Consider the following 57,671-nt stretch of genomic DNA (forward strand, 5'->3'; position numbering starts at 1 on the left):
CGCCTTCAATCTCCCGCCTCAGATCCCCCATACACCAGATTCGAGCTTAGCTCTCCGTCGTGCGGATGCGACCGGTGCAGTGTGAACCAGCCGTCCTGAGCGGTGATCCGGCGCGACACGTGGCGTGGGCGGACCAGTGCTGTGCGCTTGATGCTAAATGGGGCTTTGCGCTCCTGATCGGTCATCAGGTCATTCGCTCCGTACTCGAGGATCCAGACCGCACCGGACGCGTTCGCCGCGGCTGGCTTGTTGACGGCGAACCACAGCGCCGCGAGGGCGCTGCCTGACCAGTCGAGCAGGCGGGTCGGCATTCCGTGGTGTTGAGCAATCGCGAGCCAGTCGGTCTCGCTCAGGTCGTAACTGGACTCCAAGTAGGGAATCGCGCGCCGCTTGAACTCCTCGAGCATGGCAGACTCGTCTTCCGCCCGGACGTTGAATGTCTGCCGGGCCACCCCGGGCTTGAGCATCCAGTCTGCGTCGCGATGCCCGCGGAACAGGCCTTGGGTGGCGCCGTCCAGAACGGCATTGACCCTCTCAAGGTATGCGGCGAGGTTGGTGACCTCCCCGAGGTGCTGCGTCGATCGGCATGTTGTCGCGTAGGTCATGGGCGGTCCGATATGTCTGTCAGGCACGAAACCGCCCACCCCGAGGGGTGGGCAAGGGTTAGGGAACCTGCTTACCGGGCCGCAACGGGCCACAGCAGCAGGACTAAAATTACCGCGAGCCACACGGCCCGCCGGCGCCAGTCACCGCGCATTGCGTCTCTCCTGTGTCGTTGAACGCAGGAGGGGATGAGCCACACGCAACCACAAGCGGGCGGCCGCGGCCACGTCAGCTGCAGCCGTGCATCTTCATCAGCAACAACATCAGGGCGATGACCGCCCAACCGCGCCAGTCGTCCGGCATGTTGCACCTCGCTACGCTGTGCCCGCCGCGCGACGGCGCGGTCCCGGGGCAGGCGGCGCAACGGCCTGCCACTCGTATAGCCGCAGAGGCCCCCCGCTTTTATTCGTTCCGGCAAAAAACCAGCAAAGCAAGGGTAAACACGTACTTGGCGGCAACCCGCCCTACCTTAAAGCAGATTATTCGCTATTTCGGGCATTAAAGCCAATGCCGCTAACAGGAGTTAGCGGCATTGAGATGATGTGCCCCTATCTTTTCAAGGTCCGGCGAGCCACGTGTGACTTCATCAGACACCGCGCGCCGGGCAGAGGTGACCCACCCGAAGTGCCTGTTGCTGCGAGACGGGCTCGCCCGGCGCTGATTGCGCGAAGGTGCACCGATCAGGTAGGGTGGCGACATCACAACCACAACGAGGAAGCAGCAATGAACAAGCAGGATCTGGTGGATGCGGTTGCCACGAAGACCGGCGACAGCAAGGTCGCCACGGGCGAGGCGATCGACGCGGTGATCGCGGCGATCACGGGCGAACTGACGAAGGGCAAAACGGTACAGCTGATCGGATTCGGCTCGTTTTCGACGGGGGCGCGCGCCGCACGGGTCGGGCGCAATCCGGCAACCGGTGCGGAGATCCAGATCCCGGCCGCGAAGACGGTGAAATTCACGGCAGGCAAGGCGTTCAAGGATGCCGTGAACGGCGCCTGACATTGACGCAATGCCACCGGTCGGAGATGTGCCGGCGGCCAGCCGTTGCGGGAAGATCGCCGACGGGAGACGGCTCCTTTTTCGAGGTCGATCGTCCCGCAACCGGCCCGGGCAGTGCAAACGGGTGTTCCAGCGGTATCGGGCGGCCGCCGCATCACAACGCACCGCTCGTAACGCCATGCTGCGGCTCCCGTTATCGGGCCCCTCGCCCTGCTCTCCCCGCGGCACATCGGCTGCAGGGGACGGCCGCAGTGCACATCCCAGGCAACGCCCCGTGGGGCGCGCCAATGCCCGGATGGTCAACCGCCGGGGCGACGACGAATCGCTGAGGCGCGCTAGCTACCACCCGCGCCCGGCCTATCTGTTGCTACGCGGACGTTCTTGCACGCGGAAAAGTACGCGAAAAAGAGTGGAAGCCGACCCCGCCAACAGTATCGAGACGTAGCGCGACGGTGGTCTCATTCCGTCAACTACCCTGCCTCACTTCGCGCAGATTATTAGGTTTTTGCGCGAAACCGCCTGCCCAGGCGGTTCTGAGACGGTACATCCCCAAAAAAGTTAACTTGCGTTTACCGTTTACGACGGCTAATCTCCGTGTCAATTCGACCGTGGCGGTCCAGTCTTGCCGAATCGGTCCAATCATCGTGAACGGTAGGAACGCAAATGGACATAACCCTCGCTCACCCCGGAAAAACCACCGCGGACGACCTCATGCGCCTTGCGCAGCTGTCGGACGTGATGCTTCAAAAGATCCGGGACGAGATGCTTGAGCCCTTTCCCCGAAAGGAGGCACCGCTCATTACATCGGCACGCGTCCAGGAGATGTGCGGGATCGACAAGCAGCGAATGGCCTACGTTCTGAAAAAGGGTGAACTACCAGAAGGACGACAGACCCGACCGGGCGCGCCGCGCTCTTTCTCCGTCGCCGAGACGATCGAATGGATCAAGGCTGAACTCAAGCCTGCACCGCGTCAAGGCCCGGCCAAGGTGCTGGCCGTCGCCAACTTCAAGGGTGGTGTCACCAAAACTACGACCTCGACATTGCTTGCGCAGGGTTTGTCGATGCGGCGGGGGCGCCGCGTTCTCCATATCGACCTTGATCCTCAAGGAAGCGCAACAACACTGTACGGCATCAACCCCCATGCAGAGGTTGATTCTTCCCAGACAATCATGCCGTTGGTCGAGGCCTATCTTAGCGATCAGCCATTCGATATGCAGGCGCTCCCCACTCCTACCTATTGGCCAAACCTTGATTTAATCCCGTCGTCCACGGAGCTGTTCAATGCTGAGTTCATGCTCCCGGCCCGAGCGTCTGCGACCGAGCATGGGGTGCGATTCGAACAGGTTCTTCACGACGGCCTCGAAAGCCTGAAGGACAAGTACGACTACATCATCATCGATACTGCGCCGACGCTTAGCTATCTGACAATTAATGCGATCTTTGCCGCAGACGGCGTAATCGTCCCTGTCGTGCCCGACATGCTCTCCTTTGCCTCGATGGTGCAGTTCTGGCACCTGTTTGCCGACCTAATTAACGGGATGAAGGCTTTTGGCGACGAGCGGACTAAGGAATTCGATTTTGTCGATGTCCTCGTCACGCGTTCAACGCCAAAGGCGGCTGCGCAAGTTTTGCAGGCCTGGATTTCGCAGATATATGGCTCCCGAGTGATCCCTGTTGAAATCCCCGAGACCGATCTTGCACGCAACACGAACATGCGCTTTTCCACGATCTACGATCTTGCGAGCTACGAGGGGGGCGCGGAGACGCTTCGGCGCATTCGCTCGCCGGTCGACCAACTGGTTGATCGTGTAGACGACAAGGTCAGCTCGATGTGGACACGAGGAGCCTAGAAATGTCTTGGATCAAGGATCAAGCAGCCAAAGCCGCGAACATTCAGCTAACGGAGGCTGACCAGGCACGCGCCACCGCGACAAAGCCCGGCGGCCCTAGGACAGCCCCGGGGCAGCTGATGCACTTGCAGGCAACAGCTGCCGCACAACGAGAAGAAATCGAACGCCTCAAGACCGCCCTTCAGGGGGCGGCGAAGGCCAAACTACCTGTAGCTCGCCTCCATGAGGTCCCCGGGCGGCGCAGAAAGCTGACTGCAGAGCAATACAGCGAACTAAAGGCGAATCTCGAAAAGTACCCACTTTCAACGCCAGTCAGTGTCGAAGAGCGGTCGGACGGAGACTGGGACATTGTCGCCGGCAACAATCGAGTCGCCATTTATCGAGAGCTTGGGCGAGAGGAAATCGAGGCGAACATCCTTAATATCGACCAATCGCTGGTTGAGAGAGTCGCATTCTTTTCCAACCTGCTGTCGCCGTCGCTTTCGGACTTCGAAAAGTATTGGAACTTCAAACGGCTGCAGGAAGGCACTGAGTTGACGCGTCAGGACTTAGCCGAAGCCGCAGGGCTCGCCAAATCGCACGTTAGCCGCATCTTTGCCTTCGAGGGTCTGCCTGACGAGGCCAAAGAAATTCTCGCGCAGCGACCTGAACGGCTTGGCAGCCATGCGGCGGCGAAGCTTGCAACCGCGACCAGCGCCGGCAAGGCAGCCGAAGTCACGCAAGCAATCCGGCGTTTGGTCGAGGACGAGGCATTTACTCAGGAGAATGCCGTCAAGCTCGCCACAGCAAAGCCGAAGGCTCCCGACACAAACGCCCGTGAGACCCTGGTAGTGAAAGTTGGGAAAAAGCGCTTTTGCGAGATCACCACTCGCAATGGCGTGATTGGTGTGAAATTAACCGACGAGGCTGATCAGGCCGGGCAGTGGGCCAAGGAGATTCAGGCGTTCATCGAGTCGAAGTTGAAGCAGCGCGAGTAGAGCGCGTTCCCACTGGGAACTTCTTTTGATTCAATGGCTTGGATTTAGCGATCTGCCGGTCGCGAGCTGCATTAAAGCCGGTTCCCTCTGGGAACCATCGAAAAAACAAGCACTTATGAAGTGCCAACGAAGAACCGGAGCCGAAATGCTTAGCTTCTGACCGTAGTAAAAACAAAAGCCTTCGGCTGGAACCGAAGGCTTTTGAATATTGGGCTTGCTGTCGCTCACCCATCTGCTGCACTTCCCCGACTGGAATCGGGCAAGGGACCAAACACCTCGAAGTGTAGCGGAACGTGATTGGCAGTCAAGCATGTGTCATCCATTTTTTCGAAATGGACGTGTAGACATGCCTATCGCGCAACACTTCGTTGCCGGCGAGGGGGACATTCGCCCTCACCCGGCTAATCCGGCAGATATCAAAATTGATGCCGATGCCCTCGCCGAATTCACCTGCGACACCACCAATCTCCCGTGGATCGTCTTTCGTGCCGCGCATCGCGCCGCACATCTGCACGGCGTCCCCGCCCGTGCCCGCGCCCTGCTCTCGGCCCTCGCCCGCACCGTCGACGCCCGTCGCCCTTACGCGGCGATTTACGCGCGCCGCGAACTGCTTACTGGCCGCGCCATGCAATCCATGCGCACGTTCTATCGTAGCCTCGATGATCTCGAAGAGGCCGGCCTCATCGTCCGCCCTCCACAGAGGCGCTATGGCGAGGCAGGCCTGTTTGGTCGCGCCTACCTCCACCTCACTGAACAGACTTCCCAGCTGCTCGGTCTCGTCGACGCGCCGGCCATCGCCAGCGCCCCCGAACCTGATCACCATGAGGCAGTCGCCCCCGAGGTCCTTTCCTTGCAGCAGCCGTCTGCCAGCGTGGCAGACGGTGCTATATATAAAGATCTTTACCCTGCTTCTTCTCAAAAGAGACAACCGGGCCAACTCCCCAGCGACCTCGAGCGTCTTCGCCGCCTGGGATTTCATGAATTCCTGATCTTCAAACTCATGCGCGAAGCCCGCGAGCATCAGAAGCTACTTTCCGATGTGGTTGACGTTGCCTGGGAACATCTCCGCAAAGCCCAGCGGCCCATCAACTACCTACGCGCGCTGCTGCGCTCGACCGCTGATTTCGCCTGGCAGGCTCGCAACAAACGGCAGGCAGCGGCCCGACGCCACGAGGCCGACCAAGAAGCGCTCCGGGTCGCCACCGTGGTCCAGCGTAATGCCGGCGGGATCTTCTTCGACTGCAATTCCTCGCGACGGATCAGCGTGGCCAGCGACGCCAGCATGGTCACCGTCCACGAATGCGGGGAGGCCGCACCACGCGTTAGCGCCGGAAACTGGCAGGTGGATTTCGTTGCCGCGATCGAAAGCGGACACCTCGTTCCGGCTACGACGGAGCGGGAGGCGGCATTCGAAAGCGAGCGGCAGCGGGGCAGAGAAGACCGGCAGGCGACACCGCGTCTTCAACCCACCCACGCGATGCCGCGGATCCTCACCGAGGCGGCAGGCGAACGGCTTGCCCAGATGAAGAACTTGCTGCGTGCAACCGTTGCCGGCGTTCGTGCTCACTGACCCCGTGAGGATGTGTGGATGCCTGTCGGCATGGAGACGCCTTGCAGGTGTGGAAGGCAAAGTGTAGGATTTAATCCTACACTCAAAAAGGGAGACTTCCCGTGCGCTCAACCCAACAATTCAGCATCACGCTGCCCAACGAAATGGCCGAGGCAGTCCGGTCCAAGGTGGCGGCTGGCGAATACGCGACGGAGAGCGAAGTGATCCGCGATGGACTCCGGGCGCTGCTCGCGCGTGACCGTGCAGTGGAAAGCTGGCTGCGCGAGCAGGTCGCGCCCGCCTACGATGCGCTAAAGGCTGACCCGTCTCGCGCCATCGGAGTCGACCAGCTGCGCGCATCGCTTGCCGCTGAACACCGCAAGGGCATCGAAAAAGCCTAATGTCCTATACCGTCGCCTTTACACCGGAAGCGCAGGAGCAACTGCTCGAGCTCTATCGTTACATTGCGGCTGCAGCCTCGCCGGTCATCGCGGAACGCTATACCAGCGCAATCATTACGTACTGCGAAGAGTTGCGGACGTTTCCGCATCGAGGCAATCGCCGGGATGACATTCGCGAGGGTCTGCGCGTCACGAACTACCGCAAGAGGGTAGTGATAGCCTTCGACGTCGACGCGGAGCAAGTCTCTGTGATTGGCATTTTCTACGGCGGACAGGACTACGAGAGGGTCCTGCAGGATGACACCGACGACTCTTGAAGCTACCTGCGGGTTTATGGGTTCGTACCATGCGTGCATGCTGGCCGTTTACACCGCGCCGCGAAGACGTGGAATTATTTTGAGGACTTTAAACGGTGTCTTTTCCGATACGCCCCATCGCTTTTGTTCTGGCATCTTCCAACCACGGAAGCATGATTGTCAATCGCAACGACTATCACACCAACGACGCATATGGAGCCTATGGGGTTGGGCATCAACTACTAAACAGATCAAGTTTTGATGAGCCTGAAGTGCGCCTCGCGTTAGCACTACTTGATTGTCGCAGGAAGCATTTTGGTGACGGCGTTGTCGCGATTGACGGCGGTGCAAACATTGGTGTGCATTCGATTGAGTGGGCACGGCACATGTACGGTTGGGGCCGCATCCTCGCGTTCGAGGCGCAGGAAATCGTCTTCTACGCGCTAGCCGGCAATATCGCATTGAATAACTGCCTGAACGCGCGAGTAAGGCTTGCCGCCCTTGGGGAGCAGTGTGGTGAACTGGTTGTGCCGCAGCCGGACTATTTCAGGCCCGCCAGCTTTGGCAGTCTGGAATTGCGCCGGCGGACTGACAATGAATTTATCGGGCAACAGATTTCCTATGATAGCGTTGCTGGCACCACGGTTCCGATGGTCAGCCTGGACTCTCTAGGACTTGGACGTCTGGACCTGGTGAAATTGGACGTCGAGGGAATGGAACTGGATGTATTGCGCGGCAGCCGGACCGTTCTCGCGAGCCATCATCCAGTCATGGTCATTGAAATCATCAAGTCTGACGGCGCTGCGATCGAGGCTTTCGTCACGGAGCTTGGCTATCGCACTTTCCCGGCCGGACCAAACATCATCGCTGTCCATACCAGTGATCCGACGCTCGGCCAGATTTCGCTCAAGGATGACCAAGTGTGCATTACCGTGTGATGGATGTGATGAACTATGGGCGAAGTAGTCAGGTCTGACTCGCCCTGAATGCTGCCGAGCATTATGAGGATAGGACACGCCGACATTCGGCTGCGAGATTGTGGATTTCCGCCTTGATGTGCAGAATATCCTCAAAGTCGGGGCTGCGATGTTCCTCGCCTTCCGGCCACAAAGCATGTGCTTGGTTGGCAAGACTGTTAACCTCGGCCAGAAACTGAGCCGTCTCAACGGTGGTACCGCTCGCACGGGCTAAATTGATCGCTTCCTGGCATGCAAGGAGGTCTTGGTGGAGGCGGTTTAGGCGTTGACGGATCGGTGAGCTGTCGTTTGTCATGTTTTGGGGTTCGAGCGAATTAATCGTGGCTGTGATCGTGGGGCAGGGCAGTGTATGCCCGATCTTAGCGCGACTTTGGGAGGGCGTGCGCCGCAAGTGTTGGCGTCGGTGCGCGCCGGCAAGGTGATCGCACAAGGCAGTCTACGTTGTCGATCCGCTTTACTTAGGTTTCTCCAAGTTGAAAGCGTTGCTGTTGGCTGCTATTGAAGGCCTCGGCACATACCCGCGTTCTGACGGTCAGCACATACATGGAGTCTATCTTGAGACATATCGGGTTGGTCTTGTTAGTTCTTGCTTGTCTCGGTCAGGCACAAGCACAGACCGCACAGTTGACGCTTGACGTGACTGGCAATATCACGCATGTAACTGAAGCAGGTACACACACTTATCATTTTACGCGCGCTGACCTGCTCTCGCTCGGTGCGAAGAGCATCAAGACCTCCACGAATTGGACACCCGTGAGCGTGTGGCGCGGGCCAACTCTGGAAAGCATTCTGGAGAAAGTCGGCGCACGAGGTAAGGTCCTACACATCTATGCGCTTGATGATTACAAGCACGATGTTCCCATCTCTGACGCGAAACAGTACGGGGCGATTGTGGCCTACGAGCGTGATGGCAAACCACTGGAGCCGAAGGGCTTCGGGCCACTAATGCTAATTTATCCCCGTGATGAGCAACCGGACGAACTGAACCGCGCGTCGATCGAAGCTCGATTTGTGTGGCAAATTTATAAGATCGTTGTTGAATGACCTTCCTTCGCGCTATTGGCGTCAAACGGGTCCTGGGCGTCGCGATTGCTCTCCTCCTTTGCGTATCCGGGGTATGGGTTTACTTCGCGTATTCGCTGCTCCTGTCGCCCGCGAGTCTCAAGGCGCTGGCTGGTCCTCAAGAGAATTACTACTGGCCAGTTGCGCAACTGGAAATCGCAGCAAACAAGGCCAAGAACGCCATTCTCCTCTACGGCGCTGGCAGATCGGATTTTCGGTCGGTGCAGTTGCGCTTTGATGTATTGCAATCGAAATACGCCGTGTTGGCCACACCGTCCGATGCCACCCAGATCTTTAACGGCAATGCTTCCTTTCGAGATGCGATCGCGCAAATAGGTGCCGTGATCGAGAGGGTGAGGCCTGCCGTCGAACAGCTGCCGCAAGATCCAGGCAGGGCCGTGGACCTGTCGCTTCGCCTAGGGCAGATAGATGAGCCTCTGGCTGTCATCACAGATCACGTGAGCGAGGCCGAGATAGGCCGGCGCGACACAGTCTACGAAGACTTGATCGGGAAACGCCACCTTTTTTTCCTGAGCAGCCTGCTGTTGTTGATACTCCTGGCGGGAACGGCTGTGCTCGCCCTGATGCTTGGCATCGATCGTAAGCGGCTAACGCGTCAGCAGAGCGCGGCGATCAAGGCAGAGCAGGACGCCGTACGCGCCAAAAATGCATTCCTCGGGATGATCGGGCACGAACTACGGACGCCCCTGCAAAGTATCGTTAGTGTGGCCGATACACTTCTGGATCGGCGATTTGCCGAACGAGACGCGACGTTGATCAAGAGGCTGGCGGTGGCCGCAAGTAGGCTAGAAACACAGATGAAAGATCTTACCGACTTCGCGCGACTGGACGCCGGAGGCCTCACGTTGAGGGAGCGGGAATTTCAACCCGCCGACGTTATTGGATCGATGATTGACGACGTGACGACGTCTGCCAGAAGCAAGGGGTTGGAGGTCGTCGCACTGGTCAACAACGGCGATGGCTGGTATCTGTCGGACCCCGATCGCATCAGGCAGATAGTTGGAAACCTGCTATCGAATGCGGTCCGGTATACAGATGCCGGTCGAATTCTTGTGCGTCTCGATGTGACGCCGTCCAGGGATGGGGCCGTTCTTGACATCACCGTTGAAGACACTGGGCCCGGCATACCCGCGGCGTCCGTTAGTCAGCTCTTTCAGCCTTTTACGCAACTTGACCAGTCCAATACAAGGAAGCACGACGGCGCAGGCATTGGCCTCGCGATCGTCAAGGGGCTGGTCGATCTGCTCGGCGGATCGATCAACATCGACACTGAACCGGGGCGAGGAACGAAAGTCTCAGTCTCGCTGCCCGTCAAGGCAGCCGCAGCTGCGACAGAGGCCGATGGAACGGAGCTGCAAGTTACGGCGATCATCGAACGGAAGAGGGTACTTATCGTAGATGACCAGGAATCTGCAAGAGAGTCATTTGCGGATGTGCTGTCATCGTTTGGCGCGTATGTGGATGTTGCTGCCGACGCAGGCGAGGCTTTGGCTGCATTGAGTGAGGCTACGTATGACGCAGTATTGCTGGATGTGCAGATGCCAGGGGAAGACGGGATCGCCGTCGCTCGGAAGGTACGAGCGACGCCGGGACCGAATAGGGATGTTCCTATCATCGGCATCAGTGCGTTTTCCAGGGAGCTGCTGAAAGACAGTGGGGCCGAACTTTTCACACAACACCTGCACAAGCCTGTGCGAAACTCGGTATTAAAGCAGGCGCTACTGGATGCGCTTGCAGCTAACAAGCGGCACTGAATTTAACCGAACGTGATTGATCAATGACTATCCTTGATGAGGTATCGGCGCTTACGAATGCAGGTTCACTGCTTTCGCGCGATCGTGAGATTGTTGCCTCCTATGACCTTGAGGTGTCCGATGTGGCGGCAGAAGGTTATAGCGCGCTTTCTGCTGTGCAGGCAATCAAGAATGCGAATGTTGCTCCGTTTGAAGTCGACTACTCGCGTCTAACGCGTGTTCATGTCATCAACGGAATGGGCGTCACGCTGGGGGACTCGATTATTGGACTCACGGCGCTAGCGTCGATCAAGAGGCGGCACCCGAATCTTTCCTTTGTTATCTATCGTCCGAGTCGCGCCCCTGCGTACGTCAGGCAGCTATACGAACTGGCGGCGCCGATCTTTGGGAGTGTTGTGGATCTTCCCGTCGATGTCGATTCTCTGCCCGACGATGAACTCCGGATCGATCTGGGTAACCATCTGTTCTGGCCGAACTTCTCGACGATGCCCATGATAGATTTTTTCCTGTGGGCGCTCGGAATCGCACCGGCTGACGTTGGCCGGGACCACAAGTCGAATGACTGGCTTCAGCGCGTAGCTCTGCCGGCGTTGAGTGCGGAGTGGTCATCGAAGGAATATACGTTGCTCTGTCCGACAGCCAGCACGCCTGTGCGCAGCATTCCGCATTCGTTTCGAGTCGAGGCTGTAAATAGTCTTTGGGAAAGGTTTCACGTTCCCGTACTTGGCTTCGGCAAGGTCGACCACCAGCACTACACAGACATTAAGAGCCTATCGACGGACACGGCCGCCTTTATTGCATGGGTGAAAAATGCCCGCTTTGTTGTGACGTCTGACACGGCCGCCGTTCACATCGCAGCTGGGTTTGACGTGCCTACAGTGGCATTTTTCACAACGATCCCGCCCGAGCTGCGCGTGCGTGACTATGCGGCCTGCACGGCTATAAACCTTCCTCTTCCAGAGCTTCAGGGAATACAGGCAAGCGGTCGAGCGGGTGATCTGGAGATAGTGGAACGTGCGTATCAGAAACTGATCGCGAGCAACTGGGCGCTGTAGCTTAGCTCCGTGGTTAGCTCGAGGTGCGGCTCAGTTCGTTAGAGATTTGCGAAAACAATATGGGCATGTGGACCGGTTTCTCGATCCACTTGCAGCCAAACTGCTTAACCACCCGGGCAATGTCGTCAACACGGGCCTTACCGCTTTGCAACTGCCCGGTCAGCAGGTAAATCGGTGTCGATGGATCCTCGGCCTTCCGGATATCGACAATCGCAGCTTCGGCGGTGTCATCGTTGATGAGCCAGTCGATTATGAAAGCGTCGAACGCTTTGTTCTTCAGGCTCTCGCGAAAGCTGGCCAGATCATAGAACGGTGTGGCGTTCAGACCGTGGTCGTTAAGATAGTCACAGACGTTGTCGGCCGCCTGTGTATCAGTATCATCGTCGAGAACCGCGATAGCCGGCTTATCGAGGTGCGGCAGGTCGGGGCGTATTTCGACCGACAGCACATTGAATATTCGTCCGGCCGGAGCAATTTCGGCTGGATATACGTTCCATGTGTCGCCCGACTGGATCGCTACCAGGTCAGCTGATCGGTCGCCACTCAGCTCGTCGCCAATTAGCACGGAGCAGGGCAGCGGACGCGGGCTCACCATCAGCATCCCCTCACCCGCGATCGAGTCTTCAAAATCTTCGTTGTTTTCCACCAGAACACTCGGAGTTTCGCCGAAGTGCGTAGCAACTGCCCCGAGTTGCTTCAGATCCCATGGCAATTGGCCTTTCATCTTTCGGCTTGCAGCCGAGAAGCTGAGATTAAGTATCCGGCTTAGCTCGCTCGCCTGAGCGCGTTTGGTAACGCCGTGCCGCTCCATCAAATTGCGAACGCGGCTGGCGATGGCCGTTGAGTCGGTCTGAATGTCGTTATCAGGCATATCTAGATACCCCTCCTTTGGTTGCCGACTTTATCCATAACTGACCTGACACGCAAGGTTTGGGGAATATTTTGCAAAACATGACTTGACACGCTCGTTGCGGCTAGTAAAGTGACGCGGTAGGTAATCTTCATTCCATTGGATGACGCGCGAGGGTAGGAGTTGACGGCGCGGCACCGCCTAACCACGAATCACTGAAGAGGCTTGATATGGCAGACGCCGTTGTGGGTAAGAGTGTTGCGAAGCGCCTGTTGTCCTTCATTTGCGCGAAGACTCGCGACGCGCGGGCGGTTTTCTGCAGTGTCGAAGCGAGCAAATCGCGGCGCATGCCATTGCTGGTTGCTTTGCTGTGCGTAGCTGTTTTCCCTGAATTCGCCTATGCGATGGACTACAGCACTGGTACGGGCCTGGTTCGCGATTTCGTTAGCTGGCTGTTCGTCGACGCGGGTCCCTATGTCTTCATGGCGATTCTCGGCATCTGTGTGCTCGGGGTGCCGAAGGGTTGGATTCCGATGAAGGGTGCCGTGATCGCAGTTATCTGCTCATTTGTATTCTTCGCGGTCCCCTCCATCGTCCGCTATGCGGCGTCGGTCGCTTCCTCGCAGATCTGAGGTGAGGCCATGCGTGAAGTACACGAAATCCCGAAAGGCATGGTGCAACCCTGGATGATATGGGGCTGCCTGGCTGAGCTGTTCCTCGGCTCGTTCGTATTGCCCGCGGTTGTTTTCATGTTCCTCAAATGGTGGCCGGTAATGCTCACCGTGCCCTTTCTGGTCATCGGCTCCTATCTGATTACCGCGAAAGACATGTTCGCATTCTCGGTCGCGTATCAGAGCTTTGGCGCGACGGCGAAGCCACGTAGCCTCAAATACTGGGGCGGAGCCAAGACCTATGCACCACGATAAATCTTCACGCTTTCGCCGGCATGTGTCGCCTGTGTCGCAGCCGACGGACAATTTTCCGGCTCTGTCGATGCCGTCGCGACGTGTGGGACACACGCATCTTTGGGCAGAGGGTGGCACTGGCAAGACGTTCTTCGCGACGGAGCTGCTCATGCGGGCGGACGGCCCTCGCGGCCCGAAGCGATAGGAGGAGCACGCCACTATGTCTCTCTCCACCTTTCTCGACCGTCATTTCGGCGCGTCGCCATTCGTTCAGCGGAGCGAGTCAGACAAGGATGATGCGGCTGATCTGCACGCCTCGCGCGAACTTCCGTTTGGCCTGGACGCGTACTACAACGGCCATACGTTGCGCACGCTCGACAGCGGACTGGTGCAGATTGTGCGTCTCCAGGGCCTCTACGCGGAAATGCTCGATGACACCGGCGTTGATGCGTACAAGCATCAGCGGAACACCGCGCTGGAGTCCATCGCTGACAGCAATGTGGGCATCTACGTGTACGAGATCCGGCGCAAGGCCAACCGGTGGCCCGCCGGCAAGTATTCGAACTGGTTTCCGAATTTCCTCAATGAAAAGCTGAAAGCGCGATTTAAGACGCGGTCGTTGTATCAGCACGAAATCTATATTGCCATCGTGCGCTACCGGCACTACAGCGGGGTAGTGGGGCGGCTCGATCGCGTATTCAATGCGTTCAATCCCTCCGGCACAAACGACAAGCTAGAAACAGAGTCGAGACAGGCGCGTGACCTTGAAGAGAAGGTCAATTCGCTGATGAAATCGCTGTCGCATTACGCGCCTCGCCGGCTGGGCCGCGTCGAAACGGAAATCGGACCATGTTGTGAGATGGCGCGTTTCCTGCGTTATCTGCTCACGCAGGAAGACGGCCCGGTGCTGGCTGACTCATACAACCTGGCCCAGGCGATAGCGAGCGCGTATCTGCATTTCGGTCGCAATCCGATCCTTGGGAAAGATGTTTTTGAGGTCAACGGGCTCAACCACCGGCGGATCGGCCAGGTGTTGGCCATGTCACGCTGGCCCGATGGCGCTGTCGCCGGGATGGCCGACCGGTTCCAGCGGCTGCCCGCCGAACTGATCGTCACGCAGAAGTTTTTCCCGATCGACAAGCTTGACGCGAGCATGGCGACGTCGACCAGTGAGGCCCGGCTATCGCATGACCGGACGACTGCCGGTATGTCGGCGGAAATCACCGCTCTGCGCATGCGGCAGGCTGCCAACAAGGCAGTTCTCGGCACCCACCACATGAGCGTCCTCGTTCATGTGCCGGTAGAAGGGCGCTCGCAGGAGGCGGCACTGAAGGCGCTTGAAGCGCTGGATGATGCCGTGGGTAAAACGGGCGAGTGTTTCAAGAGCTGGGGCGTGAAGCCGGTTGTCGAGACGACCGGCATGGAGCGCGCCGTATGGTCGCAGATACCTGGTGCCAGAAAGCGGCACAACGGCCGGGTCGGCAAGGTCGAGACGCTCCAGTTTGCCGCCTTTGCATCGCTGCACAGCTTTCCGCAAGGGCGTTTTGACGGAAACCTGTGGGGTGAATGCCTCATGGTTCTGCCAACTGAAGGTCAGACCGGCTACTACCTGAACTTTCATGAGGAACGCGCCGGGATGGTGCCTGGGCATGGCAATTTCGCGGCGAAAACGGGGGTGGGCAAGACGTTGTTTGTCGCGATGGTTACCAGTCAGGCCGATAAGGTGGAGCCCCGGGTGCACTGGTTTGACCGTGAGAACGGCGCGACCGTGTTCATGCAGGCAATGAACGGTGCCGACATCGTACTCAGCCTGTCACGCTCCCTTGGCAACCCTTGCAAGATGCCCGACACGGAACAGAACCGCGCGATGCTGCGCGAGCTGCTGCAGATGATGGCGACGTGTTACGGCTACAGGCTCACGGTCGACGATATCGAACGCATTGCCACGGCGGTTAATGACAACTTCGATGACAGCAAGACTAAATTCGAGGACCGGCGCCTGCGGAATCTGGCCTGGCGTTTCGGCGCGAAGAATTCGGACCTGTATCGGGCGATTGCCGTGTGGCATGGCGATGGCGCGAATGCTGCGGTTTTCGACAACGAACACGACACGCTCGATGTGACAACGCATCGTCACTACCGCTACGAAATGCGGGAGCTGATGAAAGACAAGGAGGGAAGGCCAGAGCTTCCCATCCTGCTCAACTACCTGACACACCGTATCGAGCAATCGCTTGACGGGTCGCCCGCGATCATCGTGTGGGACGAAGCCCAGACGTACATTCGCAATCCGTTCTGGCAACAGAAGGTCGAGTTGTATCGCGAGACATTCCGTCGCCGCAACTGCGTGACGCTCTTCATTACGCCCGAGCCGAGCGCTCTCTATCGGCCGGTGGCGGCCGTCAAGAATCAGGCGGTGACGAGCTTCTATTTCGCGAATGACAAGGCCGATCGACGGGACTACGTCGATAACCTGGACTTTTCGCAGAGCGAGTTCGAATTCATCGAGCGCGCAGCGCCCACCGACTACAAGGTACTTATCAAGAAGGGCAGCGGAGTCAGTGTACGCGCCTCGTTTGATATGTCGGACATGCCTGAGCTCGTGGCCGTCCTGTCGTCGAATGACAAGTCGGTTGATCTGATGAACCGTGTCCGCGCCGAGTTGGGCACAACGGACCCGAGCCGATGGGTTCCAGTGTTCATGAAACGTGCGCTATCTGAACGGACGCACAACCTTTGAGTTGAGTGGTGAGGTGAACCTGTGATCGGACAGATTGCAATCGGTGTACTCGGCGCGGCGAGCATTTTCCTGTCGCAGGACCGACGCGAACACTGGCGTAAGTGGGCCTGTATCTGTGGGCTTGCAGGGCAACCTTTCTGGTTCTGGATGGCGTGGGAAGCGCAGCAGTACGGCGTGCTCGCGCTTTGTTTTGTGTATGCGTGGTCGTGGTCGCGAGGCATCAGGCTGTACTGGATGGGCAAGCCAGGGAGCGCAGCGCGATTGGCGGAATCGACCTTACAACCGGAAGTGGAGGTGCAGAAATGAAAGGACCATTCGTAGCGACCATCGCGGTGATGGCCATATCGACGTCAGCGCTCGCAACAGGGGTTCCGGTGTTTAACGCCCAGGAAGCCATCCAGCTTGCGCAGCAACTGCAGGCCATGGGCGATCAGCTTAAACAACTCAAGCAGCAGTACGGTGCAATGACCAATTCGTACGGACGTGGCGCCTCCGGTCTGACGGATGCGCTGGACGCTTCGTCGATCGTGCCCGGCAGCTGGCAGGACGTTGTATCGCAGCAGAAGAGCGGCATCTACGGCAGCCGACAGGCGACGTACGAAAAGGTAATGAACACGATGTCACCCGATGACTTCGCGGACAAGGGCGCGGGCGCGAACTACAAGATGAGTACCGACTCGGTTCGCTCGGCACTGGCCGGCGGAGAGTCGCTGTACGACGAGGCCCAAACCCATCTGCAGAACTTCCAAAGCCTTTCGCAGCAGGTCGACACGACCCAGAACGTAAAGGACGCCGCGGATCTGCAGAACCGCATGTCGGCCGAGCTGGGGATGGCCCAGTCCGCGCAAACGAAATTGCAGGCCATCAACGCGAATCTGACGGCGAACCAGCTCAACGAGAGTAACCAGGCCACCGCAGAGCGTGAGAAGTTTTTCAGCAACGTATCGAAGTGAGGATCGACATGCGAAGCATCGTTTTTTATCTCCTGCTCGCCGGCGCTACGTGTCTGGCTGGCTGTGCACATTCCGGCGCGATATCGAAATCGCCGTGCGCGTGCGATTTTCATCCTATCGGGCAGCAGGCGTGACGGCGCGCCGTGGGCCTGCTGGTCCACGGGTGAAGAAACTGGAGACAGGCATATGACGTGGACAGGCAAACTCAGTTGGTTCCTTCTCGCAGTCGCAGTTGTTGGAAGCGGCGGTTTGATCGTTTACGTCGTGCATACGAGCAGCACGGGAGGCGGCACTATCGAACCCCCTGCGCAGACTGTGCCGACCTTCGAGCCGAAGACGGAAGCGTATTACCTTGCGCATCGCGCTGAGATGAAAGCGCGCGAAGACGATTGCACAAACCGCGGCATTAGCCCTTTTGCTGACACCCCGGAAGCACGCGACTGCAACGCCGCCGCGGAGGCCTCCAAGCAGATATTTTTTGGCCCGGGGAAGTGACATGGCTGATCCGGTAGATCAATTCATCCAGACATTGTTCGACAGCATCCCGTCGCGAACGGAAGCGTTTCTGTCGACCAATTACCCGGTGTTGGGGCACGCAGTCACGCAACCGGCGCTCTACCTCGCGATGATCTGGGTTGCAGTGAAGGTAATCCGGGTTCATTCCGGGCGGGATCCTGCGGACGTGTGGCCTCTCGTGAGAATGCTTCTGACGATCATGTTCGTGTTCGCGGCATTGAACTGGGGTGGGCTGGCCGGACAGATCTTTCACTCATTCCAGGAGTTGCGTGACGACACGGTAAGTTCGCTGATGGGCGGACAGTCAATGACGCAATATCTGGAGAACGACTACAACAAATTCTCAGCCGCGTCGGGTCAGATGATGAAGCAGTCGATGCTCAAGATTGGCATCGTTCTTCTTGGACTGGCACTGCAAATGGTCAATTCGGCGATGGTCCTGGTCGCCCTGGTCCTGAAGGTTGGGTCCGACATGGGGTTTGCGGTCACGATGCTGCTGTTCCCACTGTTCGTGCCGACGTTGATGTGGAACAGCACGCGCGGATTCGGCATGAGCTGGTTCGCGGCAATGGCGAAGTTCGCACTGGTCGGGATCCTGCTCGGCGTTATCGTGAAATTCAGCTTCGATATCACCGACCAGTTTGTTTCGAAGATGGATCCCAATGCGATGACGGCGCAGGATGCATTTGCCGCAATCATCATCGCCGGCGCAATAACGCTTTTCATGGCTTTTACCATTCGCCCCCTAGCGTCCGCTCTTACGTCGAGCGGCGCCGCCGGCAGTGGCATGGCGGACATGATCGGCGGCTTCATGATGTCCCAGATCATGTCGAAGTTTTCCGGCGGTGGGCGAGGCGGCGCCGGCGCAAATCCGGGCGCGGCGACTGCGCTGAACAGTATCAGCAACACCCAAACTGCTCACGGCAATCAGCTTGCCCGGATCGAGCGGGCGCTTTCCTCGGGCGGCGCTACGAGCCCTTCAAGCATGTCGAGCCCATCGGGTGCCGGTCAACCGGGCGGCCCAGGCGGCACAGCGCCGTCGAGCGGCACATCTGATGGAGGTCAATGGTGAGCGCGATTTTCCAGAAAGCATCCAAGGTACGTAAGGCGGCAGCGCCTGACGCACCGCCAGCCGAATCCTATGAGGCGATTCGCTTATCACGGAATCGCGCATATCTGCTCGCGTTGGTAGCGTGGCCGATCGCGGGCCTCGCACTGGCTTCAATGGCCTACGACAAGGCCAATCACGAGTATGTGCCACCTGTGGTGCTGACTCTTGACAGAAACAACCACGTCGCAAAAAGCGAGATCGGCACACCTGCGGTGCTCAGCTCGAAAGATGCCGTGATCGAGAGCGAACTTGCCCGTTACGTGACGGAACGCTACACGCTGGATCGCGCGTTTCGCCAGGACCATATTGATTACGTCAGGCTGCATTCAGCATCGGACGTGGCAGACCGCTTCAATCACGAGATGGACGCGAAGAACAAGGACAACCCGTACTACACGATCGCAGAGACGACGGTTCGTCGCGTGAAGAATCAGCGCATCCGCATTCTCGACCGTGACGACCACAAGGCCGAAGCAACCTTCACGACCTACAACGACGGCAACGGCGACAACAAGACGGTGTACTGGCATGTGCTGTTCCGCTACGACTTCGTGAAGCAGGCGCTAACGCCGCAGAACCGCTACATCAACGGTACGGGTTTCATGGTGACCGGCTTCGAGCCAAACACAGAGCCGGGTGCGCCGGCCCCATCTGGAGGTTGAGATGCGAACAGTCAGGAGTGCCTTGACGGCAGTAGCGATAACAGTGGCGTTGTCGGCCGTGGCTCACGCAGTAACGGCTGCTGATCCGGTCCTGCGGGGAACGGAAGGCAATGTGCAGCGCCTGCCGTACATGCCGGACCAGATCTACGACCTGACAGTTGCTGACAGGACCTTGCTGGCGATTGACTTTCCGCGCGACGAACACATCAAGGCCATCGCGCAGAGCACGGCACCGGTCTTTCATGTTCAGCGAACTGGCGACACGCTGCAGGTGACGGCCGACAGGCCGGGCGAAAAGATGGGGCTGAATGTCACGACGACGCGCGGCACTTACCACCTGCAGATAGCGTCGATTGACGATGCATTGCAGGCCGCGCACATCGTGCATTTCGTGACGCCCTCGGCGTACTAACCAGGAGAGGGAACGACATGAAAACGATTCGCCACGGCATGCTGGCATGGTCAGTGGGTATTGCGTGCGCCGTTATGGGTGTGAATGCGCAAGCGGCCAAAAATCCACGCTGCGTGATCACGGACAACCGGGTATGCCAGCTTCAGTTCGATCCGAATCAGGTGTACGAAATCACCGGTGTCTATGGTTATGCGACGACGATCGAGTTTGCGCCTGGGGAAAAGATCCTCAACAAGGCGATCGGCGATTCGATCGGCTGGCAGGTTCTGAAGTTTCGCAATCATCTTGTGCTCAAGCCGGTCGAGCCTGATGCGAGAACCAATCTGACGGTCACGACCAGCAACCACGTCTATTACTTCCGCCTGTCCAGTTCGAAGAATCCGGAACGCGCGACGTATGCGGTGCGCTTCCTGTATCCGGCCGACGGAAACGATGGATGGGGCGACGATTCGGGCGGCGTCTCTGATGCATCCTATTCGCAGCCGCGCATGGTCAACAAGAATTATCAGGTGTCGGGTGACGAAAATTCGTTCGGCCTGCAGCGCGTTTTTGACGACGGTCAGTTCACTTACTTTCTGACCACCATCGGCAAGCCCAAGCCGAGCATTTATGTCGTTGACCGGGACGGCACCGAGGCGCTTGCGCCCATGCGCAGGGAAGGGCCATACCTGGTGATCGAGCAGATGGCTGACCGCTTTACGCTGCGCGATGGCGATCGCACCTTGTGTGTGAGCCGCTCGCAACAGGGTGCGGCGACACAGGCGCAGCGCTCACCCTGGGGAGGCGGAAATTGAATACGCCTGATAACCCGAATGATCTGCCTCGTGACAGCGGGCAGCCAGGGGGCGAGCCGGGCGATGCAGGCGACAGCCTGAACGAGCGCCGGCGCGCAGCTGATGCGCTGCGTCAGACGTCGCTCGCGGCCGATCCGGGGCGCGGCCGGCGTCAAACGTTTTTCACGGTCGCTGGCGCGATTCTGTTCCTGCTGTGTGCCGGTGGGTTCTACGCGATGAAGCATGATGCGCCGGCGCCATCGGGTAGTTCCGACAAGCCGAAGATCGACGAAGACACGGCGAAGGCCGCGCCGCTGGATGCTGGCCGGCAGAAACTTCCGGCGTCGATGGCGGCAGCTGCGTCGGCACCAGCGGCAAGCTCGGGCGTGGATCCAGACGAAGCGCGACGGGCTGCGGAGCGTCAACGTCAGGCGGCCGCAGCAGCTGAGCAGGCGCGCAGAAAAGCCGAGGCAATGCACGAGGCGCGAATGAAGTCGGGTCTGTTTGGTTCAGACACGGGGGGCGACGGTTCGGACGATGCAGGTGCCGCTTCCGCTGATGCACAGCAGGGTGAGGCAGGGCTGGGCCGCCGTTCTGGCGGTGACGGCCAGAATGATCCGAATTCGGCCTTCGCGCGCAGTGTTTCGAACGCCGACGACTCTACGTCCAAGGCGCAAAAGATCGACAACCTGCAATGCAAGATGGAGCCGGGGGCCATCCTCGAGGGCCACCTGGTGCCGCGCATTATCTCGGACCTGCCAGGTTCAATCACGATCATGCTGGATCGGGATGCTTATGGGGAGCAGGGCCGGATTCCGCTGCTGCCGTGGGGCACGCGCATTACAGGCAAACCGAATTCGTCTGTGCGCAAGGGGCAGGAACGAACCTTCATTGCAAGCGCCGTCGCCTTGCGCCCGGATGGCGTCAAGATCCATGTCGACTCACCGGTTGCCGATCAGCTCGGATCGGCGGGCATCGACGCCGATGTTGATAACCACGTTGGCCAGATCCTCGGTATGAGCGCGGCGCTGTCGCTGCTCGGCGCGGGTTCATCGACCTACGGTGTGTCGTCGTCTGACCAGAACAACTCGATGGCGATGTACCGCGCGGGGGTGCAGCAGTCGATGGCGCAGTCTTCGCAGCAGCTGCTGGGCGGCTACGTCAACATCCCGCCGACACTCAAAAACGACCAGGGCACGCGCGTGCGCATTCAGGTCGAACACGAGCTGGACTTCTCCGACTACTGCAGATCGGGCGACGAGGAGGAATGATGACAACGGATATCTCGCACGTTCACTGCGAAGTCGCCGCAGGCGAACTGCGCCGCCAGCTGGACGACGCGGTTGCCGACGCGTTGCAGGCACAGATATTCAGGGACTTCGCCCGGGATGATGGACGGTATCTGATGCTCGCGCAGGCAAAGCTTAAGGCCGTTGCCCGCCAGTGTTTCGATGCGCAGGTGTGCCTCGATCGTCCGTCCGTGCAACAGGCCGGCGCGGTGGCTCGCGCCGAACGCATCCGGGGGCGCTGACATGTCGATCGTGCCGGCATTCTTCAATCGCACCGAGTCCATCCGTCCGCTCTTTGATGACGTCGATGTCTCGGAGATCGCTGTGAATGGTCCGGGCGTCGTATGGGCCGGCCGGAAGGGCATGCGTTTCATGGAGCGGGTGGATACGCCAGTATTGACCGAAAGCACGTTGCGGGACTTTGCCGAGCTGGTGGCGCATCACTCCGACCAGGAGACGGATGCGAAGCGCCCGCTTCTCGCGGCCTCGATCCCCTCGGAACTGACTGGGCCGGGGAATCGCGATTTCCGTATTCAGGTTGTCCAACCCCCAGCGGTGCCGCCCGGCACGATCGCGATTGCGATCCGCAAACCGTCAACGCTTGATTTGACGATGCAGTACTACGAGGAGAGCGGTGCCTTCAGGCGAGTCAATGAACCATTGCCCGATGCGGAAGACACTGGCAGGAAGCTGGCGATGCTATACCGCGACGGCAACTGGCCAGCCTTCCTGCGGCTCGCCGTCAAGGCGAAAAAGAACATCGTTGTGAGTGCACCGACTTTTGCTGGCAAGACGGAGTTCATCAACATGCTCCTGAAAGAGATATCGCCGGCTGAGCGGATCGTGACGATTGAAGACGCGCGCGAGCTGCGCCCGCCGCAGGCCAATACGGTGAACCTGCTGTATTCGCGGGGCAATCAGGGCACGGCAAATGTGACGCCAGTTGAACTGATGGAAGCGTCGTTGCGGTTGTCGCCTGATCGCGTGATTCCGGGCGAGCTGCGTGGCGCTGAAGCATACGTCGCGCTCGAAATGCTCAATTCCGGTCACGGCGGCTGGATGACGACGCTGCACGCAACCAGCCCCGAACACATGTTCGAACGGCTTGCGCAGATGGTCATGCGCTTCGGTTCGACCTTGCAGCGTGCCGAGATTATCGACTATGCCCGCAGTCTCATCGATGTCGTGGTGCAGATGCATCGCTATGACGATGGGGTGCGGGGAATCAGCAAGGTGCTCTATGTCTCCCATTAAATCGCTCGTCGCGCCTCTGGCGCTGGGTGTGATGCTGCTGTCCGCGCAAGCGTCACAAGCGGATATGCAGGTCGCTTCCCAGCCGGTTGCAGCCTCCTTTGTCTCGCTGGCCCAGGAGTGCGCCCCTGATGTTCATCACGCGCTGTTGGGGCGCGTGGCGACAGTCGAGAGCAGCGGCAATCCGTTCGCGATCGGCGTCGTTGGCGGTCATCTTGCGCGACAGCCAAAGAACCTTCCGGAAGCGCTGGCCACCGTCAAGGCGCTCGACGCCGGCGGCTGGAATTACAGCATGGGACTGGTGCAGGTCAACGTACACAATCTGGCGCGTTACGGACAGACCACAGAGAGCATTTTCGAGCCCTGCACGAACCTAAAGACCGGTGCCGCGATTCTTAAAGCGTGCTACGCCCGCGCGAAACCGCAATTTGCGCAGGCTGATGACGCGGTACGTGCGGCGCTCTCCTGCTATTACAGCGGCGATCTGACGCGGGGCGCCGCTTATGCCCAAAAAGTTGCGGCTGCCGTCCCGGCGTCCGGTGTGCAGGGAGCGCAGCCAATCGATGTTGTTCCGGACGTTCGCCCTGCAGGTGGACCCGCGCGACGCGCGGTGGCACGGCCGGAGCGCGCCGCAAAGTCTGCGGCCAAAGACGACTGGTTCACGACCTATGGGGACGACGACGAAGACGGTCAGGCCAACGGGCAGGCGAGCGATACGCGCAAGGCAGTAAAGGCGTCTGGAGCCGTCGATGACCAGTAACCAGTTTCGCATGCTTGCTGCCGCCCTGGTGCTGGACGGCTATGCCGTCACGGCGGGCGTGGCGGCGTCGCAATGGTGGCATCACCAGCCTGGGGCCGGCGCGCAATTCGCGGCGCTCATGGTGCCTATGTCCTTTTATCTGATGGCCCGGCTGGTGCGGGAGAGTGGCGGCTGGGTCCTGCTGCCGCCCGTGCTTGCCTTGATGTGGTTGGGTGCGGTGGCTGCGTCGCCGTTCTGTTTGCTGGGTCTGGCCGTGCGCAACACGTGGAGTGCCTGGCGAACCATGAGGGTCGGGCGCAGGGCGCCTATTTTGGAAGGGGGTGGGGTATGGCGATGAAAAATGGAATCAGGCTGATGCTGGTGATGTCGGTGCTCGCTGCTGGCGGTCACGCCGGCATGGCCCGTGCCGATGACGACTACGGATGCCGCATTGTGATCTGTCTGGGCAACCCCTCATCGAATGGCGGGCCGTGGGCGCCGTCTACCTGCGGACCGGCAATGGATCACCTGATGGACGATCTCCGCCACGGCCGCGGCTGGCCGCAGTGTAAGGACTCAGACATGACCGTCCGCCAGAACAACACGCCTTACGATCCGTGCCCTGCTGGCACAACGGCCGCGGCGGCTGGCGCCTGGGTGGCCGAAGGGCAACGTAAGGCCGGAGCTCGTCCGTACAGCGGCATGGGTGGTTTCGGACTTGTCGGAACGCCGAAGCCTTCCGTGGCGGATCTCAACAGCGGTTACGCGTATTACGGGCCGCAGGCCTGTGTGGGCAGCCAGGTCGGTGCATATCAGGTGTACGGCGATCCCTCGGTTGATGCCTCAGCTGTCGGCTGGCGAAACGCGCGGGACGGTGGTGGATACGACGGTGATCCAGTCACCGTCACGGTGTATGACCACATCGTCTGGCAACAGCCGCAATCGCCTAACGCAGTCGACGTGTACGAGGCGGGCCAGTTTCAGACACGAATTCATTACTAATAGGGTGGCGGGGATGGCTTACGCGGCAGCGCATGGTTGGACAAGGGTTGGTCCGTATGAACTGGTTCATCCGACAGGCTGGCGGATTGCCAGTTGCTTTATTCAGGGTAAGCCTAGACACATTCTCTGGCACGGTGGCGAGACGCAAGGAAATTTTTCTAGTGTTGACGTCGCCGTCGCGAAGCACGTCGAATTATTGGGTCAGGGCCGGTGAGGGTAAAGATGCGCAGACTCAATTGCCCTCTCGTATCTGCGGTCGTCACGGTGGCGCTGACGGTCGCTGTCTCTCCCCTTCTGACGTACTCGAACAGTGTCCACGCTGCATGCGTAGCCCCCGACGGTCCCGCGATCGACACCGGATTTTCGCCGGAAGGTTCTGCCGAACGTCTCGTACTTAAAGCCATCTGCACGGCGCGGCATTCGATTCACCTGTCGGCGTACAGCTTCACGTCGCCGGCGATCGTCGAGGCGTTGATCGACGCGCATCGGCGCGGCGTTGACGTTGCAGTGGTTGCCGATCGGAAGAGCAACCTGGTCGAGGACCGCAGTGGCAAAGGCCGCATCGCGCTCGACCTGCTGTCGGGCGCGGGCGTCGGTGTCCGGACGATCGACGTGTATCCGATCCATCACGACAAATTCATGGTGATCGACAGTGAATCGGTCGAGACGGGCAGCTTCAATTACACGACGTCGGCGGCTAGGTACAACAGCGAAAACGCTGTCGTGATGTGGCATGTGCCGGTCGTCGCGCAGGCGTATCAGCAGCACTTTCAAAGCCGGTTTAACCAAGGGCGCCCCTGGTCCGGGCAGGCGTCGAACTGACGGAGGTTTTTATGTTTGAAGACACCGTATTGCGGTTTAGCGACAAGGAGCGTCAACAACAGCTCGCGGAGCAGGAACAGGCGCTTGCGCAGCGTCGCGCGAGCCTCGAGGCGCGTCAGAAGAATCTTGCATACCGGCAGGACTGGCTAAAAAGGGAGCCGCATGCAGTCGCGCAGGCGGTCGAGCGAGAGGACCGGCAACGCCGTGAAGACAGGCAGCTGGCGACCGATGCCAAGGCGCTCAAGACACGCTTCGGCCTGAAGGAAGGTGATCTGATCGACACGGCCGCGATGCGGGGTGCGCTCGAGCAGGCGTTAGCCGAAAAAGAAGTCGAGCAGGCACAGCGGGCCGAGCAGATTACCGATCGGGCGTCACTCCTGTCGGGTCTGAACAAGCTGGCGTTGATCGACGCGAAGAAGACTTCCGAGATCCTGCATGCGAACAAGGATCTGAATGTGCAGCGTGAGTGGAGCCGGCAGGAAGTTGCCGACATGTTCGCGAAAGCGCAGGCGCGCGTCGACGACAAGGGCACCACGCACACCTATCCCAAGACGCTCGATGGCTGGGCGAAATCGCTGGAATCCCGCAATCGCGAGCTGGAGCTTGCCGCGATCAAGCTCGATGCACAGGAGCAGGCATTACGGGCTCAGGTGCGCCGTGCGATCGAGGGGCCGGAGAAGACTGCGGCGCAGCCCGTCGCGGAGCAGGCCGCGCAGAAGACCGCAGACCGCACGGTCGAAGTAGCGGGGCGCACTGGCGCGATCGCGGCCGCGAAAGAGAGCGTCAGTATTGATACGTCGCTGGAGACCCTGAAAGATCCGGCCAAGTTTGCAGCGACTGTCGATACGGTCGCGAAGACGACGGGGGTCAGTGCGGAACAGGCCAAAGCCACACTCGAAATGCTGCGTGAAGCGAAAGAGGCCAGCGCCGGCAGAGCACCGGATGCGGCGACATCTGACAAGGCCGCGATCGAAGCTGCGCGCAATGCGTTCTTCTCGCGCGGCAGTGGGAAGAGCACGGCGCCGGTGGAAAAGGTAGCAGAGAAGGCCGCGGAGAAGCCGGCGGCGCAAAAGTCGAATGTCATCGAAATGGGAACCGGCAAGCGAACGCCGTCAGTTGCGCCAGTTGAGAACAGCGGCCAGACACCGGAGGCAAAGAAGTCCGTCGACGGGGTTGCGGGTTTCAAGAAACTTGGTCGTAACAAAACGAAGGATGCCGCCGACCGCGGCGCTCCAGATGCCGGCAAGTCGGCTGATGCGGGCAAGACACAACAGGTGGAAGGTGCCAGCGTCGTGCGCGCAGAGGCGGGACCACGTAAGAAATTTGCGGAGCTGAATGCGCATGAAAAGCTTGAGCGTCGCGCCGAGTTCTTCGGGAACCTGCGCGAGTCGGCCGGCTTTACGCGCGATGGCAAGCAGGCAGTCTCGGAGCGGGCCAAGGAGGCCGTCAGGCCGGGAAAGCAACGTGAAGGGCACGGGATCGGCTAATCATGCAAAAGCACGAAATCGTGATGATGCAGTGGGCGGGCGCGGTGCTCGCGCTCGTTCTTGGCCTTTGCGTGTCCTTCACTTTGGCAGGGTATCCGCCGCTGCCGTTTCCTGCGGGGATCATTCACGGCTTCATGGGTGCCGTGCATGATCCCTTGCTTTTCTGGGGCGCGGTGCCGGGTGCGGCGCTTGCAGCGGGTGCCGCATGGGCATGCCACGAATACCTGTTCAATGGCTTCGAAGGCTACCGGTATGCCAGGTTTATCCGTGGCACGAAGATGGAAAACCGGCACCAGCTGAGCAGCCGCATCGCGCGCCATAACAATCAGTACCGCAAACAGGCCGTGAAACACGGCGATGCGCCGCGCGTGCCAGTCGCCGTTTGCGGTGTCGAGATGCCGACGGATCTCGAAACGCAGAACCTGATAGTCGTGGGTGCGCCAGGCTCCGGCAAGAGTCAGGCGATTAATGGATTGATCGCGTCGGCACTGCGCCGCGATGATCGCATGGTGGTGGTTGATCCGAACGGCTCGCTCATGTCGCGCTTCTATTTGCCCGGCGACATCGTGATCAACCCGTACGACGCCCGGTGCGTCGGCTGGTCGCTGTTCAACGAGGTCGATCACGGTTTCGACTTCGAACGGCTCGCACATTCGGCGATTCCACCGCAGAACGGCGATCAGGCCGAAGAGTGGGCTGGCTATGCACGCGCGCTACTCGCGGACACGATGAACAAGCTCGCCGGCGACGACATGCGTGACATGGTGACGCTCACTGATTTGCTGGTGCGCGAACAGCGCCCAGTGTTGCAAAAGTACCTTGAAGATACGGATTCGGTGGGCTTCTTCGCGAAGGATGCGGATAGAGCGACGGCCAGCATCATCTTTACCCTGAACAAGTACATCCGGCCGCTGCGTCGCATTCCTGATGGCGATTTCTCGATCCGGCGCTGGATGGGCGACGAGAACGGAGGGAACATCTGGATTACATGGCGCGAAGATCAGCGTACGGCTCTGGGCCCGACGATCCCCGTCTGGCTCGACCTGATCTACGCGATGATTCTGAGTGAGGCGCCGACGTTCGACCGGCGGCTGTGGGTGTTCAAGAACGAACTGGCATCCCTTGGTCGCCTCTACAGTTTCGAGGCTGCGGTATCGAAGGGCCGCAAGCATGGCCTGTGTGTCGTGGGGGATCTGCAGGATCTGATTCAGTTGCATCAGCAATTGGGAGATCTACCTGCGAAAGCAACGCTCTCGTGTTTTCGCAGTCTGCTTGCGTTGGGAGGGGCCAACGCACTCACAACCAAAAACGTTGCGGAGATGATCGGCTGGCACGAAGTAGAGCGCCACCCGATCGGCGTGCAGGGCCAGTGGCGTATCAACACACGCGAGCGCAAGCGCGATCCGGAGCTCGTCGTCACGTCGTCGCAACTCTCGAATCTGCCAGACCTGAACGGTTATCTGAAATACGGCAAGGACTGGCCGCTCGCGAAAATCAGGTTCGGTGCGCGTGACTATCCGGTACGCGTGCCTGCCTACATCGAAGCGCCGCCGCGCGAGACCCAGCTGTCGATCGCGATCCCCGCGCCGGTCAATCCAGCGCCTGCGCCCGAGGGTGGCGGCACAGCCGCAATCATTATCGGCGCCATTAGATCATGACTGGGCGCACGACCAATCTCATGCCGGCATCTGCCCAGCCCACCGTGATTTTTCACGGCACGCCGTCGCAGGTTATCAACGTGCCGGACCTGTTTGGCACCAGCGTCGCGATCGGCGGGCTGGCCGTCGTCTTTTCATGGGCAGCCTCGAGATGGACTGTGTCTCCCGTCGTAGTTGTTGCGCCTGTGTTGGTCTGCCTGGCGCGGCTCGCGCTTGTATTCGTCGAAACGGCGCTCACGGAAATCGTGATCGACATGGAGCGGATTACCTGCCGACAGGGAATTCTGAGCCGGAAGGTTTCGAGCCTCGAGCTGTTCCGCATTCAGGATGTGATCTCGCTTCATCCGTGGTGGCAGCGCGTGTTTAACGTGGGGACGGTCGTGATCCTGACGAGCGATTCGAACAACCCGCGCTGGTGTCTGCCGGGCATTGTCAACGCGGAAGAGATGCGTAACGCGCTCAACCACGCTGCGATCGCGCTGCGCGACTACAAGGGTATTCGGGAAGTGAATATGGGGCGGGTCTGACACGTGGAGGCATCATGCATGAATATCGATTTGACGATGTAATCGTCGCGGCTAATGCCGATGACCTGCAGACGTACTTGGCCGATGCGCACGGCGAGAAGATTCGGCCGCTGTGCATGTGTACGCCGGTTGGTGTCCCGATGTACGTTGCGAAGGTAGGCGAGCACTACGCGATCAAGCGCATGCCGAACACCGGTAGCGCGCACTCGCCGGATCCTGGCCGTTGTTCGTCCTACGAGCCGCCGGCGGAGCTGTCAGGCCTCGGCGAGGTCAAAGGTGAGGCTATTCAGGAGAACATCGAGGATGGCATCACGACACTCAGGCTCGATTTCAGCCTCTCGAAGACGGGTGGACGTACAGCGCCGGCACCGTCGGGCGGGGCGGCCGACACGGTGAGAACGGATGGCGCGAAGCTGACGTTGCGCGGCACGCTGCATTACCTGTGGGAAGAGGCAGCACTGAACCGCTGGTATCCGGCGATGGCCGGCAAGCGCAGCTGGTACGTGGTGCGTAGATTCCTCCTGCAGGCCGCGGCCGGCAAGGTGTCGAAAGGCGAGCCGCTTGGCAGATCGTTGTACGTGCCCGAGTCGTTTTCGACGGAACACGCAGGGGGCATCACGCAACGGCGCATCGCGCACATGGCCGAGCTGGCCACCAGCAAAAAGACGCGCAAGCTCATGATTGCGATCGGCGAGGTAAAGGAAATCACCGAGTCGCGCTACGGCTTCAAGATCGTCGCAAAGCACCTGCCGGATTTTCCGCTGATGCTTAGTGAAGATCTGCACCGCCGCCTGCAGAAGCGCTTTGTGAACGAGCTGGCGCTGTGGGACAGCATAGAAGACTCGCACCTCGTCTTCATCGCGACGTTCGGCCTGTCTTCTACCGGTATCGCGACAATCGAAACGCTGGCCGTCATGGTGGTGTCGGGCAACTGGATCCCGTTCGAGCATGCATACGACAAGCTGATGCTCGATGCGCTCACAGCACAGAAGCGCCGCTTCGTGAAGGGGCTGCGCTACAACCTGGCGGAGAACAAGCCGCTCGCGTGCGTGGTGCTGGCTGACGTGTCGCCGAAGCCTGTTGCGTTGTATGTGCAGCCGCCGGGTGTTGAGCAGGAAGACGAGGATGCGCTGTCGAGCATGATCGAGGAAAGCGACATGCCGTCGTGGATCTGGCGTGCGGGTGAAGAGATGCCAGAGCTGCCAGCGCCGACGTTGGCCCGTGCGGCAAAACCATCGACGCGCGCCGGCAATACGTTGGACGAAGTCAATGCAGCTGCGGCGGATGCATCCGGATCATCAGCGGCGCAGGAGTCTGCATGGTGAGGCGAGGGTTACTGAGCCGGCTCGCCGCTTTTGTTGCAAACAAAAGTCATGAGCCGCTTCGGTCGGAAGATTTCTATTTCTGTTCAGCAGGACTGCGTAGCAGACGACAAAACCGAACCTACAAAAGAAAAACCCCCGCCTGGCAGCGAGGGTAGTTCTTGACGACAGCCAGCACAGGGAGAAGTGCTAGAGACATCGAATTCAGCGCGTTTCGATTCTAGCAACTCTTCGCTCTGTGTCAAGCGTCGCCCGTGGGCGTCCGATCGTAAAAAAATGAGTGACTGCATGAATCGACGACTAGCCAACTGGGCCGGACGGCCCATCCCCGTTCCATTCGCAATATCTGCGCCGCCCTGCCGGACAGGGCGATGCAGGCGAAAGCCGTTTCTTCCCTCGGTGTTCCTGATGTCACGTTAAGCCCGGACCCCCTCCGGCATGTCCGGTCAGTTGCACGCACGTCGCGTCGCGGCGCTCCCGCCAGGGTTGCCGAACCCGCCCCGTACCGGGGCGGGCGGACACCCACGCGTGCTGACCGAACTGATGCACCGCCTCGGGCGCTATCTCGATGCGCCCGACGAGTGGTTGCCGAGCCTGAACCGCGCAAACGGTTCGACGCGTCAGCAACGCACCGAACGCAGCGTCGCGTGCATGCAGTTGCTGCGAGCAAGCCTCAAATACCTCGATCTGGTGACCTTGCGCGTGGGTATTCCGTCGACGGACGGTAGCATGCAGAACCTCACGCTGCCGTTCCTGGCCGAGCAGGCTGGACTTGATCAGCGGCGGGCGGAGCGTGCAATGCACGACCTGCAGAAGGCCGGGCTGACCTCGGTGCGGCCGCGCTGTGAGCGCATCAATGATGGTAACTACAGAGGACTGGCTGCGATCAAGTATTTGCCGCCGGCGCTATTCGGCGCGTTTGGCCTCGCGAAATGGCTGCGGCACGAGCGTAGCAAGGCGGCACTGCGTCAGAAGATGCGGGCGGCCGCCGACGTCAAACAGCGCCGGCGCGAGACGCGCGAGCACGCCCGTGGCCAGCTCTGGTTGGCAGGCTTGAAAAGCTGTGTGGCGGAACGTGCCGACCGCTCGCGGCCCGGGCCGACTGGAGGATCCGGGGGCATGGGCTTCGATGCTGAAGCCGAGTTCGAGCGGCAGATCCAGATCCGCGCCGGCCAGATCAAACAGGCCGATCCTTCCTTGGACCACGAAACCTGTTTCAGGCTCGCGCGACAGCAGCTAGCGCCTCCGCGCAGCTAGCCCTCTCGCACGACCACCCTAACGCGCCGCGCGAGGCACGGGCTCGTCCGGATTTCGCTGGTCAGCGGCCGCCGTGCGTCCCCTAGACTATTTCCGGCGGATTCGCGTACGCACCGCACCGCCTGAAAGGCAATTTCGCAACCCACCCGCAGAGTTATCCACAGTTGATGCAATGCCCAATCAAATAAGTGTCGGGATAGCCGCGATTTAACTGTCGGTTCTTAATCACGGTCTCTTTTCACTACCGTCTGGTGAAAAAGCGCCTACCCTCCGGACCTGCGGTCCTTCGCCCCGACGCTGCGCGTCGGCCTGCGCGTGCTACGCACGCTTTTATCCAGTCCTCAGAGAGGAAGGAGGAACTTAAAACCGTTCGCCGAGGCGTCCTACGGGGCAGGCTCTAAGGGCTACGCCGGCCTTCGGCCGCCGAATCCCTAAGTGCGCGATAAAAGATTTACGCGCGTGCCTGCGGCACACCCGTAAATCAACGCGCTCGCGTGCTCGCCTGATTGCCCTGCAAACATGATTGCTCACCAGGGCCCCAGAAAGTCTGCAGAACAGGAAATAATCCGCCATCGCCGAAATATCCAGCGGTATTCGATATTTCTACGCCGAAAACAGCAATAAAAAAGCCCGCACCTGATTAAGTGCGGGCGATAAAACAACGCCATTCCGAGGCGGCGAAGGGGCATCGCCCAAACATAGGGCTGCGTCCAGGTCAATTGGTTCATTCAACGTTGGCCGATTATCCCGATAACCAGATTAATCACCGATTTCTGGCGCGCCACGTCCGCGCGATGCCGCGCGCTCACGCGGTGGCTTATCACGCTCGACCGCCTGGCCAGCCGCTTCGCGCAATTGAGCCTTGAACTCGTTGCGCCGTTCCTGACGTTCTTCTGGCGTTAGGTCGGCGAAATGCCGGGACGCGGTGGATGGCGCCGGCGCTTGCGGGTGTCCGGCAGCTGCCGCGTCGATGCCGGCGCGCTGCGCCCGGGCCTGCGCTACTTCGTTGACAAGCGCCGCCGCTCGCGCGGGGCCGCTGAGCTCAACGAGCGCGCGCCAGGCGCGGTCATCCCGCTCGACTACGTGGCGGATCTCGCGGCGCATTCCCGGATCGAGCCGGTTCAGTCCAACACTCGCCCGCTTCAGCGCCGCGCGGTCCTTTGCGGGCACCGGCTTCCCTGCCCGGTTTGCGGCCGCCGCGGTGGTGAGGGCATCGGCATACTGCTCGACTGTACGATCGAGGGTCTTTTCGGCCCGTTGCGGCCGGGGTGCATTCGAGAATTCGACACGACGCCGGTTCAGCGTGTGCCGGTAGCCGAGTTCCGGCCGGCGATCACGCTCCGACTGCAGTTCATGTTGCGCGCTGAACGATTTTTCGTCGGCACGCGACAGGCTGCGCATCAGCGCTGCGCCGTCCGCGAACTCATCCCGGCCGGCCGCCACAATCAGATTTTCCTTGTGCCGGGTCATCGCGACGTAGGCCAGCTCGGCGTGCATGCTCTTCGTGGCCAGCACGTACGCGCGATCGACTGTCACGCCCTGGCTCTTGTGGACCGTGAGCGCGTAACCGTGATCGAAGTGGCCGTACTGCGTCGTATCAACCGCGAGCTGTCGGCCATCATCGAGCCGCACGTGCAGGACGGCGCCGGGCGCTTTCCTGTCAGGCATTTCGATCTGTTCGACTGTGCCCAGCGTCCCGTTCTTGACCTGCATCACGTATTCGTTCTGCAGGAACATGATCCGCTCGCCGGCGGCGATCGCGATGTGTCGGTTCTCGGTCCGCACGGTTTGTTCGGCGCCCAGTTCGCCGGCAGCCCGCCGCAATTCGCGCACGCGCGCATTCAGCGCGCAGCGCTCTTCGTTGGTATGAGTCAGCAGCAGTCGGGTCTTGCCAGGGAATCTCCGGTGATCATCCTGCCACTGCGCAATCAGCTGCTCGCGCGCGTCGGCGACGGTCGAATACAGTTGTACGCCACCGCGCTCCGCATACGCGGACACGGCCGTTGGCACATCGTGCCGGGCCAGCGCCGACGTTGCTTCGCGCTGCCAGGGCTCGTCCTGCCGCTTGATCTCGGTCAGGCTTTCGAGGCGGTTTGCTGCGGCTGCTTCGCGCGACACTACGCGGAAAGCATCGCCGGCGTCGACCGCATGAAGCTGCCACGCATCGCCAACCAGGCGCACGCGCGCACCGGCCGCCTGCGCGTGGCCAAGCAGTTTTTCCATCTGCCGGGAGCCGACCATCCCGGCTTCGTCGATCACCAGAACGGTTTTCGCGTCCAGGGTGACCGCACCACGCTCGATGCCCGAAAGCAGACTGTGCAGCGTCCGGCTCGCGATGCCGGCGTCACGCTGCATGTCGTCGGCCGTCTTGCCCTGCAGGGCTGCGCCCATCACGCGCAGTCCGTCCGCCTCGAGCGCTTCGCGTGCGGCCGCGAGCACATAGCTCTTCCCAGTACCTGCTGCGCCGTTCACTACCACGAGGTGGCCGCTGCTGGCGAGCGCGACAAAAGCCGCATCCTGTCCTGTATTGAACTTTCGGGTTGCGCGAAGCGTTTCACGCACCGCAGCGTCGCCCACCGCGCTGTCGCCGGCGCGACCCATTGCGCGAGCACGATCGACCAGGCGCACCTCAATCGCTCGCAGATCCGCCGACGTGAACCATTCGCCGTTGCGACCGGAATCCTTCAGCGCGAGCAGTTCCTTCGAATTCATCAGCCGCGCGTACACCTGCCGGAACTGTTCGGCACCGTCGGTATTGCGAAAGACGAACTGCTCGACGTCGCGACGTGAGAAGGTGGATTGATTGATCGTCAGGGCGGCGACACCGATCGCCGGATTGATGAGCAGCCGCTGGCCATTGCGGTACGCGCGCTGGCGATTCTCTTCGAGCAATCCGGCCATCACGCCACGCTCGCCCGCGTAGCGCGCGACGCCCACTTTCACGGAGGGCTCCAGATCGATGCCCAGCGTCCGGTAGCTGCGATGGTCGATGCGGGCCTCGATACCCGCCCGTGCCATGAAGTGATTGGCTGTGACCGCCCATTCTTCGCGCACGTCGCGAACAAACTGCCGGCTGCTCAGATAGCGGTCTTTTCCGGCACCGCCTTTTTCCGGTTCCTGCGCATTCCAGCGCCTGAAATATTGCCCTGGATCGCGGGCGATACCATCGTTCACCCGTTCCGTGAACATGATGTGCGCGTGCGGCTGTTCCAGTCCGTCGCTCGCTGCCGGAATGTGGATTGCCCAAGTGTACGCATGCCGCTCGCCGAGTGTGTGTTCAACGAACTCGCGCACGAGCGCGACGCGCTGTTCATCGTCCAGTTCGCGCGGAATCGAAACCTCAATTTCCGTGTACGGCCGCCCGTTTGCCCGCTCGTAGGTGTCCGCTGCCTGCCAGAAAATGCTCGCGTCGTGCGCGGCCCATGCTGGCATGTTGCCGCTCTCGGTCATCTTGAGGTCGCCACGCTCTTCGTACTTTCCACCGCGAGAAATGTAGGCGTAGTGATCCTCCCGCGCAATGTACTTTGCGTGTTCCCCTGCGGCGGCTTTCCCACCTGCTTTCACGCTCAAATGGTACGTTGGCATTGGCGGCTTGGCTTTCATCTTATCATAAGCTGTTTCTATGCTAGCATAGAAACGCGGAAGCGCGCTTTGACTCGCTTTGCTCGCCAGATACTGCCGGTGGCGCCTCCTTGCTAGCCTGCTTTTGCGGTTTTCATAATCCGGAATGGCCTGGCAGGAAGGGGCCGAATGGTCGGTCTGCGCTGTCGCGCGATGCAACGTGAATTTGATCCAGGAGAAAAATGATGGCAAAGGCCGAATGGCTCACGGAACACGTCCAGTACATCAAGGGTTTGAAGTCGCCCACCGCCACGCAATCGCTGCTGGTCGAACTGGCCGCGATTGCGAATCCGTCCGCACAGGAGTCCCGCCAGCTAGACAAGCTGGTCCGACTGGAGAAAATTAACCAGAAGGCTGACGCGATGAAGGCCGAAGCAGCCCGCATGCTGAGCGCGCGGCGCGAGGATCAGCGCAAGGCCCGCACGCGCGAACTGATCGAACTCGGCGGCATCGTCTCGATGGTTGATTTTCCGGTGGATCGCGGCACACTGACCGGCGCGCTGCTGTGGGCGCTCGATCAGTTCAAGACTGAGGATGACTTGCAGCACACGCTCAAGAAACGTGGCGATGCTTTCATCGCTGAGCGCGAAAATGAGAAGAAGGCAGAGTCGCAGGCCAGCGCGGAAAGGGCTGCTGCGGAGCAAACCCCGGCGTAGTGTGCGGGTGCCCAGCCGGATCGTCCCTGCGCTGCGCTCCGGGTCGGCGCTCTTACCGCACCTGCGGCGCGGCGAGGTCCCTGTCGATTCGTGCGCCTCGATCCGGGCGCGCAGGCGCGCGCGATATCGCAGCGGTCTGCGTGGCTTCGGGCTTGCAGGAAAATAAAAAGCGCGTCGTGGGGAACGACGCGCTGGAGGCCTAAAAAGGGACTCTGGAAAATGAGCCGGTATCGATCAGCGCCCCGGTACAGCTTCTTCCGGGGCGCGGCGCTCGGCTCGCTTAGGCGGCTTCTTCCTCCTTCTCGTCTTCGTCGTCATCCCATACGACCGGCGTTTCCCGGCTCACCAGCACCTCGGGCAACCAGCGTGCATCGGCCAGCAACCGTTCGGCTGTCTCTGCCGCTGCGTCTTTCTTCAATTTCTCCAGCGGTGCCGCAGCTTCGGGGGAGAGCGCTTGCGCTACCACGTCAACGATGCGTGCTTTCGAAACGTGGTTCAGATAGCTCGTTCGCGTCGCCTTCCAGTACTGCGTCATATCGACGTTCAGCAGATTCATCAGCACGTTCACCGGGTGTGCGCCATCCGATTCGCTCACGCCGTTGACGGTCGCGGCCACGCAGAAGGCGAACAGGTTGCTCAGCACATCTTCGCTCTGCGTCATCAGCCAGGGCAGCAAATCACTGAAACGCGTCGGCAGCAGCGCGGCCCACTTTTCGCGTTCGGCCGAAATCTCTTTCCATGCCGCGCTGGCTTCCATGTCGTCCGCTGCCTGCAACAGGCGGTTGTGTGAGCACGTGGCCCGCACGTCGGCGGCATGCTGGTCGTAGACACAGACATAGCGGTCATCGAACACAACCGGGATCAGGCGGTGCATCAGTACCACCAGTGCGGCCACCGGGTTCCGTGCAAGTTCGATCTGGACGGCGGCGGTGCGGTGTGCCGTCAATCGCCTGCTGAGGTCTTTGCCGTGCAGAGGCTTTTCTGCTGGCGCTGGCAGTTCGTCAGCACCCGTCACACCTTCGCGGTTCACGCTGGCCCGGTCCTCGGGTTTGACAAGCCCGCGCTCGATCACGGCCTTGCCGTCATGGTCGAGCGTCACGAATGCACCGGCACGCGCCTTCTGGTCGTCGCTCCAGATTTCGAGGCGTTCAGCAAAGTCGTCCAGCGCCTGGGAAGCGGCGTCCGCTGCGGTTTCCAGTGCATCGCGGCGGGCGTCGTCCTCGGCTTCGTCTTCGGCGTCGTAGTACGCGTTCAGTTCCGCTGCGGCCTGTTCGTTCGCATTCTTCAGCGCGCGAAGCTCGGCCTTTTCCTTCTTCGTGTACTCGCGCGACGCCGACGGCAACCGGCCAAAACGGGCCATTTCGCCAAAGTCACGGCGCACGCGCGTTTCGACCCAACTCCAGCCCTCGGCACTCAGGGTTTGCGCCGCACTGACCAGCTTTTCTGCGACCAGACGGTGCAAAAGTTCTGCGTCGGTCACATACCCGGCGTTTTGCTCGTCGCTAAAGAGGTCCCGGCGAACGTGACCGCCTGCCGCCTCATACGCGTCGAGCGTGACGAACGCAACCAGGTTGCTGTTGGACACATCGATCTCGCTGTTCGTGATCGCGTCGCGCAGCTGCGCCGGGTTGCGTTGCCACGTCTGGGCGGCGTCAAACCACAGGCGTTCCTGCAGTTCGTGATCGTCCGTCAGTGCAAGCGTGCGGATCTGTTCCAGCGTCATGCCGTCATCGCGAAAGACGTCGATCAGGCGGGGCGACACGTTCGCAAGTTTCAGATGCCTTTGCACCTGGATTTCAGACAGCGAGAAAAGAGCCGCAATGTAGTCCACCGTACGGCCTTCATTGACCAGCAGGCGGAATGCTTCGCAGGCGTCCGCCGGATGCATCGGCTCGCGCTGCTGGTTCTCGATCAGCGACACGGCGACGGCATCGGCTTCGCTAACAACCTTGACCGGTACGGGGTAGCTGTCATCGATCCTGCCAGTCGTGCGCAGCAGTTCCAGTGCGAGCAGGCGACGCTGGCCCGCACATACGCCCAGCTTGCGCTGCTTGCCGCGCGTCTTCATCTCGTGGGTGACGAGGTTTTGCATGACGCCCGCTGCGGCGATGTTCCCGGCCAGCGCCTCGATGCCGGTAGGCGCTTTGCGGCGCACGTTGTGCGGCGACTTGCATAGCAGACCGAGCGGCACGTACTCGATCTGGGTGTCGTTGCCGAAACGGCTTTCGACAACGGTTTCGGTTGCACGATTTTCAACGATTTGATCCACGGTTATCTCCGGTTATGGCCATCGCTACATGCGAGGCACACAACCATTATACGGACAAAATGCCCTAAGTAAAGATTATATGAGTGGATGTCATTTGGAATTTTTAATTGAACAATAAAAGTGATTTAAAATGAAAATTAAAACAATCTCATGTTAGGGCAAAATGTCACTATAATTAAGTTGTGCCTCGCATGTAGCGATGGCCATAACCGGAGATAACCGTGATTGATAATGAAACCAGAATCTCGTCAAACGTTGTTGTTGATGAGTTGCGCCTGAATTTCCTTCCTCACTACCTGGGCGCGCAATACCTCCAGGGCGAGTCGTTGGTGTACGACTGGGCCGCGCGCCTTTCGAGTGCCTACAACGGCGGTTCGTGGGACTTCTTCCAGTTGTCGAACGGCGGCTTCTATATGGCCCCTGCAAACTGCGGACGGGTGCATGTACGGTGGCATATGAACGGCTACAGCGACATGATGGGCGCGGACGCCTTCGGCATCGTCGTCACGCTGTTCGCCCTGTGCCATCTGGCGGAAAAGTGCGGCGATGACAGCATTATCGAGCACTACCACGAACTGCGCGCCTACGCGACGCAGCACGTAGAGGCCGCGAACATTCTCCGCGCTATCGACTAATCAACCAGCCCCGGCCTGCGGGCTGGGGTCTTTCGCCCTATCTGAAAATCAGTGAGGAAGAAATGGACATGACGCAAATTCGCCCAACCTGGCTGACCGCACTTCTGCCTTTGCTGGCCGTCTACCAGTACGGGGACCGTGAAATCGTGCGTGCTGAACTGTTCCGTATGGCGCTGTCGGCGGATGCGGCGTCGAAGACCGCCGACGCGCTGCACCGCATCGCCAACATGCTCGACCGGGATGGTCATGCGATCGACATGCACCGCGAAGAGCTTCGCGCTATCGCGCGTGCCGCGCTTTCGGAGTTTGACCGCGTACCGCCCCGCGCGCCGCTGGTAGGGGTTCACGAAGCAGTCCGCCGCACTCGCGAGCGTGCCACATGACGACAGAACTGAAACTGGGTTGCGAATTGAAGCGTGGCGATGTGCTGCGCACATGGTTCGGCAATCAGACGATTCTTGAAATGCTGCCGTACAGCGGCCCGTTCGACTTCATCTGCGGCATGGCGAAGTTGCCGGACGCCGATATGTCGATCGACCGGGGCGGACTCTACGAAGTGTTGTTCGCCCAATAACCTGAACCGCCCGCGTATACACGCGCGGGCTTCGGAGTCTGACATGCCAACCTTTACAATTGCCGAGATTGAACAGGCGATCAACGTGTGGCGAAACCGCCAGGCGTCGGAGAAGACGCGGCGCAGTGCCCGAAAGCGCGTCACCTTGCTGATGTCTATGGCGAGATGATCTACACGCACGCGACGGCCATCGACGTGTCTTTGCTGTCTGCCGAGCAGGTGGAAGCTGTGACCACTGCCCTTTATCAACAGGAATTGCCGCTATGACCGACGAATCGAAGTTTCCCCCCGAAATGCTCGAACAGTTTCGCCGCGAGCAGGAGGAAAGCGACGCTCACTTCACTGTCGCGGCTGGACGGTTTTTTGACGCATGGAAACAGGCTGCCATGCTGGCCGGTCCAGTCTATTTCGGCGATGGCACCAGAGAGGCTGTTGAGAACGCGAAAGACAAGTGGGCGCTCGCGCCCAATGGGGCGGTCATTCTCGACGCCTTCGGTGTTCTCAGCAGCGGCGAGCGCACTTTTCTTGCCGCGCTGTATTCGTTCTACAACTCGGACGATAGCGTTCTTCTGTGGGAGAAAGCAGGCATCAGGGGCTTCGCCGACCTGTCGGGGCTGGACCTTGTTCGTCGCAAGCTGATCGCGGAGCTTTTGCTGAACTACGTTGGTTGGTAACGGGCAGGTGTGCTGTGTCCGGGGCTGACAGGCTCCGGCCCGCCAGTCCGATCGCAGACACGGGTGCCGGGCAAGCCCCTTCCTGCTAAACCAGGACTTGTGTTGGCCGGGAGCTTATCGCGCGCGCCTGCGCGCCCGGATCGAGGTGCACGGGGACCCGCGCCGGGAGGCGTGGGGAGAGCGCCGACCCGCAGCGGCAGCGGAGGGACGATCCGGTGAGGCGCCGTGCAACTGTGGCCGGGGTCGTCAAGCAGCCGCAGGCTGCGTGTTTCCACCGCGGCGAAGCCGTGGGGGCTGGATCGAGGACAGAGGCACCAATGAATCGTTCAGGATCAGGAGGGCACCATGTTTCGAGTGCAGGTCTGGGATGACGACGCGAACCACTACGTCGATGTGGTGCTCAGTTTTGACCCGTGGGGGGCGGTCGGATACAGGCACGCGCAGCTTGGCGATCCGCCGGCGGAATACGACGATCCAGGGGAGGCATGGCGCGATGCCGTTGACCTGCTGGAACGATTCGGCGACGCGATCGTTACGCTGCTCGACACGTCGACGGGAGAGCGACACTTTGATGAGCGCAACCTGGCGGAGGTTGGCGCTGATGCCAGTGAAGCTTCGGCGGCCTCCGAAATCTGGACGGACGACTGGATCATCCAGCGTGCCGTGCGTATACGGGCGGTGAGTGCTGGCGGCGACGTGTACGAACCATGGCCGGGATATACGCACCCGATGACTCGCGATCAGGCAGTCAAGGCACTCGAGGAGTGCGAAGAGCGGTGGCCGGAACATGAGTTCCGCGCGCATCGATTACGGCTGGAGGAAAAGGTCGCTGCGGACGCGATCGACCGGGCGCGAAGATCCGCCCGATCCAGGAAGTACGACTAAGAGAAAAGGCGATAGAAAAATGACAGTTGATATTCACACACCCATTCGGCCCGAGTGTTTGCTTCCGGCGGATGAGGGATGGGAGCGGCCTCGGGGCGCTGAAGTTCAGGAGGTGGTGCGACGCATTGGCCTGTCGGGTCGGGCTCTTGCCAGGGTGCTCGGGCTGAGTGAGCATGGCGGCCGCCAGGTCAGACGCTGGATAAGCGGAGAAACGCCCGTTCCCTATATAGCGTGGGCAATTCTCTGTGATATGGCGGGCCTGGGCACAATCTGGCGCGGCAAAACCCTCGAAATGGGCTTGAGTGGCGTGAATGAATTAGCGTCAGACGACGAATGACCCTGTCATTGCGTTTTGCCAGATCATGCTGCAGCCGTCGAACGCGTTAAGAGCGTCACCGTCTCGACAACGAAGCTGTCACTTCGCGCGGCCGTGCGTCGCGTGACGTCGACCAGAAATGTTGCCCGTAGACGAAAGTCTACAACAGCGATCCTCAGTCCGCGCTGCCTAAACCGCGCAATCCCGACGTGCCGCTTCATCAATGGCGCGTCAATCGATGAAGTGACTGCTCACCTAGGATCGGTCAGGTGTTTGCCCCGGCCCAGTATGGGCCTTCGCAAATAGACGCAATGCTGAAAAGACGATGTCAGCAACGATGCCGCTGCCTATCGATATCATGACCATACGCAGATCGGCGATACCACGCGCAACGCCCCACTTGGCCTTGCTATAAAGTCCAGCACGCCGGTTTCCGCAGCCGCATAGACGAGGAGCGCAGCAAATCCTCCGCAAAATATCCCCGCCACACTTCTAAAAAAATCGACACTGCGCAGCAGCGAGTCTTGTTTTCCCAGCGAGATCCTTGACAGAACGGCTCCCAGCGCTCCCAAGCATCCGAGCGCATAAATTCGTATGATGCCGGACGCGGACTCTGATTGCTCGATTGCTCTATCAACTTGCGGTCTGATCGAATCGATCTCGCTCTGCGCCACGTCGTATACGTGTTTCGCTTGAAGCGCCTGCGCGGTGAGGATATCCAAATCCTGTTGCTTCGCCCCTTCCCCCCCTCCGCCAGCCCTCACGTTCCGGTCGGCAATTGCTTTCCTGAAACGCTCATCCGCGCCCTCACGGTCCACGAAAGCCTGGTCGTAAAGCCGCTTCTCCTTCGTGTAGTCATAGTAGACCGTCTGTAGGATTGCAGGACTCTGAACTGCTCCAAAAAGAACAAGAATGAGCACGAGGGTTAACACAATGTATCGCGATGTCATGACCAGTCCCCTCCACGACGTTCGGAAACAGATGAGGCGCAGACCGACATCATCTGAGTCGCTATGTGCTTCGCTGACGATTCGATGCGTCGCTGGGGGTTGCGATCTGCAGAGCGACTCGAAGGAGCGAATGACCGCTTCTATGGGGAACTTGTTTGTCAAGCCATTTTGATCACGTGAATGGCTTTGACTTCATGGCGGCACCTGTATGTTGTGTTGAGCGGGTGAAGCCTTAGCACGACATGGCCGTTCCCATCGTGATCCGAGGTCGGGGTGTAATGAGCGTTCGAGCCAGTGCCCGAACGAACTTCTATCCGTGCAGGGCGCGAACACCCTGCACCTCATGCAGCATGCGCGCAAGGCGCACTGGCAAACCCCAGTTATGGGCGCGCCCCATCTGTTACCACGGTCACGGGGTTGCCGTGACCCGCGGTCATTGCGGGCGCGTCGACCTTTGATCATGATGATGCGTTGCATACCAAGCCGTGCATGAGCACCGTGCTGCTGGGAACTTCAGGCAGCCGCGGGCTTAAGCGAGGCCCCGGCCGGGATCTCGCCGTGCTCGAGGTAGCGCCACAGTGCGATGGCCAGGCGCCGCGCCAACGCCACGATGCCGACCCGTCGCATGCGCTTGCCGCTGCCCGCAAAGCGCCGGTTGAACCACCGGGTCAGGAGGCTCTCGGGCTGCAGGGTCAGCCAGCGCTAGGCCAGTTCGACCAGCATCGCGCGCGCTCGCTTGTTGCCCGCCTTGCTGATGCCTTGCTCGATCTGGCTGCCACCACTGTCGTAGGGCGTCGGCGTGAGCCCCAGACAGCCGGCCAACTCGCGCCGGTTGGCGAAACGTCGCCAGCCAAACACTTCCTTGACCAGCACCCAGGCGCCCTTGTGTCCGATCGCGCGCAGTCGTGCCAGCTGCGCCACCAGCGGATGCTTGCCTTCGGCCAACTCTTGGCGCCGCGCCGCTTCCAGCGCCTTGAGCTGCTGCTTGACGAGCGCCAGTCGCGCGCTCTCGCGCTCGATCTCGCCGCGCAACACCGGGGGTACCTGCTCGCGATGGCGCTCCCACCACGTCGCCCAGTCGCGCCCACCGACGATGACCGGCACTCGCAGGTTGTGCAGCACCAGCAGTGAGCCGATGCGGTTCATGTGGGCGGTACGCTCCTGGGTCAGCCGGGCGAGTTCACGGTGCGTGCGGCGCGCGTCTTCCTGCTCCGGCGTGGGCTCGTGCAGCACCGACCAGACACGCTCGCCAGCATGGTAGCGCCTGAGCATCACCAGCAGCTTGTCGCCGTCGAGCCGGTCGGTCTTGGCCCGCCTGGCGCGTCGATTCACTTCGATGCTGGCGGAGTCGACCACGATGTTGTCGATGCCTTGCCCGGTCAACCAGCGGTGCAGCCACCAGCCATCGCGGCCGGCTTCACAGCAGGAATGCACCCTGGCCTGCGGACCGAGCTGGCAGCGCTCCCTGGCGCGGCGCACGCAGTCGAGCACCGCAGCCGTGTCGCCGGCGTGCACGCTGTAGCGGCTCGGGCCGCGTTGGCCATCGCTGGCCGTCAGCTTCCACGACTTGTCGCCGAGTTCGAAGCTCATGTACAGCTCGCCCTGGATCGCCGTATCCTTGCCGTGTGGGACTATTTGGGTCATCGACATTTCCGTCTCCTTTGTGCAGGGGTGGAAATTCCGTTTTAGCCAAACGGATCTGATTCGGGTAGTTCCACATAGCATCTGTCCCTGGAAGCCGCCATTAGGTGATGCCTTGCACACCGTCGAATCCATCTCGGCCGTCTACGACCGTTGCACGTGTACGAATGAATGGCCGGATATCAGCTGCGTATAGCGGACTTCCAAAAGATGCGTTGTCGGCGCAATTCGCTCGCTTAAGTAACATTTGGATGGTGGCGATGATTCCTGGTGGGTGATGCGCTCTCGCGTATAACGAGGCGATTTCCACGGTTACCTTACGATTGACCGCCAGTCTTAGCTCATCTTTTCATTTGAGCGGATCAGGAACTTCTGCCATCAGTCGCGACGACCACGGACACCAAAAGCGGCGTGGCAAGAATGCACCTCCGATTTCCTGGAGATGTTCTTCAACGTAGGTCAAGTTTGCATCGCATACTTCTACCTGCATTTCAAAGAAATTTATCGACGCCGGATCCAAATGGAATGACCATTCTGGATTGTAAGGGGCGGTCTCAGAAATAATTTTGCCCTCCACGTGCATCTTGAGTGATTCAGGGTCCTTAAGAAGGGCGCGCGCCTCCGCGATTTTGTCCCCGTCGTTAAGCTGAAAGATAAAAGATTTCCTCTCTCCTTCTGGGCTTTCTTGCTCAAATAGAAAATAGGCAGACATAGCAGATGGCCTCATGTTCGCGGTAGATATCGTGACTAGGCTGTGTAGGTCGTCGGATCAGAAATGTTCGCGGAGGCGAATGCGTCTTTTCTGCTTACACATGGCCCGCAAACGCCGCGGTGATAGCGGCCGTTCAGAAAGCAACTCCACGTTTTCTCGAAATCCACGCCGAGTTGGGACCCTCGCTCAAGGGATGGATGTTGGGTTGTCGCGACTGGCAGCCGATCCGAGCAAATTACGTCCGCGATCGTCGATCAGATTCTGCCCCGACCTCACGGGGAAAGCCTAGTCGATGATCCTATTTCGCCTTAATCTACCTGCTCTACTTTGTGCGGTGGCGCACACACGAGGTTCGCCCGTTTGTCGGCGCCCCAAAATGACTCGTGGCCCGAGGAAAATTAAAAAGAGAACAGCCCTACGCGAAGCACGGTAATGGTGCATCGGACGGCATCGGCCGAGTCGCTTTGAAACCAGCGAGGGAATGCGGTAACGCTTCCCTCGCAAGTCCGAACTGCACCGTCACTTACGCCGGCCGCCGCGAGAGCGTTTGGAGGTGGACGGAGTAGCGGCCTACAAAACACTGATGACGAAATCTCTTGCCTACTGTGACTAAAGTAGCGGTGGCTCGGGTCGGGCTGGGTTTCCTTGACATATCGCACCGACCTGCTAGTTTTCTACAACCCCTTTTGGCTTTGGAGTCGACAATGCCTCGTTTCTTTGGCTGAGGCCGGCGAGAATGGTTGCGGCACAAGCAAGGGGTTTTTCATCGGATGATGGCTCGTAGTCTTTCCCATCCTTTGTGTGGGCGAGGGTAACCATGAAAACGATTGGAAATTGCCTCTCCGCAATACTGCTATTGTTAGTTTTCCCGTTTGGCTTGCTTGCTGCGTCTTTGCCAGTTTCAGATAAGGAACCGGGTGGCACCGCCGAGGACACGGCTATGGCCATTCAATCACCTTACGACTACGCTTGGAAGCTGTTTTTCTTTCTAAACCGACAAGCGGTCCCAGGACAGGCTGGAGTTGCAGATCCCAGCAAGCTAGATATTCGTAGTTATGACCCGGATAAACCTGTCGTCTGGGAAACGTGGGCATTGGCCACGGGCGGAATACCGGCGTTTGCACGTCCCGGCGAGCCCAACCTTAGTGAAGTCTATCTGGACCGGGGTGCAATGCCTGCTGCTTGGGGAACATGGGAGCGCAAGGGACTTTCCGCTAAGTATCTCGAAGAGAAAAATCTTAAAGCGATGCTACATGTGGTCAACGTCCCGCCTGGAACTCAAGGCCCGTCCAATGTCAAAGAATTCACTTTGGACTTCAGAGTTAAGCCTCTTATGTTTCCGATTGACGCACGAGATACGGGCGAGTTTGAAGTGCGGATGAATAAGTCCACATATGAAACGATTCGCAATCAGAATTTATACAGCGTCGAAGGCTTGGAGGCGATGTGGCAAAAAGCCCAGAACATGGGAAGGCAAGACGTCATCAAGTTCGATCCAGCATCCAAAGAGATTAAGGCCGCGTGGATCAAGCTTGACGGTAGCAAGCAGGACATCAACAGGTTTCACTGGCGGAAGAATGTTGTTCGGAATGCAGACGGTACTACGACGGAAGAGATTTGGGGACTTGTTGGGCTACACATTGCGACGAAAGATCTGCCGCAATGGTTTTGGGCTGACTTCGAACACGTGGACTGTCTCAAACACATAGATTGCGTCGCGGACCCAACGCCGGAAACGCGACCATCCGTAGATCCAACAACTCGCGGCCCGAACGCACCGTCAGGGACTGACGGAGTGCGACGTGAAACGACTAATTCAAAGTGGGCCAACTACGTGCTTCGCGGAACGCAGACTAGTTTCATAGACGTTATTGGGAACAAGGTTGAAGTTTCAGACACGGTAATCGAGCAACTCTCAAGTGGACCATCGTCATGCATGACCTGTCACGCCCGAGCGAGTGTCGGTCCCTCTGACCCTGCCGCACCGGTACGTCACCCTCCGTTGGCAACGAACAACCTAGGCCCCAGTTTCATTTCGGGCGACCCCGATCCAAATTGGTTTGCCACCAACGGGAAAATGCAATTTATCCAAACCGATTTCCTGTGGTCGATGTCATATCGGGCTCATAGCTCGAGAGAAACGACCGGGTCAAAGTGACAACGTCATTTGGGGAAGCCGATGTCCATCTCGTTTGCTACAGATGTAGCGCCGCTGTTCAAACCCAAAGACGTTTCTTGCATGAAAGGTTTTGGGGTGGAACTGGATAGCTACGAGTACATGTCGTCTACGGCCGGAGATGCGGTGTATGGGGACCACGCGAATGCTCGGCATGTACTTGGGCACATTGCCGGAACCGAGACTCCGAAGATGCCGTTAGGGGGCCCTTATTGGTCTGCGGCCAATATTGACCTGTTAAGGCAATGGCTAGACAGCGGATGTTCTCCGTGAGCGGGAAGACGCAATGGTGGGACAACTTGGCCAGCTAGGCCGTCCGTTGTCTCATTTGCGTGGACAGGTGCGTACGAGCGTGAAGGTAGTGCAGTGCTGACCTAGTGCAAACAGGTAACGCTGCTGCAAGCACCAAACGTCTCGCTACTAAGAAAGCTATCTACTATATTGACTGGCAGATTTTAGAGAGGTTGGCTATGGCTATCGCACCTTGCATTGATGTCCCGTCACCGAGTGGAATAAAAGCCGGCTTATTTCCGCACGGCCAGATAGCGCCTCCAGAGTTGCCAACTCGATGGACTGCGACAGTTCTCCTGACGCCTCCAGGCGGATACTCCTCCACGTTTGGACCAGGCGACGAGCTTGCAGTGGCGCACGTGTCTTACGATGCAAGCGACCCGGCGCAACGGTTCATGCGATTTCAGATTTATTTCCTTGAGAGTCTGAAGTATTGCGACATTTTTTTCCAAACATCCGCTAACGCAACTAGTTGGTGGTGGCTTTTCACGAACGCCGACCAGCTAGACGGCCCCCCGCACGGCGCGATGGGGCCGTATCGGACCGTGGCGGTAGTCCCCACGGGAAATTTTCTTGCTCAGGGTGGATTTTCTCATGCAGGTGACTGGGCAGTTGTAGGGAGGCCTAGATCCGCGTTCTCTTCCAAGAAAACAGCTGAAGCTGGCACTTGGGTGTGGACTGATGCCGACTCAATTAGGCTCGCGCGCATTATGAACGTGGAGCAGATCAACGATTTTTCCATCCCGATATTGGGCTCGTACTATCTGGCGGATTTCGCCCAATATTCCGACAATGCAGCGTTGAACCTTCGGATAACCTACGATGCGTGCAAAGCTGCAAATCGCGGGGCAAATCCGTCCGCTGATATTGTTACACTTGGTGGCCTTCTGGAGGCAATCGGAAAAGCACCGCCCGAAGCAGTGTCACGATGCACCGTCAGTGATATTCAGCGTTTGCTTCCCGGACTCTTGCCCGATGCTAGTAACGTAGCGACGCCAGCATGGACCAGCCGCATGGACAGTCGGTGCTACATGATCGGCCAAGATTTGTATCCATACTACTGTGCGGTGGTCTATGACTGGGACAAGGGAATGCAGGTCACTGTGTTCGTGATGCAGGACTCGAACGGGGAGTACACATCGCGTAACGATGAATTGCTTCCGAAAGGAAATGTTGGTCCGGGGATTTACTACTCCTGGGATGGCACAAAGTGGGTTCCTGCTTGCTCCAAGGCAGGCGGAGGCGACGTCCCGATGCCAGTGCCCGATTTCGTTCATGCTGGAGAGGGGCGTTGTAGGGCCGCATTCAAGGACGATCCATACTTTTCCAATGATTCAATGTGGAGCGTTACCCTTGGAGCGCCTCCGAAGTCTGCGGACTTTTGGTATTGGTTTGATGACAAGCAGCGCGGAGTGATATTTTCGCTCTCTCCAGCTTCCTCATTGACCATTATCGACTACCAGACCTTCAACCAAAACGAACAGATGCCGGATTGCGTTTTTGAAGATCCGACTGGGACAATTCCGGCATGTCCGGAGGCCGCGCTTGCGGACCGCAAGAAGCCGCGATTTATGCCGCTACTCAAAGCGGGTAAGTAGCTAGTCAGTCGAAGCGGCATCCGATGGAAAGTCGCCCTTTAACGTTTCGCGAGACAACATGATGCGCTCATTGTTTGGAATCGTGTTTGTGCTGGTCAGCTGTAGCATCGTGGCGCCAGAGGTAGTCGCGCAAACGAGCGGTCGCCAGGTCTTCTCCGCTAAATGTGCGACGTGCCATAAGGCGAACAATTCGGTGGGCGGTGCCGTTGCTCCAAACTTGTCCGGTGTGTATGGGCGAAAGATTGCGAGCCTGTCAGATTATCAATATTCCGTGCCGCTGAAGCATCAACAGGGGACGTGGGATGATCATTCTCTGGACGCCTATCTAGCTGCTCCTCAAAAATTCGCTCCGGGAGGAAAGATGGCCGATGGGGTCTCCGATCCAAAGCAGCGCGCCGCGTTAGTCAAGTATTTGAAGTCGCCACAGGACTAGCGGGCGTCCGGCGTGGCGGGTCGTTTTGGCACAGCGTGCGAAAAGGCCCTGACCGCCTGGCTCCGCCCGACGCACGTCATTCAGCGACGGGGAATCCCGATACCATCCTGATTTGTTGATGACAGGGCCCTGGGCCGTGGTTGGGGCAAACCGGAACCCACGGTGCCCAAGCGCGTGAAATAAAGCATTTATGCCCCTTGCCACCGAGAACTTGCGTTAGGAAAAACATCAATCACTGGCTGCGTTTTCAAGGGAATGGCTATGGATCAGCCCCTGGCAAATGACGACGAGTCACGCATCCGCAATCGCCGCGCCTTTTTAAGATTTTGTATCCTGCTTCCGGCCGGCGCAGCACTAGACCTGAAACCGGTCAAGGCGCTCGCTGGGCTCATGGCGGATACCGTTACCTGGCCGGAGTATATTTTGCGCCGGGAGAGTAACGAGTTATTCCTCAAGCTGAAAGCGATCGGGTTCCGCGATTCTGTTGCCGCGGGCACGCGCTGGCTGGTGCCGGTTAGCAGTGTTCATGAACGGTATCTGGTGTTTGAATTTCCACCGCAACACTATGCAGAAATTTCGCTCCCGGCAGACAAGGAGATTCCACAGGTCTTTGACGAAAAGTCACTGTCACAGATCCGGCTCACGGCAAGCGCGCCGAGTCAGGTGGTGTTCAGGGTCAGGCGCACACGTCCCATCAGGCTGCGGCTTGAATCCCTTCTCGCGTGGGACCAGTTTGAGCTTGTCTTGCCCGACCTTGATCGTGTCGCGGCACCCTATCAGCTGGATATTGGTGACGCGCAAAAGACGCCCTCAACCCGCATTGAGCTGCCGTGGGGCATTGATCTGAGTCCCGCCGATAATTCGGCGGCATCAGCCTATACCTTTGAAGAACCCCTGCGCGTGCGGGTGACGGGTATATGGAAGGAGCTTTGGACAACGTCGCTACGCCGCAAGTCGGAACGCTATTCACCTTCCATTCCGATGGAGGTTCTGAGTGTCAGGGGTTTTGACCAGAAAAGCGTGGACGGTACCGTGAATACGGGTGGACCTGTCGTTACGTACGCTGATCGTCCCGGCATGCTCTTTCCGCCTTCGCCGACGCCGCTGAGCAACTATGCCCGTATTGAAATCGCAACAAGTCTCTCGCGTCGCTTTCTGTATACGGGCAAGGTGGACCCACTGACCAGCACAGGGGTCATCCGCTACGAATCAGACGACCCGAAGCAGAGCGGTTGCATACAGGCCTGCTATTCAGCCGGTCGCACGATCCCCGTGCAACAGCTACGCCTGAGCGCGAGAGGCGGATGGTTGCAACTCGAAGGCAAGTGGGACCCTTTCCCGGGATGTGCGCTGTCGGGCTGGGTCCACTCGACCAGCCTCGGCCGTGATCACCATGTCGAGATGGTCAATGAAGGATTTTTATATCCATTCGGTACACCCTGCGAGCTGATACTGCTCTCCGAGAGAGTATTCGGACTGGATGAACAGGGATACTTCGTAGCTCCGCTGATTACGCAGGCATTCCTTCAGATATCGCAACCGAACTCTATCGAGCCAGGCCATGCTGAGACCCCGTTCCAGCGGATTTCGGTGACGACACCCAGGTCGCCACCGCTCGATCGTCCGCCAGGAGGAGACCCGGAAACCTACCTCCACTATGACTTTTTTCTGCCACTCGTGGGCGGTAAGCCATTCGCGTTTGAACATGTTGGGACTGACTGGGAAGGCAAGACGCATCGCGCGTCAATGCCCATGATCTTTGTCAATAACAAGGCGCGGGCACCTAACGGCCTCATCTGGGAGCCGGGCTCACAGTGGAGCCCGAGCAATCCCAATATGGTGTGCCCTTCGTCTCCCATTGCGCAGGGCGACGCCTCACACGCAATCGATCAGAGCGCAGCAGGTGAGGGTCTTCGTGTGGTTGATAAGCAGTGGGCGCTCATACCAGGACGGTTTGCGCACTATGGCGGCTCGTCCATTGCGTTGGCATCCAGCACCGAGAAGGGCGCGACAGCGCAGCACATCGACTGGATAGAGTGGGTGCGCGCGAACATACCCGACCTCAAGCCAACGTCGGTGAGCGCACCATTCCGCCCGCGCGCGAGAACCCTGCGGGTTCGTATCCAGAGCATGGGGCAGATTTCGGGAGAGCCCTCGTCTTCCCTCGTGACTTACCGCGACGTCCGGTTCACCTACTCACCCATCCTGGATCCGGAGCCAACGACGCCGCTTGCCGATTATTTCTTCAACGTCACGGCACACTCACCCGCACCCGAAGCCCCCTATATTTACATGCTGGAAACGCGTGCGCTTGTCCCGGAGCCTGGCCGAGTCACGCCCCGATCAGCAGAAGAGACCGCCAGGGCTGTCAGGCAGGCCTACTTTGGCGTATCTGTAGATCCCAGTCCGATACCGGATGACCTGTTCCTGGGTTTAGACAACGAAGTCCGCTTTGGTCGCTCTTCTTCATCGGATGGCATTGGTGGCCTCTCTGTACCTGACACGCATCTGAGCTTCGCGGACCGGAAGCACGGGCCGATGGGGGATGCCACCTTTAATGAAGGGCGATGGAAGGGCTATGTCGACCCGGCCAGAAGCCGGATTCAGGCCACGCAGCGGCTCGACTATGCCGCGTTTGCGCTTAGGAGCAGGCCTCAGCACGACAAGGCGCCGTTCGACAGTTCTCGCGAACCGGCTATGCGGAGCGCGCTCGTGAACGATGCACGCAAGCTGATGGGCGTTGCGGCAGGGCCAGCAATGATGCTGGCATCCGGCGCCACGCCTGGAGACACGCCGGGTGTGGCGCCAGGGCTGAAACTTGGCGACCTGTTCGGGGTAAATGCGCAGATCATTCCCGGTCTGAGCTTTGCGGATATCTTCCGGGACATTGCACTCAGCTCGTCAGCAGGAAGCGCTGCCCAGGAGCGTGCGGCTTCTCCGCCGACCTGGCTATTGCGCACGACAGGTATCGAGTGGCTTGCCGACGTGCTGGAAGGCCGGGCGCCCCTTCCGATTCCAGCGCTGATCGCGATGCTGCAGAAGCAGGCAAAGCCCGCGTTGCCCGGTGGGGAGCCCCTCACACTCGGGGTCGATGCGGCGCTACAGTGGTCAAACGATGTATTCACGGAAGTCCCGGTCGGGCCTGTGACATTTGTGCCAACCAATGGTGAAACACGCATCGACATTAACGCCCACGCGCGCATCGATCTTGGCGAGGTCGTTATCCCGCCAGACGGCTCTGGATTTAAATTTTCCGCCGGCACGCCGAGAGTGTCAGCCAATGCGGCGATGGTGGATTTCTCGGTAATTGTCTTCAGTGCACTGAACGTCAGATTCTCAAAGGTCGCATTCCAAATTTCCGAGGATGGCCACAAGGATTTTACGGTTCAGCTCAAGTCAGTCGATCTGCTATCTCCGCTGGACTTCATCAGCCAGCTTGCAGCCATCTTTGGAGGCCTCGGCGACAACAGTGTCCATATCGTCCCTACACCTGCCGAGATCCGGGTGTGGCAGACGCTCCAGTTCCCGGCTGGCGGTTCGGGCCCGTTGTTTATGGGGCCAGCGATGATTTCGAATCTTGCGCTCGGCTGGTCCGTTACGATCCCTCTGAGAGGGCGGGACGTTCTCGCAGTTGGATTTTCTGTGTCCACGCGTGAGAAGCCACTGACCATTTATGTGCCGCCATGGTATGGCGGGAAAGCTTACGCGCTGATCGAGGCGACAACGCGCGGATGCCGGCTGGTGGAAGTCAGCATGGAGTATGGCGCGCTGATCCCGATCGAGTGGGGGATTGCGAAGGGGCAGGCCTCGCTGACCGCTGGCATCTTTTTTTCGCTGCAGCGCGATGATGCCGCAAACAGTGCGACGGTGATCCTGAGAGCCTTCGTAAAGGCTGCTGCCAATCTGTCAGTCGCGAGCATCATCGATTTTGCGGGTCTCATCTATATCGCGATGGAACGTATCGCGGGTGCGCAAAAAATTATTCGGGGCACTGCTGAGGTATCCGTTTCGATAAAGATCGGCTTTGTGCGGATTTCATATTCATTTTCGGCCGTTCACGAAGAGGCGTCGGACGATCAGCACAAGGCGGCCGCAGGCGCCGCTGTGGAGATGCAGGCGATCGCGACTAACGCCCTTCCAGAGGGCACCTACTCCAGGATCGGTAGCGGCGCGCCCAGCGATGGGATGCCGTTTGGACCGAAGTTCCAGAGAGAACGCAGGAAGGCCTTTCAACGCATACTCGCCGGGTACCGGTAGAGAGAACCAGAATGCAAGTCACCTACAGGATCACGCCGATACCTCTGGACTCCAGTAGTCCTGAACAGCAGCCGTTGCGTTTCGATGTCCGTCTCGTCACTGTTCTGGAATTTTCCGAAGGGACGGTGACCGGGGGTGACGTGGTGAATGCGCTCGCTGCCCATCCTGTTTTTGGACGTCCGGCCGATCAACCTGTCGATGCCGTGGCGGTCCCGCTGGCTGAGTGGATAGCATCGGGAAAGCCGGCTGCCGTCAGCAAGGGAATTGCGGTGTCGTTGAAGTATGCGGGAGCAAAGCCTCTTATGGCTTTGCGGGACGTGCTGGGCAGCTATCTCGAGAGGCCGGCCGACGTGGCGGTGTCGCCCGTGCAGCACGATTCGCGCTTCGACAAGCTGCACGCGCAGGATTTCGTCGATCTTAATCGCCTCCATGATGATCTATGGTTACTCCGCACACACATCTACGCGAGCGTTACGGAAAGGCTGGCATTCACGACGTCCATTCCGGCCGGCCCATCATCCTTTGAGAAGGCCCGATGGGTAAACAGCTACGTACAATCGACCGCTCTTGAGCTAGTATTCGGTGATTCCAAGGGCGTCACGCTTTTTGCGAACAGTCCAGTTGGCGCCGCAGCTGCCCGCCTGAAAGACGGCGTCAAAAAGGTTCAGGACAGGCTGGCAAGTTCTGACGCCGTCCGCGCTTTCGTTGCTTCGGACGGTCTCAGGCGTGCTTCGGATAAAGGCGACGTTTCCGTTTCGGTATCGGATCCCAATGTTGCGGTCCACGCTGCCCTGAAGAACGCTCTCCTGAGCGAATCATGCGGCATTACGACATCGTGGCATGCAGTGGCGGCACAACCGGTGACGGGCGATCACGTGCTCTTCCTGCAAGGTGCGTCCTTTGCGCAGAAGTCGTACCCGCTTGTGCTTCACTCAACGGCTTTCCGCCGGATGGGGCATACCCATCCTCTCAGTTTCGTTGACATGCCGCAGCCCGGGAAGCAGGCGCGGACAACAAACAGTGCGCTGGCGTGTCTGAACGACGAGCAGGGGAACCCGCGGTATCGGGCGACTGCAATCAACGCCGAAGTCGCGATAATCCAGGGAACCGTACTGCAATTCAACAACTCCCTTTCCAATACGGCACAACCGGCTCCGCAGCAGCAGGGGGGTGATTTTACGGACGTGCTTGACCAGCGGCCGCCACAACTGCTCGTTGACGAGCATCGAGGCGTGAATGAGCCTGAATGCACGGGATTGACAATATCCGCTCCAACGGCAGACCTGCTTGCTCCCGACGCACTCAAAGACGCGCAGCGGGAAGCGGTCTGGCCGTGCCTCTTTCTGGAAGATCTCTGGACAGGATTTCGCCTCGACCTTGCGGACAGCGTTGAGCCCCGCTTCAGTAGCGTGCATCAACAGGTTCAGGAAATAACGTTGACGGGCTCGTCGCGCAAGATCAAGGGTCCAGTTGAGGACGCGTATGAAAGGGAGCAGACTCCCGATTCTCCCTCGGCCCGGAGTACGGAAATAATCCGGTACGTCGGTATGAGTTCAGGGCAGGCGCGTGACTACCTGCGCCTCCTGGGGACGGACAAACGCATTGCGCCGCATGCCGATGCTCCTTTCCAGATCAGCGTGACAGGCTATTCCGGTGCTACGGCCTTGCGGTTCGGACGCCTGTACTGTTATCGACTTCGCAACGTCCTGATGGGCGGCATCAGTCTTTCGGCAGCGGATGCGGATGGTCTGGGTCCCACGAACAGCTATGTGCAATGTTGTCCTTTCTTTCGGGCCCGCGCATACAGGGCAGGGGAGCTGGTATCCGCGAATTTCAGCAACAGCAATGATGCATCCCGGTCCATATTTCTCACGAGGGACGCGCCTGATGCAAGCGTGTGGGTAGTGCCATCCCCGATCGACATGGATACCGCGCGCTACCACGGTATTTTCCTGAGTCAGAAAAGTGAACCGGCCCGATATGCCCACCGGGAATTTGTGCAGGACGTCAGCCACTATTTCAGGCGACGTCCCTCTGACCTTCGGTATTTTTTTGATCCTGATGTTGCTGCCATATCCGTCCAGGTGACCGTGCTCAATGGAGATCCAGACAGCACGTCCCACGAATTCACGTATGAGCGCGATACGTATTGCGAACTCACGCCCCACATGTACCTGAGTCCAGTCCGGGTCGAATATGGTCGCGCCGGGAAATGGGAAGAGTTCAGGCCAATTGAACTCCGGTTTTCCATCTCCTCGGGATCGAGCGTGGAGGTGACGAAGCAGGGGCGGACAGTTTGCATTGTTGCTCCCGTGTCCGCTGAGCTCGAAATAACGATTCTTCCCGAGCTTGGCAAAGACCAGCTTCATCAGACGGCGTCCTACGCAGCCTCGAGCGCACAAATGAAGTTGCGTGCAACACCAGGCCTCGCGGACGCCGCATCGATCGTACCGGCCGTTGCAGAACAGAAACTGCAAGTGACTCATTGCGCGAAAGCACCCACACTCAGACCGTTTTTTGGGGGTGTGCCAGTCCGTTTTTCGCCGACAGGTGAGACGGTGACTGTGGCTGAGCGAAGCCGGTTGAAGGAAACGGCCGACCTTCCCGGATACATTCAGGTGGATGCCGCTTCTGCAGGACAGGTCTGGCTCGAAGCGGTATGGTCCGATATCGAGGACCGGCCGTGGCAGGATCGGCCTGCGCTGACATCGGCGCATGCGATTTCCACGCCGAGAAGCGTCCTCTTTGACAGGCATCTGCCTCCGTCCGCGTCGCTCATGGCCCGCGTAGCCATGTCGAACGCCAGCCTTTTCATGCAGTCCGTGGACGTTGTGCAAAGCTCATTTGGCCTGCAGTGTGCCGAAAACAAGATATTCCTTTTGAATCCGCCGCAGTCGCAGTCGCAGTCGCAGCAGCCATCGTCTCAACCGGGCAGGCCATGTACTCTCAACTTTGTTGATGGACGTCGCAAACGTGCGACCGTAACGGCCGTGACAAGTTCGCGCTACAAGGCGCAATTCAAGCCTGGTCCGGCGTCAGCGTTTCAAATCCGTTCGGAGCAGATACTGGTCGATGTTCCAGCCTCGATGATGCTTCCTGCGCCTGACATCAGTCATGTCGTTCCCATATCGCACGATCTCGTTCAGCCTGGAGGGGGTACGCGCAGAACCCAGCGGATTTACGCCATGCGTATTTATGTGCGCCCGCCGTGGCTGGTTTCCGGACCCGGAGAGAGGCTGGCCGTAGGATGCAGATTGGGCGCCGCTGCTGACGGACCAGTGAGCAGTCTTGACACGTTTGTTACCCAGTGGGGCGAAGACCCCATCGAGCGTCCCCATCTCGATGTGACGCGCGACCCACCACGCATGACGGATTTTCAGGTTCCTGAAAATGGGAACACTGAACCGCTCGATGCAACGTTTTACCCACAACGCAGTATCGAAGGCGCAAACGAGGTCCTCTATCTTGACAATCTGTCTGTGGCCGATGCTGCCCTCGTAAAGCGGACGATATCAGTGGCCAGCTTTGCGCTGCGCAGGGATCCCACGACGAAGCTCTGGTTCTGCGATGTGCGCGTGGCGGGTGGGTTTCTTGGGTGGTGTGGGCTTGCACTCTACAGACACCAGCCTCACTCCCATGAGGACCTTCAGTTATCGGCTACGCCGGCCTGGGTCTACGGGGCAATCCTGCATGGAGAGCAGATCGTCTGGGTGCGTGGAGGGGGCATGCTTCATGTGACTGTCGGCCCGGTGTTTGATCCGAATGCGTCATTTGAGCTCGACCGGACGTCATATTACAACAACGTCACTCGCGATCTGACCAGGGCCGCCGGGACGCGCGTGACGCTCCAGCCATATAAGAGCGGGCGAGCGACGTATTTCGAGGGGATCGTAAAGATGGGGGACGGGCCGTGGAGCCTCATCAAGCGGAGATTTGGCAGTGAAGTCGCTTCGATCAGCCTGCATACTGGAGGATAGTATGAGATTCCTGCGTGGTCTGGTGACAGTCTGCACGACAGCTGTTGTGGCGTTTGCGATGGCGCAGACGGCTTGCGCCGAATGTTTCAAGCCGTTGCCGCTTGACGATCTCGCTTCGCGAAACGTCGATTACTTCAGGGATCTCGGCGACTGGAGGTCGCCTATAAAAAAAGCAAGGCAAG

55 protein-coding genes (1 of these 55 running past the window's edge) are annotated in these 57,671 nt (G+C 59.4%); 45 read left to right on the plus strand and 10 right to left on the minus strand.

Annotated elements, in window-relative coordinates:
- Positions 1–5 precede the first annotated feature (5 nt).
- Positions 6–605: an FRG domain-containing protein gene (locus M0D64_RS39625; RefSeq protein ID WP_266261659.1), complete on the minus strand. Its 600-nt coding sequence runs from the start codon at positions 603–605 to the stop codon at positions 6–8.
- Between the two features lie 721 nt (positions 606–1,326).
- Between M0D64_RS39625 and M0D64_RS39630 the strand changes: the two genes are divergently transcribed.
- The 7 genes from M0D64_RS39630 to M0D64_RS39660 all read left to right on the plus strand — a co-directional run bounded on the left by M0D64_RS39630 (position 1,327) and on the right by M0D64_RS39660 (position 7,617).
- Entirely contained in the window at positions 1,327–1,605 is a 279-nt protein-coding gene (locus M0D64_RS39630; RefSeq protein ID WP_266261660.1) for an HU family DNA-binding protein, read from the plus strand.
- A 663-nt stretch (positions 1,606–2,268) separates the two neighbouring features.
- The gene (locus M0D64_RS39635; RefSeq protein ID WP_266261661.1) at positions 2,269–3,456 is read left to right on the plus strand and encodes a ParA family protein; all 1,188 of its coding nucleotides are present in this window, start codon (positions 2,269–2,271) and stop codon (positions 3,454–3,456) included.
- A gap of 2 nt (positions 3,457–3,458) precedes the next feature.
- A complete protein-coding gene (locus M0D64_RS39640; RefSeq protein WP_266261662.1) occupies positions 3,459–4,433 on the plus strand; it encodes a ParB/RepB/Spo0J family partition protein in 975 nt (324 codons plus the stop codon).
- A gap of 346 nt (positions 4,434–4,779) precedes the next feature.
- Positions 4,780–6,003 (plus strand): hypothetical protein, encoded by a 1,224-nt coding sequence (locus M0D64_RS39645; protein ID WP_266261663.1) that lies wholly within the window; start codon positions 4,780–4,782, stop codon positions 6,001–6,003.
- A gap of 101 nt (positions 6,004–6,104) precedes the next feature.
- A complete protein-coding gene (locus M0D64_RS39650; RefSeq protein ID WP_252889406.1) occupies positions 6,105–6,383 on the plus strand; it encodes a type II toxin-antitoxin system ParD family antitoxin in 279 nt (92 codons plus the stop codon).
- Positions 6,383–6,700, plus strand: coding sequence for a type II toxin-antitoxin system RelE/ParE family toxin (locus M0D64_RS39655; RefSeq protein WP_266261664.1), 318 nt, complete (start codon positions 6,383–6,385; stop codon positions 6,698–6,700). The genes M0D64_RS39650 and M0D64_RS39655 overlap by 1 nt, the downstream gene beginning before the upstream one ends.
- Before the next feature lie 95 nt (positions 6,701–6,795).
- Positions 6,796–7,617: an FkbM family methyltransferase gene (locus M0D64_RS39660; protein ID WP_266261665.1), complete on the plus strand. Its 822-nt coding sequence runs from the start codon at positions 6,796–6,798 to the stop codon at positions 7,615–7,617.
- A 61-nt stretch (positions 7,618–7,678) separates the two neighbouring features.
- On the opposite strand, the gene M0D64_RS39665 is transcribed toward M0D64_RS39660, so the two are convergent.
- Positions 7,679–7,951, minus strand: coding sequence for a hypothetical protein (locus M0D64_RS39665; RefSeq protein ID WP_200621142.1), 273 nt, complete (start codon positions 7,949–7,951; stop codon positions 7,679–7,681).
- Between the two features lie 260 nt (positions 7,952–8,211).
- Here M0D64_RS39665 and M0D64_RS39670 point away from each other — a divergent pair, with 260 nt between their 5' ends.
- The 3 genes from M0D64_RS39670 to M0D64_RS39680 are packed head-to-tail and all read left to right on the plus strand — an operon-like array spanning position 8,212 to position 11,548.
- Entirely contained in the window at positions 8,212–8,700 is a 489-nt protein-coding gene (locus M0D64_RS39670; RefSeq protein WP_234486967.1) for a molybdopterin-dependent oxidoreductase, read from the plus strand.
- Positions 8,697–10,493: a hybrid sensor histidine kinase/response regulator gene (locus M0D64_RS39675; RefSeq protein ID WP_266261666.1), complete on the plus strand. Its 1,797-nt coding sequence runs from the start codon at positions 8,697–8,699 to the stop codon at positions 10,491–10,493. Before M0D64_RS39670 ends, M0D64_RS39675 begins: the two co-directional genes overlap by 4 nt.
- Before the next feature lie 23 nt (positions 10,494–10,516).
- Positions 10,517–11,548, plus strand: a complete 1,032-nt coding sequence (locus M0D64_RS39680; protein WP_266261667.1) for a glycosyltransferase family 9 protein — start codon at positions 10,517–10,519, stop codon at positions 11,546–11,548.
- Positions 11,549–11,561: 13 nt separating this feature from the next.
- Here M0D64_RS39680 and M0D64_RS39685 read toward each other — a convergent pair whose 3' ends face one another.
- On the minus strand, positions 11,562–12,419 hold the full coding sequence (locus tag M0D64_RS39685; protein WP_266261668.1) for a helix-turn-helix domain-containing protein: 858 nt from the start codon (positions 12,417–12,419) through the stop codon (positions 11,562–11,564).
- A 209-nt stretch (positions 12,420–12,628) separates the two neighbouring features.
- Here M0D64_RS39685 and M0D64_RS39690 point away from each other — a divergent pair, with 209 nt between their 5' ends.
- From M0D64_RS39690 to M0D64_RS39740, 11 genes are all read left to right on the plus strand, one after another.
- On the plus strand, positions 12,629–13,030 hold the full coding sequence (locus tag M0D64_RS39690) for a mating pair formation protein (protein WP_266261669.1): 402 nt from the start codon (positions 12,629–12,631) through the stop codon (positions 13,028–13,030).
- A 9-nt stretch (positions 13,031–13,039) separates the two neighbouring features.
- Positions 13,040–13,324, plus strand: a complete 285-nt coding sequence (locus M0D64_RS39695) for a VirB3 family type IV secretion system protein (RefSeq protein ID WP_266261670.1) — start codon at positions 13,040–13,042, stop codon at positions 13,322–13,324.
- A 199-nt stretch (positions 13,325–13,523) separates the two neighbouring features.
- Complete coding sequence (locus tag M0D64_RS39700; RefSeq protein ID WP_266261671.1) at positions 13,524–16,043, plus strand: hypothetical protein; 2,520 nt, start codon at positions 13,524–13,526, stop codon at positions 16,041–16,043.
- 21 nt (positions 16,044–16,064) lie between these two features.
- Complete coding sequence (locus M0D64_RS39705) at positions 16,065–16,349, plus strand: hypothetical protein (protein WP_266261672.1); 285 nt, start codon at positions 16,065–16,067, stop codon at positions 16,347–16,349.
- The gene (locus M0D64_RS39710) at positions 16,346–16,996 is read left to right on the plus strand and encodes a type IV secretion system protein (protein ID WP_266261673.1); all 651 of its coding nucleotides are present in this window, start codon (positions 16,346–16,348) and stop codon (positions 16,994–16,996) included. The genes M0D64_RS39705 and M0D64_RS39710 overlap by 4 nt, the downstream gene beginning before the upstream one ends.
- A gap of 186 nt (positions 16,997–17,182) precedes the next feature.
- Positions 17,183–17,491: a hypothetical protein gene (locus M0D64_RS39715; RefSeq protein WP_266261674.1), complete on the plus strand. Its 309-nt coding sequence runs from the start codon at positions 17,183–17,185 to the stop codon at positions 17,489–17,491.
- Between the two features lies 1 nt (position 17,492).
- Entirely contained in the window at positions 17,493–18,584 is a 1,092-nt protein-coding gene (locus tag M0D64_RS39720; RefSeq protein ID WP_266261675.1) for a type IV secretion system protein, read from the plus strand.
- Positions 18,578–19,285 carry a type IV secretion system protein gene (locus tag M0D64_RS39725; protein WP_266261676.1) on the plus strand — a complete coding sequence of 236 codons (708 nt, stop codon included), beginning with the start codon at positions 18,578–18,580 and terminating at the stop codon, positions 19,283–19,285. The genes M0D64_RS39720 and M0D64_RS39725 overlap by 7 nt, the downstream gene beginning before the upstream one ends.
- 1 nt (position 19,286) lies before the next feature.
- The gene (locus M0D64_RS39730; protein WP_266261677.1) at positions 19,287–19,697 is read left to right on the plus strand and encodes a TrbG/VirB9 family P-type conjugative transfer protein; all 411 of its coding nucleotides are present in this window, start codon (positions 19,287–19,289) and stop codon (positions 19,695–19,697) included.
- Positions 19,698–19,714: 17 nt separating this feature from the next.
- Positions 19,715–20,491 (plus strand): TrbG/VirB9 family P-type conjugative transfer protein, encoded by a 777-nt coding sequence (locus M0D64_RS39735; RefSeq protein ID WP_266261678.1) that lies wholly within the window; start codon positions 19,715–19,717, stop codon positions 20,489–20,491.
- A complete protein-coding gene (locus M0D64_RS39740) occupies positions 20,488–21,741 on the plus strand; it encodes a TrbI/VirB10 family protein (protein ID WP_266261679.1) in 1,254 nt (417 codons plus the stop codon). Before M0D64_RS39735 ends, M0D64_RS39740 begins: the two co-directional genes overlap by 4 nt.
- Here the strand turns inward: M0D64_RS39740 and M0D64_RS39745 are convergent.
- Positions 21,711–22,028, minus strand: coding sequence for a hypothetical protein (locus M0D64_RS39745; protein ID WP_266261680.1), 318 nt, complete (start codon positions 22,026–22,028; stop codon positions 21,711–21,713). The genes M0D64_RS39740 and M0D64_RS39745 overlap by 31 nt on opposite strands.
- Here M0D64_RS39745 and virB11 point away from each other — a divergent pair.
- From virB11 to M0D64_RS39795, 10 genes are all read left to right on the plus strand, one after another.
- Complete coding sequence (gene virB11 / locus M0D64_RS39750) at positions 22,003–23,013, plus strand: P-type DNA transfer ATPase VirB11 (RefSeq protein ID WP_266261681.1); 1,011 nt, start codon at positions 22,003–22,005, stop codon at positions 23,011–23,013. The two genes, M0D64_RS39745 and virB11, sit on opposite strands and share 26 nt — an antisense overlap.
- A gap of 31 nt (positions 23,014–23,044) precedes the next feature.
- A complete protein-coding gene (locus M0D64_RS39755) occupies positions 23,045–23,770 on the plus strand; it encodes a lytic transglycosylase domain-containing protein (protein ID WP_266261682.1) in 726 nt (241 codons plus the stop codon).
- On the plus strand, positions 23,760–24,107 hold the full coding sequence (locus M0D64_RS39760) for a hypothetical protein (RefSeq protein ID WP_211616515.1): 348 nt from the start codon (positions 23,760–23,762) through the stop codon (positions 24,105–24,107). Before M0D64_RS39755 ends, M0D64_RS39760 begins: the two co-directional genes overlap by 11 nt.
- Positions 24,104–24,751 carry a hypothetical protein gene (locus tag M0D64_RS39765; protein ID WP_266261683.1) on the plus strand — a complete coding sequence of 216 codons (648 nt, stop codon included), beginning with the start codon at positions 24,104–24,106 and terminating at the stop codon, positions 24,749–24,751. Before M0D64_RS39760 ends, M0D64_RS39765 begins: the two co-directional genes overlap by 4 nt.
- A 222-nt stretch (positions 24,752–24,973) precedes the next feature.
- The gene (locus tag M0D64_RS39770; RefSeq protein WP_266261684.1) at positions 24,974–25,573 is read left to right on the plus strand and encodes a phospholipase D family protein; all 600 of its coding nucleotides are present in this window, start codon (positions 24,974–24,976) and stop codon (positions 25,571–25,573) included.
- Positions 25,574–25,584: 11 nt separating this feature from the next.
- Positions 25,585–27,060: a hypothetical protein gene (locus M0D64_RS39775; protein WP_266261685.1), complete on the plus strand. Its 1,476-nt coding sequence runs from the start codon at positions 25,585–25,587 to the stop codon at positions 27,058–27,060.
- Between the two features lie 2 nt (positions 27,061–27,062).
- On the plus strand, positions 27,063–28,718 hold the full coding sequence (locus M0D64_RS39780; RefSeq protein WP_266261686.1) for a type IV secretion system DNA-binding domain-containing protein: 1,656 nt from the start codon (positions 27,063–27,065) through the stop codon (positions 28,716–28,718).
- 20 nt (positions 28,719–28,738) lie between these two features.
- Entirely contained in the window at positions 28,739–29,245 is a 507-nt protein-coding gene (locus M0D64_RS39785) for a PH domain-containing protein (RefSeq protein ID WP_266261687.1), read from the plus strand.
- A gap of 14 nt (positions 29,246–29,259) precedes the next feature.
- Positions 29,260–30,570, plus strand: a complete 1,311-nt coding sequence (locus M0D64_RS39790) for a DUF1173 domain-containing protein (RefSeq protein WP_266261688.1) — start codon at positions 29,260–29,262, stop codon at positions 30,568–30,570.
- A 435-nt stretch (positions 30,571–31,005) separates the two neighbouring features.
- The gene (locus tag M0D64_RS39795; protein WP_200621941.1) at positions 31,006–31,824 is read left to right on the plus strand and encodes a Crp/Fnr family transcriptional regulator; all 819 of its coding nucleotides are present in this window, start codon (positions 31,006–31,008) and stop codon (positions 31,822–31,824) included.
- Between the two features lie 759 nt (positions 31,825–32,583).
- On the opposite strand, the gene traA is transcribed toward M0D64_RS39795, so the two are convergent.
- Positions 32,584–35,409, minus strand: coding sequence for a Ti-type conjugative transfer relaxase TraA (gene traA, locus M0D64_RS39800; RefSeq protein ID WP_266261689.1), 2,826 nt, complete (start codon positions 35,407–35,409; stop codon positions 32,584–32,586).
- A gap of 221 nt (positions 35,410–35,630) precedes the next feature.
- On the opposite strand from traA, the gene M0D64_RS39805 reads away from it, so the two are divergent.
- Positions 35,631–36,101: a conjugal transfer protein TraD gene (locus M0D64_RS39805; RefSeq protein WP_266261690.1), complete on the plus strand. Its 471-nt coding sequence runs from the start codon at positions 35,631–35,633 to the stop codon at positions 36,099–36,101.
- Between the two features lie 280 nt (positions 36,102–36,381).
- Here M0D64_RS39805 and M0D64_RS39810 read toward each other — a convergent pair whose 3' ends face one another.
- Positions 36,382–38,370 carry a ParB/RepB/Spo0J family partition protein gene (locus M0D64_RS39810; protein ID WP_266261691.1) on the minus strand — a complete coding sequence of 663 codons (1,989 nt, stop codon included), beginning with the start codon at positions 38,368–38,370 and terminating at the stop codon, positions 36,382–36,384.
- Between the two features lie 221 nt (positions 38,371–38,591).
- On the opposite strand from M0D64_RS39810, the gene M0D64_RS39815 reads away from it, so the two are divergent.
- The 7 genes from M0D64_RS39815 (at position 38,592) to M0D64_RS39845 (ending at position 41,475) form a co-directional block, all read left to right on the plus strand.
- A complete protein-coding gene (locus tag M0D64_RS39815; protein WP_200567380.1) occupies positions 38,592–39,005 on the plus strand; it encodes an antirestriction protein in 414 nt (137 codons plus the stop codon).
- Between the two features lie 68 nt (positions 39,006–39,073).
- Entirely contained in the window at positions 39,074–39,388 is a 315-nt protein-coding gene (locus M0D64_RS39820) for a hypothetical protein (RefSeq protein ID WP_266261692.1), read from the plus strand.
- Positions 39,385–39,579, plus strand: coding sequence for a hypothetical protein (locus M0D64_RS39825; RefSeq protein WP_266261693.1), 195 nt, complete (start codon positions 39,385–39,387; stop codon positions 39,577–39,579). Before M0D64_RS39820 ends, M0D64_RS39825 begins: the two co-directional genes overlap by 4 nt.
- A gap of 87 nt (positions 39,580–39,666) precedes the next feature.
- The gene (locus M0D64_RS39830; protein WP_266261694.1) at positions 39,667–39,846 is read left to right on the plus strand and encodes a DUF3717 domain-containing protein; all 180 of its coding nucleotides are present in this window, start codon (positions 39,667–39,669) and stop codon (positions 39,844–39,846) included.
- Positions 39,843–40,253 carry a hypothetical protein gene (locus M0D64_RS39835; RefSeq protein ID WP_266261695.1) on the plus strand — a complete coding sequence of 137 codons (411 nt, stop codon included), beginning with the start codon at positions 39,843–39,845 and terminating at the stop codon, positions 40,251–40,253. The genes M0D64_RS39830 and M0D64_RS39835 overlap by 4 nt, the downstream gene beginning before the upstream one ends.
- Positions 40,254–40,598: 345 nt before the next feature.
- Positions 40,599–41,138, plus strand: a complete 540-nt coding sequence (locus M0D64_RS39840) for a hypothetical protein (protein WP_266261696.1) — start codon at positions 40,599–40,601, stop codon at positions 41,136–41,138.
- 19 nt (positions 41,139–41,157) lie between these two features.
- Complete coding sequence (locus M0D64_RS39845) at positions 41,158–41,475, plus strand: XRE family transcriptional regulator (protein WP_266261697.1); 318 nt, start codon at positions 41,158–41,160, stop codon at positions 41,473–41,475.
- Between the two features lie 335 nt (positions 41,476–41,810).
- Here the strand turns inward: M0D64_RS39845 and M0D64_RS39850 are convergent, their stop codons facing one another.
- The 4 genes from M0D64_RS39850 to M0D64_RS44975 all read right to left on the minus strand — a co-directional run bounded on the left by M0D64_RS39850 (position 41,811) and on the right by M0D64_RS44975 (position 45,005).
- Entirely contained in the window at positions 41,811–42,404 is a 594-nt protein-coding gene (locus M0D64_RS39850) for a hypothetical protein (protein ID WP_266261699.1), read from the minus strand.
- A gap of 702 nt (positions 42,405–43,106) precedes the next feature.
- Positions 43,107–44,054 carry an IS110 family transposase gene (locus M0D64_RS39855; protein ID WP_266261700.1) on the minus strand — a complete coding sequence of 316 codons (948 nt, stop codon included), beginning with the start codon at positions 44,052–44,054 and terminating at the stop codon, positions 43,107–43,109.
- Positions 44,055–44,394: 340 nt separating this feature from the next.
- Positions 44,395–44,757 (minus strand): hypothetical protein, encoded by a 363-nt coding sequence (locus M0D64_RS39860; protein ID WP_266261701.1) that lies wholly within the window; start codon positions 44,755–44,757, stop codon positions 44,395–44,397.
- A 35-nt stretch (positions 44,758–44,792) separates the two neighbouring features.
- Positions 44,793–45,005: a 7-cyano-7-deazaguanine synthase gene (locus M0D64_RS44975; RefSeq protein WP_367619695.1), complete on the minus strand. Its 213-nt coding sequence runs from the start codon at positions 45,003–45,005 to the stop codon at positions 44,793–44,795.
- 569 nt (positions 45,006–45,574) lie between these two features.
- On the opposite strand from M0D64_RS44975, the gene M0D64_RS39865 reads away from it, so the two are divergent.
- From M0D64_RS39865 to M0D64_RS39890, 6 genes are all read left to right on the plus strand, one after another.
- Positions 45,575–46,915, plus strand: coding sequence for a hypothetical protein (locus M0D64_RS39865; protein WP_266261702.1), 1,341 nt, complete (start codon positions 45,575–45,577; stop codon positions 46,913–46,915).
- A 668-nt stretch (positions 46,916–47,583) separates the two neighbouring features.
- Positions 47,584–48,822 carry a hypothetical protein gene (locus M0D64_RS39870; protein ID WP_266261703.1) on the plus strand — a complete coding sequence of 413 codons (1,239 nt, stop codon included), beginning with the start codon at positions 47,584–47,586 and terminating at the stop codon, positions 48,820–48,822.
- Positions 48,823–48,880: 58 nt separating this feature from the next.
- Positions 48,881–49,255 carry a c-type cytochrome gene (locus M0D64_RS39875; protein ID WP_266261704.1) on the plus strand — a complete coding sequence of 125 codons (375 nt, stop codon included), beginning with the start codon at positions 48,881–48,883 and terminating at the stop codon, positions 49,253–49,255.
- A gap of 261 nt (positions 49,256–49,516) precedes the next feature.
- Positions 49,517–53,512 carry a hypothetical protein gene (locus M0D64_RS39880; RefSeq protein WP_266261705.1) on the plus strand — a complete coding sequence of 1,332 codons (3,996 nt, stop codon included), beginning with the start codon at positions 49,517–49,519 and terminating at the stop codon, positions 53,510–53,512.
- Between the two features lie 11 nt (positions 53,513–53,523).
- Positions 53,524–57,489: a hypothetical protein gene (locus M0D64_RS39885; RefSeq protein WP_266261706.1), complete on the plus strand. Its 3,966-nt coding sequence runs from the start codon at positions 53,524–53,526 to the stop codon at positions 57,487–57,489.
- 1 nt (position 57,490) lies between these two features.
- Positions 57,491–57,671 carry the 5' portion of a hypothetical protein gene (locus M0D64_RS39890; protein ID WP_266261707.1) on the plus strand. Its footprint extends 707 nt past the window's final position, so 181 of the gene's 888 nt are visible here — the first part of the coding sequence; it begins with the start codon at positions 57,491–57,493; the stop codon falls past the right edge of the window.

This window comes from Paraburkholderia sp. WS6 (assembly GCF_030464835.1).
Classification (GTDB): Bacteria; Pseudomonadota; Gammaproteobacteria; order Burkholderiales; family Burkholderiaceae; genus Paraburkholderia; species Paraburkholderia madseniana.

Coding starts and splice junctions, on each gene's coding strand:
- M0D64_RS39625 (WP_266261659.1), bottom strand. CDS start 605: ATGACCTACGCGACAACATGCCGATCGACGCAGCACCTCGGGGAGGTC.
- M0D64_RS39630 (WP_266261660.1), top strand. CDS start 1,327: ATGAACAAGCAGGATCTGGTGGATGCGGTTGCCACGAAGACCGGCGAC.
- M0D64_RS39635 (WP_266261661.1), top strand. CDS start 2,269: ATGGACATAACCCTCGCTCACCCCGGAAAAACCACCGCGGACGACCTC.
- M0D64_RS39640 (WP_266261662.1), top strand. CDS start 3,459: ATGTCTTGGATCAAGGATCAAGCAGCCAAAGCCGCGAACATTCAGCTA.
- M0D64_RS39645 (WP_266261663.1), top strand. CDS start 4,780: ATGCCTATCGCGCAACACTTCGTTGCCGGCGAGGGGGACATTCGCCCT.
- M0D64_RS39655 (WP_266261664.1), top strand. CDS start 6,383: ATGTCCTATACCGTCGCCTTTACACCGGAAGCGCAGGAGCAACTGCTC.
- M0D64_RS39665 (WP_200621142.1), bottom strand. CDS start 7,951: ATGACAAACGACAGCTCACCGATCCGTCAACGCCTAAACCGCCTCCAC.
- M0D64_RS39675 (WP_266261666.1), top strand. CDS start 8,697: ATGACCTTCCTTCGCGCTATTGGCGTCAAACGGGTCCTGGGCGTCGCG.
- M0D64_RS39680 (WP_266261667.1), top strand. CDS start 10,517: ATGACTATCCTTGATGAGGTATCGGCGCTTACGAATGCAGGTTCACTG.
- M0D64_RS39685 (WP_266261668.1), bottom strand. CDS start 12,419: ATGCCTGATAACGACATTCAGACCGACTCAACGGCCATCGCCAGCCGC.
- M0D64_RS39690 (WP_266261669.1), top strand. CDS start 12,629: ATGGCAGACGCCGTTGTGGGTAAGAGTGTTGCGAAGCGCCTGTTGTCC.
- M0D64_RS39695 (WP_266261670.1), top strand. CDS start 13,040: ATGCGTGAAGTACACGAAATCCCGAAAGGCATGGTGCAACCCTGGATG.
- M0D64_RS39700 (WP_266261671.1), top strand. CDS start 13,524: ATGTCTCTCTCCACCTTTCTCGACCGTCATTTCGGCGCGTCGCCATTC.
- M0D64_RS39710 (WP_266261673.1), top strand. CDS start 16,346: ATGAAAGGACCATTCGTAGCGACCATCGCGGTGATGGCCATATCGACG.
- M0D64_RS39715 (WP_266261674.1), top strand. CDS start 17,183: ATGACGTGGACAGGCAAACTCAGTTGGTTCCTTCTCGCAGTCGCAGTT.
- M0D64_RS39720 (WP_266261675.1), top strand. CDS start 17,493: ATGGCTGATCCGGTAGATCAATTCATCCAGACATTGTTCGACAGCATC.
- M0D64_RS39725 (WP_266261676.1), top strand. CDS start 18,578: ATGGTGAGCGCGATTTTCCAGAAAGCATCCAAGGTACGTAAGGCGGCA.
- M0D64_RS39730 (WP_266261677.1), top strand. CDS start 19,287: ATGCGAACAGTCAGGAGTGCCTTGACGGCAGTAGCGATAACAGTGGCG.
- M0D64_RS39735 (WP_266261678.1), top strand. CDS start 19,715: ATGAAAACGATTCGCCACGGCATGCTGGCATGGTCAGTGGGTATTGCG.
- virB11 (WP_266261681.1), top strand. CDS start 22,003: ATGTCGATCGTGCCGGCATTCTTCAATCGCACCGAGTCCATCCGTCCG.
- M0D64_RS39755 (WP_266261682.1), top strand. CDS start 23,045: ATGCTGCTGTCCGCGCAAGCGTCACAAGCGGATATGCAGGTCGCTTCC.
- M0D64_RS39760 (WP_211616515.1), top strand. CDS start 23,760: ATGACCAGTAACCAGTTTCGCATGCTTGCTGCCGCCCTGGTGCTGGAC.
- M0D64_RS39765 (WP_266261683.1), top strand. CDS start 24,104: ATGAAAAATGGAATCAGGCTGATGCTGGTGATGTCGGTGCTCGCTGCT.
- M0D64_RS39770 (WP_266261684.1), top strand. CDS start 24,974: ATGCGCAGACTCAATTGCCCTCTCGTATCTGCGGTCGTCACGGTGGCG.
- M0D64_RS39775 (WP_266261685.1), top strand. CDS start 25,585: ATGTTTGAAGACACCGTATTGCGGTTTAGCGACAAGGAGCGTCAACAA.
- M0D64_RS39780 (WP_266261686.1), top strand. CDS start 27,063: ATGCAAAAGCACGAAATCGTGATGATGCAGTGGGCGGGCGCGGTGCTC.
- M0D64_RS39785 (WP_266261687.1), top strand. CDS start 28,739: ATGCCGGCATCTGCCCAGCCCACCGTGATTTTTCACGGCACGCCGTCG.
- M0D64_RS39790 (WP_266261688.1), top strand. CDS start 29,260: ATGCATGAATATCGATTTGACGATGTAATCGTCGCGGCTAATGCCGAT.
- M0D64_RS39795 (WP_200621941.1), top strand. CDS start 31,006: ATGTCCGGTCAGTTGCACGCACGTCGCGTCGCGGCGCTCCCGCCAGGG.
- traA (WP_266261689.1), bottom strand. CDS start 35,409: ATGCCAACGTACCATTTGAGCGTGAAAGCAGGTGGGAAAGCCGCCGCA.
- M0D64_RS39805 (WP_266261690.1), top strand. CDS start 35,631: ATGGCAAAGGCCGAATGGCTCACGGAACACGTCCAGTACATCAAGGGT.
- M0D64_RS39820 (WP_266261692.1), top strand. CDS start 39,074: ATGACGCAAATTCGCCCAACCTGGCTGACCGCACTTCTGCCTTTGCTG.
- M0D64_RS39825 (WP_266261693.1), top strand. CDS start 39,385: ATGACGACAGAACTGAAACTGGGTTGCGAATTGAAGCGTGGCGATGTG.
- M0D64_RS39835 (WP_266261695.1), top strand. CDS start 39,843: ATGACCGACGAATCGAAGTTTCCCCCCGAAATGCTCGAACAGTTTCGC.
- M0D64_RS39840 (WP_266261696.1), top strand. CDS start 40,599: ATGTTTCGAGTGCAGGTCTGGGATGACGACGCGAACCACTACGTCGAT.
- M0D64_RS39845 (WP_266261697.1), top strand. CDS start 41,158: ATGACAGTTGATATTCACACACCCATTCGGCCCGAGTGTTTGCTTCCG.
- M0D64_RS39850 (WP_266261699.1), bottom strand. CDS start 42,404: ATGACATCGCGATACATTGTGTTAACCCTCGTGCTCATTCTTGTTCTT.
- M0D64_RS39855 (WP_266261700.1), bottom strand. CDS start 44,054: ATGTCGATGACCCAAATAGTCCCACACGGCAAGGATACGGCGATCCAG.
- M0D64_RS39860 (WP_266261701.1), bottom strand. CDS start 44,757: ATGTCTGCCTATTTTCTATTTGAGCAAGAAAGCCCAGAAGGAGAGAGG.
- M0D64_RS39865 (WP_266261702.1), top strand. CDS start 45,575: ATGAAAACGATTGGAAATTGCCTCTCCGCAATACTGCTATTGTTAGTT.
- M0D64_RS39875 (WP_266261704.1), top strand. CDS start 48,881: ATGATGCGCTCATTGTTTGGAATCGTGTTTGTGCTGGTCAGCTGTAGC.
- M0D64_RS39880 (WP_266261705.1), top strand. CDS start 49,517: ATGGATCAGCCCCTGGCAAATGACGACGAGTCACGCATCCGCAATCGC.
- M0D64_RS39885 (WP_266261706.1), top strand. CDS start 53,524: ATGCAAGTCACCTACAGGATCACGCCGATACCTCTGGACTCCAGTAGT.